The 55910-nt window shown below is 73.4% G+C and carries 55 protein-coding genes (2 of these 55 only partly in view); 26 read left to right on the forward strand and 29 right to left on the reverse strand.

The features are described 5' to 3' along the window. Positions 1 to 453, reverse strand: the 5' portion of a protein-coding gene (locus tag GA0070622_RS01225; protein WP_091565682.1) for an enoyl-CoA hydratase/isomerase family protein. Its footprint begins 291 nt before the window's first position; the window shows 453 of its 744 coding nt (coding positions 1–453); it begins with the start codon at positions 451 to 453; its stop codon lies beyond the left edge, outside the window. Continuing rightward, positions 450 to 1307, reverse strand: a complete 858-nt coding sequence (locus GA0070622_RS01230) for a 3-hydroxyacyl-CoA dehydrogenase family protein (RefSeq protein ID WP_091565686.1) — start codon at positions 1305 to 1307, stop codon at positions 450 to 452. The genes GA0070622_RS01225 and GA0070622_RS01230 overlap by 4 nt, the downstream gene beginning before the upstream one ends. A 161-nt stretch (positions 1308 to 1468) precedes the next feature. Between GA0070622_RS01230 and GA0070622_RS01235 the strand changes: the two genes are divergently transcribed. Next, complete coding sequence (locus tag GA0070622_RS01235) at positions 1469 to 1756, forward strand: hypothetical protein (RefSeq protein WP_091565690.1); 288 nt, start codon at positions 1469 to 1471, stop codon at positions 1754 to 1756. 52 nt (positions 1757 to 1808) lie between these two features. Here GA0070622_RS01235 and GA0070622_RS01240 read toward each other — a convergent pair whose 3' ends face one another. After that, on the reverse strand, positions 1809 to 2588 hold the full coding sequence (locus GA0070622_RS01240; RefSeq protein ID WP_091565695.1) for a class I SAM-dependent methyltransferase: 780 nt from the start codon (positions 2586 to 2588) through the stop codon (positions 1809 to 1811). Positions 2589 to 2643: 55 nt separating this feature from the next. On the opposite strand from GA0070622_RS01240, the gene GA0070622_RS01245 reads away from it, so the two are divergent. Next, the gene (locus GA0070622_RS01245; protein ID WP_091565699.1) at positions 2644 to 3042 is read left to right on the forward strand and encodes a PPOX class F420-dependent oxidoreductase; all 399 of its coding nucleotides are present in this window, start codon (positions 2644 to 2646) and stop codon (positions 3040 to 3042) included. A gap of 59 nt (positions 3043 to 3101) precedes the next feature. Here GA0070622_RS01245 and GA0070622_RS01250 read toward each other — a convergent pair whose 3' ends face one another. Next, a complete protein-coding gene (locus GA0070622_RS01250; RefSeq protein ID WP_007073996.1) occupies positions 3102 to 3311 on the reverse strand; it encodes a BldC family transcriptional regulator in 210 nt (69 codons plus the stop codon). 256 nt (positions 3312 to 3567) lie between these two features. Next, positions 3568 to 4407, reverse strand: a complete 840-nt coding sequence (locus tag GA0070622_RS01255) for a DUF8083 family protein (RefSeq protein WP_091565702.1) — start codon at positions 4405 to 4407, stop codon at positions 3568 to 3570. A 176-nt stretch (positions 4408 to 4583) separates the two neighbouring features. On the opposite strand from GA0070622_RS01255, the gene GA0070622_RS01260 reads away from it, so the two are divergent. Together GA0070622_RS01260 and GA0070622_RS01265 are read left to right on the forward strand one after the other, a co-directional pair. Continuing rightward, positions 4584 to 5666 (forward strand): Glu/Leu/Phe/Val family dehydrogenase, encoded by a 1083-nt coding sequence (locus GA0070622_RS01260; protein ID WP_091565706.1) that lies wholly within the window; start codon positions 4584 to 4586, stop codon positions 5664 to 5666. Between the two features lie 302 nt (positions 5667 to 5968). Then, on the forward strand, positions 5969 to 6184 hold the full coding sequence (locus GA0070622_RS01265; RefSeq protein WP_013283429.1) for a DUF3073 domain-containing protein: 216 nt from the start codon (positions 5969 to 5971) through the stop codon (positions 6182 to 6184). Positions 6185 to 6330: 146 nt separating this feature from the next. On the opposite strand, the gene amcA is transcribed toward GA0070622_RS01265, so the two are convergent. The 5 genes from amcA to GA0070622_RS01290 all read right to left on the reverse strand — a co-directional run bounded on the left by amcA (position 6331) and on the right by GA0070622_RS01290 (position 10964). After that, a complete protein-coding gene (gene amcA / locus GA0070622_RS01270) occupies positions 6331 to 6543 on the reverse strand; it encodes a multiple cyclophane-containing RiPP AmcA (protein ID WP_091565709.1) in 213 nt (70 codons plus the stop codon). Beyond that, complete coding sequence (amcB, locus tag GA0070622_RS01275) at positions 6524 to 7615, reverse strand: cyclophane-forming radical SAM peptide maturase AmcB (RefSeq protein WP_176558855.1); 1092 nt, start codon at positions 7613 to 7615, stop codon at positions 6524 to 6526. The genes amcA and amcB overlap by 20 nt, the downstream gene beginning before the upstream one ends. A 127-nt stretch (positions 7616 to 7742) precedes the next feature. Beyond that, positions 7743 to 8897, reverse strand: coding sequence for a phosphoribosylformylglycinamidine cyclo-ligase (gene purM, locus GA0070622_RS01280; protein WP_091565718.1), 1155 nt, complete (start codon positions 8895 to 8897; stop codon positions 7743 to 7745). Positions 8898 to 8954: 57 nt separating this feature from the next. Further along, positions 8955 to 10472, reverse strand: coding sequence for an amidophosphoribosyltransferase (gene purF, locus GA0070622_RS01285; RefSeq protein WP_091576715.1), 1518 nt, complete (start codon positions 10470 to 10472; stop codon positions 8955 to 8957). A gap of 168 nt (positions 10473 to 10640) precedes the next feature. Beyond that, positions 10641 to 10964 (reverse strand): sterol carrier family protein, encoded by a 324-nt coding sequence (locus GA0070622_RS01290; protein WP_091576717.1) that lies wholly within the window; start codon positions 10962 to 10964, stop codon positions 10641 to 10643. A gap of 229 nt (positions 10965 to 11193) precedes the next feature. On the opposite strand from GA0070622_RS01290, the gene GA0070622_RS01295 reads away from it, so the two are divergent. Beyond that, positions 11194 to 13467: a carboxypeptidase-like regulatory domain-containing protein gene (locus tag GA0070622_RS01295; RefSeq protein WP_245666093.1), complete on the forward strand. Its 2274-nt coding sequence runs from the start codon at positions 11194 to 11196 to the stop codon at positions 13465 to 13467. 190 nt (positions 13468 to 13657) lie between these two features. Here the strand turns inward: GA0070622_RS01295 and GA0070622_RS01300 are convergent, their stop codons facing one another. From GA0070622_RS01300 to purS, 4 genes are read right to left on the reverse strand one after another with little or no spacing between them, the layout of a single operon-like run. Then, positions 13658 to 14455 carry a 2-phosphosulfolactate phosphatase gene (locus GA0070622_RS01300; RefSeq protein ID WP_176558749.1) on the reverse strand — a complete coding sequence of 266 codons (798 nt, stop codon included), beginning with the start codon at positions 14453 to 14455 and terminating at the stop codon, positions 13658 to 13660. After that, positions 14418 to 17207: a phosphoribosylformylglycinamidine synthase subunit PurL gene (gene purL, locus GA0070622_RS01305; protein WP_245666094.1), complete on the reverse strand. Its 2790-nt coding sequence runs from the start codon at positions 17205 to 17207 to the stop codon at positions 14418 to 14420. Before purL ends, GA0070622_RS01300 begins: the two co-directional genes overlap by 38 nt. 43 nt (positions 17208 to 17250) lie before the next feature. Next, positions 17251 to 17934: a phosphoribosylformylglycinamidine synthase subunit PurQ gene (purQ, locus tag GA0070622_RS01310; RefSeq protein ID WP_091565722.1), complete on the reverse strand. Its 684-nt coding sequence runs from the start codon at positions 17932 to 17934 to the stop codon at positions 17251 to 17253. Next, on the reverse strand, positions 17931 to 18194 hold the full coding sequence (gene purS, locus GA0070622_RS01315; RefSeq protein ID WP_091565725.1) for a phosphoribosylformylglycinamidine synthase subunit PurS: 264 nt from the start codon (positions 18192 to 18194) through the stop codon (positions 17931 to 17933). Before purS ends, purQ begins: the two co-directional genes overlap by 4 nt. Positions 18195 to 18661: 467 nt before the next feature. Here purS and GA0070622_RS01320 point away from each other — a divergent pair, with 467 nt between their 5' ends. Together GA0070622_RS01320 and GA0070622_RS01325 are read left to right on the forward strand one after the other, a co-directional pair. Further along, complete coding sequence (locus GA0070622_RS01320; RefSeq protein WP_091565730.1) at positions 18662 to 19345, forward strand: S1 family peptidase; 684 nt, start codon at positions 18662 to 18664, stop codon at positions 19343 to 19345. Positions 19346 to 19348: 3 nt separating this feature from the next. Beyond that, a complete protein-coding gene (locus GA0070622_RS01325; protein ID WP_176558750.1) occupies positions 19349 to 19933 on the forward strand; it encodes a YbjQ family protein in 585 nt (194 codons plus the stop codon). A gap of 94 nt (positions 19934 to 20027) precedes the next feature. Here GA0070622_RS01325 and purB read toward each other — a convergent pair whose 3' ends face one another. The 4 genes from purB to GA0070622_RS01345 all read right to left on the reverse strand — a co-directional run bounded on the left by purB (position 20028) and on the right by GA0070622_RS01345 (position 24067). Beyond that, a complete protein-coding gene (gene purB / locus GA0070622_RS01330) occupies positions 20028 to 21452 on the reverse strand; it encodes an adenylosuccinate lyase (RefSeq protein ID WP_091576727.1) in 1425 nt (474 codons plus the stop codon). A 31-nt stretch (positions 21453 to 21483) separates the two neighbouring features. Continuing rightward, positions 21484 to 21729, reverse strand: coding sequence for a hypothetical protein (locus tag GA0070622_RS01335; RefSeq protein ID WP_091565735.1), 246 nt, complete (start codon positions 21727 to 21729; stop codon positions 21484 to 21486). An 18-nt stretch (positions 21730 to 21747) separates the two neighbouring features. Further along, entirely contained in the window at positions 21748 to 22572 is an 825-nt protein-coding gene (locus GA0070622_RS01340; protein ID WP_176710402.1) for a TNT domain-containing protein, read from the reverse strand. A 202-nt stretch (positions 22573 to 22774) separates the two neighbouring features. Continuing rightward, positions 22775 to 24067 carry an acetyl-CoA C-acetyltransferase gene (locus GA0070622_RS01345; RefSeq protein WP_091565742.1) on the reverse strand — a complete coding sequence of 431 codons (1293 nt, stop codon included), beginning with the start codon at positions 24065 to 24067 and terminating at the stop codon, positions 22775 to 22777. 54 nt (positions 24068 to 24121) lie between these two features. On the opposite strand from GA0070622_RS01345, the gene GA0070622_RS01350 reads away from it, so the two are divergent. The 7 genes from GA0070622_RS01350 (at position 24122) to GA0070622_RS01380 (ending at position 31285) form a co-directional block, all read left to right on the forward strand. Further along, positions 24122 to 25477 carry a 3-oxoacyl-ACP reductase gene (locus tag GA0070622_RS01350; RefSeq protein WP_091565747.1) on the forward strand — a complete coding sequence of 452 codons (1356 nt, stop codon included), beginning with the start codon at positions 24122 to 24124 and terminating at the stop codon, positions 25475 to 25477. Further along, entirely contained in the window at positions 25477 to 26607 is a 1131-nt protein-coding gene (locus GA0070622_RS01355; protein ID WP_245666497.1) for a MaoC/PaaZ C-terminal domain-containing protein, read from the forward strand. Before GA0070622_RS01350 ends, GA0070622_RS01355 begins: the two co-directional genes overlap by 1 nt. 85 nt (positions 26608 to 26692) lie before the next feature. Further along, on the forward strand, positions 26693 to 27445 hold the full coding sequence (locus tag GA0070622_RS01360; protein WP_091576731.1) for an NUDIX hydrolase: 753 nt from the start codon (positions 26693 to 26695) through the stop codon (positions 27443 to 27445). Next, positions 27442 to 28419 (forward strand): BUD32 family EKC/KEOPS complex subunit, encoded by a 978-nt coding sequence (locus GA0070622_RS01365; RefSeq protein WP_091565751.1) that lies wholly within the window; start codon positions 27442 to 27444, stop codon positions 28417 to 28419. Before GA0070622_RS01360 ends, GA0070622_RS01365 begins: the two co-directional genes overlap by 4 nt. 10 nt (positions 28420 to 28429) lie before the next feature. Beyond that, positions 28430 to 29389, forward strand: a complete 960-nt coding sequence (locus tag GA0070622_RS01370; RefSeq protein WP_091565755.1) for a hypothetical protein — start codon at positions 28430 to 28432, stop codon at positions 29387 to 29389. Beyond that, positions 29386 to 30645, forward strand: coding sequence for an adenylosuccinate synthetase (locus GA0070622_RS01375; RefSeq protein WP_091565760.1), 1260 nt, complete (start codon positions 29386 to 29388; stop codon positions 30643 to 30645). Before GA0070622_RS01370 ends, GA0070622_RS01375 begins: the two co-directional genes overlap by 4 nt. Positions 30646 to 30670: 25 nt before the next feature. Continuing rightward, positions 30671 to 31285, forward strand: a complete 615-nt coding sequence (locus GA0070622_RS01380) for a DedA family protein (protein ID WP_091565763.1) — start codon at positions 30671 to 30673, stop codon at positions 31283 to 31285. Positions 31286 to 31294: 9 nt separating this feature from the next. Here GA0070622_RS01380 and GA0070622_RS01385 read toward each other — a convergent pair whose 3' ends face one another. After that, the gene (locus tag GA0070622_RS01385; RefSeq protein ID WP_091565767.1) at positions 31295 to 31939 is read right to left on the reverse strand and encodes a response regulator; all 645 of its coding nucleotides are present in this window, start codon (positions 31937 to 31939) and stop codon (positions 31295 to 31297) included. Continuing rightward, positions 31936 to 33081, reverse strand: a complete 1146-nt coding sequence (locus tag GA0070622_RS33400) for a sensor histidine kinase (protein ID WP_091565771.1) — start codon at positions 33079 to 33081, stop codon at positions 31936 to 31938. The genes GA0070622_RS01385 and GA0070622_RS33400 overlap by 4 nt, the downstream gene beginning before the upstream one ends. Positions 33082 to 33241: 160 nt before the next feature. Here GA0070622_RS33400 and GA0070622_RS01395 point away from each other — a divergent pair, with 160 nt between their 5' ends. Further along, positions 33242 to 33934 carry a DedA family protein gene (locus GA0070622_RS01395; RefSeq protein WP_091565774.1) on the forward strand — a complete coding sequence of 231 codons (693 nt, stop codon included), beginning with the start codon at positions 33242 to 33244 and terminating at the stop codon, positions 33932 to 33934. On the opposite strand, the gene GA0070622_RS01400 is transcribed toward GA0070622_RS01395, so the two are convergent. Then, on the reverse strand, positions 33909 to 34547 hold the full coding sequence (locus tag GA0070622_RS01400; protein ID WP_176558752.1) for a TetR/AcrR family transcriptional regulator: 639 nt from the start codon (positions 34545 to 34547) through the stop codon (positions 33909 to 33911). The genes GA0070622_RS01395 and GA0070622_RS01400 overlap by 26 nt on opposite strands. Positions 34548 to 34625: 78 nt before the next feature. On the opposite strand from GA0070622_RS01400, the gene GA0070622_RS01405 reads away from it, so the two are divergent. The 5 genes from GA0070622_RS01405 (at position 34626) to GA0070622_RS01425 (ending at position 40965) form a co-directional block, all read left to right on the forward strand. Next, positions 34626 to 35078 carry an SCP2 sterol-binding domain-containing protein gene (locus tag GA0070622_RS01405; RefSeq protein WP_091565780.1) on the forward strand — a complete coding sequence of 151 codons (453 nt, stop codon included), beginning with the start codon at positions 34626 to 34628 and terminating at the stop codon, positions 35076 to 35078. 2 nt (positions 35079 to 35080) lie between these two features. After that, entirely contained in the window at positions 35081 to 36295 is a 1215-nt protein-coding gene (locus GA0070622_RS01410) for an acyl-CoA dehydrogenase family protein (protein ID WP_091565785.1), read from the forward strand. Between the two features lie 196 nt (positions 36296 to 36491). After that, the gene (locus GA0070622_RS01415) at positions 36492 to 38057 is read left to right on the forward strand and encodes an AMP-binding protein (protein WP_091565788.1); all 1566 of its coding nucleotides are present in this window, start codon (positions 36492 to 36494) and stop codon (positions 38055 to 38057) included. Between the two features lie 85 nt (positions 38058 to 38142). After that, positions 38143 to 39660, forward strand: coding sequence for a N,N-dimethylformamidase beta subunit family domain-containing protein (locus GA0070622_RS01420; RefSeq protein WP_091565790.1), 1518 nt, complete (start codon positions 38143 to 38145; stop codon positions 39658 to 39660). Positions 39661 to 39756: 96 nt separating this feature from the next. Beyond that, the gene (locus GA0070622_RS01425; RefSeq protein ID WP_218012337.1) at positions 39757 to 40965 is read left to right on the forward strand and encodes a serine hydrolase domain-containing protein; all 1209 of its coding nucleotides are present in this window, start codon (positions 39757 to 39759) and stop codon (positions 40963 to 40965) included. Here GA0070622_RS01425 and purD read toward each other — a convergent pair. From purD to GA0070622_RS01440, 3 genes are all read right to left on the reverse strand, one after another. Further along, entirely contained in the window at positions 40949 to 42196 is a 1248-nt protein-coding gene (gene purD / locus GA0070622_RS01430; protein WP_091576735.1) for a phosphoribosylamine--glycine ligase, read from the reverse strand. The genes GA0070622_RS01425 and purD overlap by 17 nt on opposite strands. Before the next feature lie 84 nt (positions 42197 to 42280). Continuing rightward, positions 42281 to 43216, reverse strand: coding sequence for a PDDEXK family nuclease (locus GA0070622_RS01435; RefSeq protein WP_091576737.1), 936 nt, complete (start codon positions 43214 to 43216; stop codon positions 42281 to 42283). A 169-nt stretch (positions 43217 to 43385) separates the two neighbouring features. Further along, positions 43386 to 44675, reverse strand: coding sequence for an adenylosuccinate synthase (locus GA0070622_RS01440; RefSeq protein WP_091565793.1), 1290 nt, complete (start codon positions 44673 to 44675; stop codon positions 43386 to 43388). 121 nt (positions 44676 to 44796) lie between these two features. On the opposite strand from GA0070622_RS01440, the gene GA0070622_RS01445 reads away from it, so the two are divergent. Further along, positions 44797 to 45795: a diacylglycerol kinase family protein gene (locus GA0070622_RS01445; protein ID WP_091565796.1), complete on the forward strand. Its 999-nt coding sequence runs from the start codon at positions 44797 to 44799 to the stop codon at positions 45793 to 45795. Between the two features lie 74 nt (positions 45796 to 45869). Further along, positions 45870 to 48089, forward strand: coding sequence for a MinD/ParA family ATP-binding protein (locus tag GA0070622_RS01450; protein WP_091565800.1), 2220 nt, complete (start codon positions 45870 to 45872; stop codon positions 48087 to 48089). A 51-nt stretch (positions 48090 to 48140) separates the two neighbouring features. On the opposite strand, the gene GA0070622_RS01455 is transcribed toward GA0070622_RS01450, so the two are convergent. After that, positions 48141 to 48569, reverse strand: coding sequence for a DUF3151 domain-containing protein (locus GA0070622_RS01455; RefSeq protein WP_091565804.1), 429 nt, complete (start codon positions 48567 to 48569; stop codon positions 48141 to 48143). 261 nt (positions 48570 to 48830) lie between these two features. Between GA0070622_RS01455 and GA0070622_RS01460 the strand changes: the two genes are divergently transcribed. After that, a complete protein-coding gene (locus tag GA0070622_RS01460) occupies positions 48831 to 50042 on the forward strand; it encodes an LOG family protein (RefSeq protein ID WP_091565808.1) in 1212 nt (403 codons plus the stop codon). Between the two features lie 99 nt (positions 50043 to 50141). Here GA0070622_RS01460 and fbaA read toward each other — a convergent pair whose 3' ends face one another. Both fbaA and GA0070622_RS01470 read right to left on the reverse strand, forming a co-directional pair. Further along, complete coding sequence (fbaA, locus tag GA0070622_RS01465) at positions 50142 to 51164, reverse strand: class II fructose-bisphosphate aldolase (protein ID WP_091565811.1); 1023 nt, start codon at positions 51162 to 51164, stop codon at positions 50142 to 50144. A gap of 162 nt (positions 51165 to 51326) precedes the next feature. Beyond that, entirely contained in the window at positions 51327 to 51710 is a 384-nt protein-coding gene (locus GA0070622_RS01470) for a phage holin family protein (protein ID WP_091565815.1), read from the reverse strand. 138 nt (positions 51711 to 51848) lie between these two features. Here GA0070622_RS01470 and GA0070622_RS01475 point away from each other — a divergent pair, with 138 nt between their 5' ends. Further along, positions 51849 to 52061 (forward strand): hypothetical protein, encoded by a 213-nt coding sequence (locus GA0070622_RS01475; protein ID WP_091565819.1) that lies wholly within the window; start codon positions 51849 to 51851, stop codon positions 52059 to 52061. On the opposite strand, the gene GA0070622_RS01480 is transcribed toward GA0070622_RS01475, so the two are convergent. Beyond that, positions 52052 to 53107: an LCP family protein gene (locus tag GA0070622_RS01480; protein WP_091565824.1), complete on the reverse strand. Its 1056-nt coding sequence runs from the start codon at positions 53105 to 53107 to the stop codon at positions 52052 to 52054. The genes GA0070622_RS01475 and GA0070622_RS01480 overlap by 10 nt on opposite strands. Next, positions 53104 to 53589 (reverse strand): SigE family RNA polymerase sigma factor, encoded by a 486-nt coding sequence (locus GA0070622_RS01485; protein WP_091565828.1) that lies wholly within the window; start codon positions 53587 to 53589, stop codon positions 53104 to 53106. Before GA0070622_RS01485 ends, GA0070622_RS01480 begins: the two co-directional genes overlap by 4 nt. Positions 53590 to 53758: 169 nt before the next feature. Between GA0070622_RS01485 and GA0070622_RS01490 the strand changes: the two genes are divergently transcribed. Together GA0070622_RS01490 and GA0070622_RS01495 are read left to right on the forward strand one after the other, a co-directional pair. Next, complete coding sequence (locus tag GA0070622_RS01490) at positions 53759 to 55318, forward strand: LPXTG cell wall anchor domain-containing protein (protein ID WP_091565832.1); 1560 nt, start codon at positions 53759 to 53761, stop codon at positions 55316 to 55318. 222 nt (positions 55319 to 55540) lie between these two features. Beyond that, positions 55541 to 55910, forward strand: partial view of a 3' terminal RNA ribose 2'-O-methyltransferase Hen1 gene (locus GA0070622_RS01495; protein WP_091565836.1) — the 5' portion only. The gene runs 1073 nt beyond the window's last position; only the first 370 of its 1443 coding nucleotides appear in the window; its start codon is at positions 55541 to 55543; its stop codon lies off the right edge, out of view.

A 55910-nucleotide genomic window follows, 5' to 3' on the forward strand; every position in this document is an offset into this window, starting at 1 on the left:
CCGGGCCTCGCCGATCAGGGCGGGCAACCGGTAGGTCGCGCCCGCGCCGGCCAGGATGCCCAACCGCACCTCCGGCTGACCGAACACCGCACGGCCCGTGCACACCCGCAGATCGCACGCGTACGCCAGTTCGGCGCCGCCGCCCAGCGCCGGGCCGTCGACCGCCGCCACGGATGGCATCGGCAGCGCCCGGATCCGGGCGAAGACGCCCTGGTTGATCGCGGCCAGCGCGTCCAGCCGGCCGCGTTCGCGCAGCTGGGCGATGTCCGCGCCGCCGGCGAAGATGCCCGCGGCGCCGCCGGTGAGCAGCATCAGCCGGGGCCGCGCCTCCAGCTCGGCGCAGACCGCGTGCAGTTCGCCCACCAGGTCGGTGTCGATCGCGTTGCGCTTCTCCGGCCGGTCCAGCGTGACCACGAGGCGGTCCGGCAGTTCCTCGATCCGCAGCCCATTCATCGCTTCTGGCCGTCCTTCCAGGTGTAGAAGCCCTGGCCGGACTTCTTGCCCAGCTTTCCGGTGGCCACCATCTCCAGCAGCAGCGGCGGCGGCGCGAACCGGTCCCCGTACGCGGCCTGGAGGGTGCGCGCGATGTCGAGCCGGACGTCCAGCCCGACCAGGTCGGTCAGCTCCAGCGGACCGATCGGGTGCCGGTAGCCGAGCACCATGGCCTTGTCGATGTCGGCCGGGCCGGCCACCCCGTCGGCCACCATCCGGATCGCCTCCAGGCCGAGCGTGACGCCGAGCCGGGAGGTGGCGAAGCCGGGCATGTCGCGTACCACGACGGGGTCCTTGCCCAGGCGGCCGGCGAGCGCGACGGCCGCCTCGGTGGTCTCCGGCGCGGTGGCCGGGCCGATCACCACCTCCAGCAGTGCCATCGCCCAGACCGGGTTGAAGAAGTGCAGCCCGAGGAAGTCCGCCGGGCGGTCCAGCCCATCGGCCAGCTCGGCGATCGGGATGCTGGAGGTGTTGCTGCCCAGCAGCACCGGTCGGCGGCCCTCGGCCTCGCGGAGCACGGCCCGCTTGAGGTCGAGCCGCTCGGGCACCGCCTCCACGATCACGTCCGGCTCCTCGGCCACCTCGGCCAGGCCGGCGCGCAGGGTGACCCGCGCCCGGTTGGCGGTCGCCGCCTCCTCGGTCAGCTTGCCCCGCCGCACCCCGCGCTCCCACAGCTCACCGAGCCGCCGGACGGCGTCGGCGCCCCGGGCCGGGTCGACCTCGACCAGCTCGACCGCGTACCCGGCGCCGGCCGCCACGTACGCGATGCCGAGGCCCATGGTGCCGGCTCCGACGACCACAAAACGACCACTCATCGACGTCCCCTCGCCGCGGCGGGGGCGGGCGGGGTCTCCGCCGCGCCGGGCCCGGCCGCTCGCTCCTGGATGCGACCCTATGCAGGGCCGGGCCGCCGGGCATGCGTGGGGGCGGAGCGGACGGGGTACAGACGGCCGTCAACGCCGAAGGAAGGATCGAGATGAGCCAGGCACCGGAGAGCGCGCAGAACACCGAGACGGTCGAGACGCGCGGCGACGAGCGGGTGGACCTGCTCCGCGCGGACACCAACAACGACGGCAAGACCGACGTCTGGGTGGTGGACACCGACGGCGACGGCAAGGCCGACCTGTTCCAGTTCGACACCGACGGCGACGGCAAGGTGGACATCACCATGGTCGACATCGACGAGGACGGCACCCCGGACGAGGTGGTCGACGGCGACGGTGGCCTGCCGCCGGAGCAGACGACCCCCACCGTCCAGGTCTGAGATGCAAGGAAGGGCCCCTTCTTAACGCGTAGGCGCTTGAAAGGGGCCCTTCCTAACGCCGCAGGGCGAGCGTGGCGAGGTAGTAGGGGTGGTCGGTGTCGTCCACGTCGGTCAGTCGCCACGGTGAGCCGTGGACCAGCTCCGCGAACTCCTCGGGCGAGCAGACCAGGTAGTCGAACCACTCGGTGCCGAGAAGCCGGTAGCGCAGCCGCAGCCGCAGCTGCCCGCCCAGCCGGCCCCGCCGCCGGTTCCGCTCGTGGTAGCCGGTGTGCACCGGGTCGGTGGTCCCGTACGGGTCGGTGCCGTGCGCGATCACCGTCGCCCCCGGCCGGGCCAGCGCGGCGAGCGCGGCCAGCAGCGCGGGGGCCCGCTCCCGCCCCTCGAAGAGACCGAGATTGTTGCCGAGCAGCAGGAACGTGTCGTAGCGCCGTCCGTCGGCGACGTGCTCGTCGACGGTGCCGTGCACCAGCTCGCGTACGCCCCGGTGCCGGCTGACCCGCAGCGCGCCGAGCGAGGTGTCCAGGCCGGTGACCGGCACGCCGCGCTCCTGCAGGTGCAGCGCGATCCGGCCGGCGCCGACGCCGACGTCGAGCACGTGCCCGTGGACCCGGTCGACCGCCCGGTGGTCGTGCGGCTGCCAGCGGTCCGGCGGGTCGAGGTAGTGCCCGGCGGGCGCGCCGTTGACCAGCCCGTCGTCGCGCTCGATGATCTCGATGACCGGGCGGGGCAGGCGTCCGCCGGCCATCGGTCGGGGACCGATGCCGGTCGCCACCGCGTACGCGTCGCGGATCATCTCGCCGAACACGTCGCCGATCTCGGGTTCCCCGGTCATGAGAGAGCACGCTATCCGGGCTCGGCGCCGCTGTCGCAGCCGTATCCTGGGCGGCGTGACCGACCTGGACCGCCTGGCGGCGGAGAAGTACGTCCTGCTCACCACGTTCCGCAAGGACGGTCGGGCGGTGTCGACCCCGGTGTGGGCGGTGCGCGACGGCGACGCGCTGGCGGTGTGGACCGTGTCCGACTCCGGCAAGGTCAAGCGGATCCGGCGCGACGGCCGGGTCACGGTCGCGCCGTGCGACGTGCGCGGACGCCCCCACGGTGAGGCGGTGCCGGCCCACGCGACGATCAGCGACCAGGAGAGCACCCGGCGGATCCGGGGCCTGCTCAAGCACAAGTACCGGCTGATCGGCCGGCTGAGCCTGCTGGGCAGCCGGCTGCGCCGGGGGGAGGGCGGCACGGTGGGGCTGCGGATCGTCCTGGACGGACCGGCCCCCGGACACGATTAAGGGCGGTGGCCCGTCGGCCGACCGCCCCTGATCGGGATTTCCTGAGGAACTTCGGGTCGTCAGTCTCCCTGACGCTGCTGGGGAATCTGCCCCTGCAGCAGGGCCCGAACCTCCGACTCGCGGTAACGGCGGTGGCCGCCCAGGGTCCGGATGGCGCTGAGCTTGCCAGCCTTGGCCCACCGGGTCACCGTCTTCGGGTCGACACGGAACATCGACGCCACCTCGGCCGGTGTGAGTAGCGGCTCTGGTTCGTGCGTTCGCGATGCCATCGGGGTCACTCCTCCACATGTATAGACATCGGCCGGGGTCCCGCCGGCCGACGCGTCTCCCATGGTCCGGCTAGTCCCCGATGTCCGACATGGGCCGAACGGCTGAAGGTCCCTAGACGGACGGATGAAGCATGCCCGATTTTTACGACTTTTATGCCGCAGAAAGTACCTTATTCGGACTCATGATCACGGTTCGTGATGCGTCAACTACGAGACACTCTCGTATCACGACCCTCGAAAGGGGGCAAACCGGGCGTCAGTTGCAGCGCTCCAGCAGCTGCACCGCACGCCAGCGCGCGACCAGCTTGTCGTAGGCCGCCGAGGCCTCCTCGGCCTCGCCCCGGGCCAGCCCGGCCAACCCCTCCGCGACCAGCTCGGTCGAGTCGTCGGCCAGCAACGTCTCGTCCGGCAGCAGCTGCACCAGGCCGCCGTAGTCCAGCTCGACCACCGACCGCGGGTGGAACTCCTCCAACCAGCGGGCGGCCTCCTCGACCGCCTCGGTGATCGGCGCCTCCCCGACCGACTTGCGCAGCACCGACAGCGCCCGGGAGGAACGGCGCCGCGCCTTGGAGATCTCCGTGCGGAAGCGCAGCGCACGCCGCTCCGGCTCGGTGACCAGATGCCGCTCCCCGGCCTCGAACAGCACGAACCAACGCAGCGGCACACCCCAGGTGGCGATCTGCTCGTGCACCCGGGGCACCCCGTGCTCCAGCACCCGGGCCCCGCTGCGCCAGTCCTCCACCACGGCCTTGGCCTGCCCGGCCAGCACCGGCGGCACGAACGCGTCGGCGAGCACCGACGGCACGCCGTCGCGCGCGCTCAGCGCCGCCTCGGCGACCCGGATGCGCAGGTTCCACGGGCAGACCAGCAGCGCCTCGTCGGTCTCCAGGACGTACGCCTCGTCCGGCAGGTCGGGCAACCGGGTCCAGCCCGCGCCGAGCGCCTCGATCACCGCCGTCCGCTGCCGCACCGGCCCCTCCAGCGGGGCGATCGCCCGGCCCTCGCTCACGTACCGGCGCCAGTACGACTGCCGGTCCCGGTCGAAGGCGGTCAACGGCTCGTACACGCGCAGGTATGAAGCGAAGAGCGACGGCACGGCGCGATCCTCCCACGAGACGGGACCCCCCGTCGCCGCCGTCACGCCGGCGGCGTGACGTGCGCGACAGTACGGTTCCGGCCGATATTAGGCTCAACGACACCGGCAGCATCCCGCCGGCGTGCCACCGAAGGTTCCGCGCCCCACAAGGGCGCACACCGACACAGGAGTCAGCCATGGGCGTATTCGCCAGCACCGACGACCCGGTATCCACGGGTCACGAGCAGGTCGTGTTCTGCCAGGACAAGCAGTCCGGCCTGAAGGCGATCATCGGGATCTACTCCACCGCGCTGGGCCCCGCGCTCGGTGGCACCCGCTTCTACCCGTACGCCAGCGAGGCCGAGGCCCTCGCCGACGTGCTCGACCTCTCGCGGGGCATGGCGTACAAGAACGCCCTGGCCAACCTCGACCTCGGTGGCGGCAAGGCGGTCATCTGGGGCGACCCGGAGCAGATCAAGAGCGAGGCGCTGCTGCGCGCCTACGGCCGCTTCGTGGAGTCGCTGAACGGCCGCTACTACACCGCCTGCGACGTCGGCACCTACGTCGCCGACATGGACGTCATCGCCCGGGAGACCCGCTACGTCACCGGTCGCAGCGTGGAGCACGGCGGCGCGGGCGACTCGTCGATCCTCACCGCCTGGGGCGTCTTCCAGGGCATGCGGGCCGCCGCCGAGCACGTCTGGGGCAGCCCGACGCTCGCCGGCCGGCGGGTCGGTGTGGCCGGTCTGGGCAAGGTCGGCAAGTACCTCACCGCGCACCTGTTGGAGGACGGCGCCGAGGTCGTGGCGACCGACGTCAACCCGCGCGCCCGGGAGTGGGTGCGCACCACCCACCCGCAGGTCACCCTGGTCGACGACACCGCCGCCCTGGTCGCGTCCGACATCGACGTGTACGCCCCGTGCGCGCTGGGCGGCGCGCTCGACGACGAGACCGTGCCGGTGCTGCGGGCCAAGGTGGTCACCGGCGCGGCGAACAACCAGCTCGCCCACCCGGGCATCGAGAAGGTCCTCGCCGACCGGGGCATCCTCTACACCCCCGACTACGTGGTGAACGCCGGTGGCGTGATCCAGGTCGCGGACGAGATCGAGGGCTTCAACTTCGATCGGGCCAAGCTGCGCGCCACCCGGATCTTCGACACCACGCGGGAGATCCTGCGACTCGCCGACGACGAGGGCGTCCCGCCGGCGGTCGCCGCGGACCGGCTCGCCGAGCGGCGGATGGCCGAGGTCGGCCGCCTGCGCACCATCCACCTGCGCTGAACGTCACCCGGGGGCGGGCCGGCCGGCTCCGCCCCCGGGCACACGCCGGACCGGGTACGGCGTTAAGCTGATCCTCGGGATATTTCGTCCGGTTTGCGCGCTGTCACGGCCGGCACCGGCCGACGCCCCTTACCCGGTACACTTTGTGACGGCTGGAACACTGCGACGCGCAGGGCCGGTCGACGGTGACCCGAGGTGCCGAACGGTGGCATCCCCATGTACCGTAAGAGCCACGAGAGATGCCTGACGTCATCGGGGCCCGCCTTCGGGCTGCCCCGCATTCTGTGCGAGGGGGTCGAGCCATGGGGCGCGGCCGTGCTAAGGCCAAGCAGACGAAGGTGGCCCGGGAGTTGAAGTACCACTCCCCGAACACCGACCTAACCGCCTTGCAGCGCGAGCTGGCGGGTAGTGGTAAGTCTGAGCACAACTTCGACGACGACTACAAAGAGTATGTCGACGACGATGACGAGGACCACGCGGACGACGACCCGGACACCTGGGCCCGACCGACCCGCTGACCTCCCATCACATCTGAGCACGCGGCAACCCCCGCGTGCTCACGCATGTGCTCTGCCGAGCCGGCGTTCGACCGACGATCAGGGACCTGCCGCACCGGGGCGACCCCCGGCCGCACCGGCAGGTCCTTGATCTCGGAACCGTTCCCTCAGCGCGGTCGGTTGTTCCAGTTGTAGAACGTCGGGATGTTCTCGAAGTGGTTCCACGCGCAGACCGCGCTGGCGCCGTCGCCCCCCGACACCTCCGACCGCAGCAGCCGAGCCGCCTCGGCCTCGTGGAGCAGCGCGGTCAGCCCCGCGGCCGCGTCCCGCACCCGGTCGGCGACCACGTCCCGGTCGTTGTCACTGGTGATCTCGGGCATGCTCCAACACTCCCTCCAATAGGCGGATCTTGCTGTTGCGGCAGTGCTCGGTCTCCGTGCCGTCGAACCGCCCCAGCTCGAAGTAGCGGTTGGCGGCGTGACCACCACCGCAGAACCCGAAGTAGGCGCAGGACGACCGGCACGCCTCCACCCCGGTGAGGAACTCACCGACCCAGGGCGTCCGCCCGGCGCCGGCGAGGATCTCGCTCAGCGGGGTGGTCAGCACGTTCCCGCTGCCGAAGTCGCCGTACCGGGGGTCGCTGAAGCCGGCCAGCTCGGGGGAGAGCACCACCACCGAGCCGTCGTGGCCGACGGTCGGGATCGGGTCGAGGTGACGGGGCAGCAGGTCGTCCGCCGTGCCGGCCAGGACCGCCCCCGCGTACCGCAGTGACCACTCCACCTCGCGCAGGTGGATCCGGGGATCCCGACGCCAGGCCGCGACCAGCTCGGCCCAGAAGCCGGTGACGTCGGCCGCGTCCCGGGCGTTCGTCCGGGTGTTGACGCCCTCGGTCTCCTCGATGTTGACGCCCAGCACCTCGCAGCCCAGGTCGAGGAAGTAGTCGTACAGCTCGGTCGCCAGCCCCGGCTCCGGCCGGGAGACCACCGCCAGCGCCGAGAAGGGCAGCCCGTGTCGGCGCAGCGCCGCCACCCCGGCCACGATCCGGTCGTACGCCGGACGCCCGCCCCGGGTGACCCGCTCGGCGTTGCGCGCCCGCGGGCCGTCCACGCTCACGCTCACCCGCACCCGGTGCTCGGCGAAGAACGCGCACCAGGCGTCGTCGACGAGGGTGGCGTTGGTCTGCACGTGGTGCTCGACGTCCGGCCCGAACGGGGCCAGCAGCGCGGCCAGGTGCTCCCGACCAGCCGCGAGCGGCTCCCCGCCGTGCCAGACCACGGAGAAGCGCCCCCCGGCCGACCAGGGGTTCACCGACGCCGCCACCGCCTCGGCCACCGCCACCGGCATCCGCCGGTCGGCCGCGCGCAGCGGCAGGTAGCAGTAGGCGCAGTCGAGGTTGCAGAGCGTGGTCGGCTGCATGACCACGTACGAGGGGACGGCGGCGATGCCCCGCATCCCCTCGGGCGTGCGCGCAGCCATCGACCCCTCCCCCGCGTGCCTGGAAACCGAACCTTCAGGCTAGGCGGCGGTGGCCGCTCGGGTGAACCCCCGATCAGGTGCCCGGCTGATCAGCGGAGCGTGATCATCCCCGGGTGTGCTGGCCGACCATCTGCACGTTGCCCGAGCCCTCGATGATCTCGCCGGCCTGCCAGGCCTCGACGCCACGGCCGGTCAGCGTGGCCAGCGCGCGGTCGGCGTCCTCGGCGGAGACGATCGCGAACATGCCGACGCCCATGTTGAACGTCGCCTCCATCTCCGGGTCCTCGATCCGGCCCTTGGACTGGATCAGGTCGAAGATCGGCTGCGGCTTCCAGGTGGAGCGGTTGACCACCGCGTCGACGTGCTCCGGCAGGACCCGGACCAGGTTGCCCGGGATGCCGCCGCCGGTGACGTGGGCCAGGGCCCGCACCTCGGCCTCGGCGATCAGCTTCAGGCAGTCCTGCGCGTAGATCTTGGTCGGGGTGAGCAGCTCCTCGCCCAGCGTGCGCTGGCGGCCGAAGTCGTCGATCACCACGTCCAGCCGCATCCGGCCGGCGCCCAGCAGCACGTGCCGGACCAGGGAGTAGCCGTTGGAGTGCAGACCGGAGGAGCGCATGGCGATCACCACGTCGCCCACCTCGACCCGCTCCGGGCTGAGGATGTCGCTCTCCTCCACCACGCCCACGCCGGTGGCCGAGATGTCGTACTCGTCCGGGCGCAGCACGCCGGGGTGCTCGGCCGTCTCGCCGCCCAGCAGCGCGCAGCCGGCGTACCGGCAGCCGTCGGCGATACCCGCGCCGATCTCGGCGACCTTGTCCGGCACGACCTCGCCGGTGGCGATGTAGTCGAGCAGGAACAGCGGCTCCGCGCCGCAGGCGACCAGGTCGTCGACGACCATCGCGACCAGGTCGATGCCGACCGTGTCGTGGATGTCGAGCTGCTGGGCGATCACCAGCTTGGTGCCCACGCCGTCGGTCGAGGAGGCGAGGATCGGGTTCTTGTATTTCTTGGTGTCCAGCCGGAACAGGCCGGCGAAGCCACCGAGGTCACCCATGACCTCCGGGCGCCGGGTCTCCCTGACCTTGGACTTGAGCAGCTCGACCGCGCGGTCGCCCGCCTCGATCGACACCCCGGCGTCGGCGTACGAGACCGAGCGTTTGCGCTGCGTCCGGCCGGATCCCGCCGTCCAGGGCTGGCGGTCGCCGCCGGCGCCCGTCGGGCTGGATCCTGCGCCGCTGCGCTCGGACACGTGCGTCACGGTTCTCCCCTTTGTGGTTCCCGCGGGACCGGAGCGGCCGGACCCGCGTCGGTGGTGCTACGGGTGGTGGGTCGGTGTGGCGACGAGCGGGACGGTGGGCTCGACCGCCTCGGCGGCGACCCGGCGACCCACTCCCTCGAGCACGTGCTTGCCGATCAGGTTCCCGGCCGGCAGTTCGATCGGGTACTCCCCATCGAAGCACGCCCGGCAGAGCCGCGTCTTCGGCTGCTCGGTCGCGGCGATGAGACCGGGCAGGGACACGTAGCCCAGCGTGTCGGCGCCGATCGAGCGCCGGATGCCCTCGTTGTCCAGCCCGTTGGCCAGCAGTTCGGCCCGGGTGGCGAAGTCGATGCCGTAGAAACAGGGCCAGCTCACCGGCGGCGACGAGATCCGGACGTGGACCTCCAGCGCCCCCGCCTCGCGCAGCAGCCGGACGATGGCCCGCTGCGTGGTGCCCCGGACGATCGAGTCGTCCACCACCACCAGCCGCTTGCCGCGCACGTTCTGCCGCAGCGGGTTCAGCTTGAGCCGGACACCGAGCGCGCGCAGCGTCTGCGAGGGCTGGATGAAGGTGCGCCCCACGTACGGGTTCTTCATCAGACCCTGGCCGTAGGTGATGCCGGACTCCTCGGCGTAGCCGATGGCCGCCGGGGTGCCCGACTCCGGCACGGGGATCACCAGGTCGGCCTCGACCGGGTGCTCCTTGGCGAGCTGCCGGCCGATCTGCACCCGGGCGGCGTGCACGTTGCGGCCGGCGATGGTGGCGTCCGGCCGGGCGATGTACACGTACTCGAAGAGGCAGCCCTTGGGCTCCGGCGCGGCGAACCGGCTGGAGCGCAGCCCGTTCTCGTCGATCGCGATCAGCTCGCCCGGCTCCACCTCGCGCACCACGCTCGCGCCGACGATGTCCAGCGCGGCGGTCTCGCTCGCCACCACCCAGCCGCGCTCCAGCCGGCCGAGGACCAGCGGGCGCACGCCGTGCGCGTCGCGCGCCGCGTAGAGCGTCGACTCGTCCATGAAGACGAAGCTGAACGCGCCCCGCAGCTGCGGCAGCACCTCCATCGCCGCCGCCTCGACCGAGAGGTCGGGCCGGCTGGCCAGCAGCATGGTGACCAGCGAGGTGTCGTTGGTCGAGCCGTCGGAGTCGACGCCCCGGGCGGACACCTCGCGCCGCAGCTCGGCGGTGTTGACCAGGTTGCCGTTGTGGGCCAGCGCGATCGTCGTGCCGGCGGTGGTGGCCCGGATCGTCGGCTGGGCGTTCTCCCAGGTCGAGCCGCCGGTGGTCGAGTAGCGCGCGTGCCCGATGGCGACGTGCCCGCGCAGGCTCGCCAGGGTCGGCTCGTCGAACACCTGGGCGACCAGCCCGAGGTCCTTGTAGACCACCACGCCGGAGCCGTCGCTGACCGCGATGCCCGCGGCCTCCTGGCCCCGGTGCTGGAGGGCGTAGAGCCCGAAGTAGGTGAGGTTGGCGACCTCTTCCCCGGGCGCCCAGACGCCGAAGACGCCGCACGCGTCCTGGGGGCCGGGTCGCTGGGGGTCAAGGTCGTGGCTCAGCCGGCCATCGCCTCGGGGCACCTGCCGCTCCCTCATGGTGGGGGTCTGGACTGGCCTGGCGGAGTCGGGGGGCAGCTCCGCACCGTGGGCCGGGACCGTCGTCGGGCACCAGTGTACGCGAACAGGAGTCGACACCGACAGTCACGAACCGTCCGCCGAGCGTGACGCCGTTCGGCGGCGTCGGCCCGCCTAAATCGGGAGGTACGCGGAGAGGTCGGCCCGGATTCCGGAGACCCGTACGCGACCCTCGGTGACCGCTTCCGCCCAGCCGAGGCGTCCGGTGGCCACCGCCAGCCAGGTCGCCGGGTCCATCTCCACCACGTTCGGCGGGGTGCCGCGGGTGTGTCGCGGACCGGTCACGCACTGCACCGCGCCGTAGGGTGGGACACGCACCTCCACCGATCGGCCGGGGGCGCGCTCCGCAAGGGCGGCCAAGAGCGTCCGGACCGCCTCCCGGAGCACCGGCCGTTCGGGCGTACGCCCCTCGTCCAGCGCCGTCAGGGCGGCTGACACCACGTCGGAATAAGCGTGCGGAGAGGACACGACGGGACGATACGACCCGGCAGAAGGCCGCACGACGCCGGCCCTGGGTAGAGATGATCCGGTCAGACAAGGCATAGTTGCCGACGGCGTATTTCGTACCGTGAGTGATCAACCCGGCCGGAGCGGCCAGCGGGGAGATCAGACCCGGAAGGCGGTGGACGTGTCAACACACCGACGTGCCTGGAAGCATCGGGCCGGTGTGGTCGTAGCGCTGGTCTTCGGCGCCCTGCTCGCCGTCCCCGCCACACCCGCCCTCGCGGCCAGCGTCAGCGTGTCGCCCGGATCGGTCACGGTCAACGCCGGCAGCGACACGACGGTCAGCGTTCAGGTCACGCCGGAGGGTGAGGACCAGAGCGCCCAGATCAGCGTGACCGGCTTGCCGTCCGGCGTCAGTTGCGCCTCCGGATGCGGCCAGATCAATTTCGCCCCCGGTAATCCCCGGCCGAAGATCCAGCTTCTCACCATCCGCGCCAACGACAGCGCGCAGGACGCCAACACCTCCGTCACCGTGCAGGTGCAGCCCGACAAGTCCGACCCGGCGACCGGCAACTTCCAGTTGGCGGTCAAGGGCAAGGCCGCACCGCCGCAGCAGCCGCAGACCGTGAAGACGGTCTCCGGCAAGGTGGTCAACTCCGACGGGGAGCCGATCTCCGGCGCGCTCGTCATGCTGCGCGACAGTTCCGGCAACCAGCGCCAGACGACCACGAACGGCAGCGGCAACTTCAGCTTCAGCGGCTCCTCCTCGAACCCGATCCTGCCGGGCCGGATCGACCTCGGCGCGTCCATCCAGGGCGCCGCGCCGAGCGCCAAGTCGATCAACGCGGCCGCCGGCCAGTCCGTGACCGGTCTCCGGCTCGGCATCGCGGTCAAGGCCTCGGCGAGCCCGAGCGCCACCCCGTCGGCCAGCGAGTCGGCCCTCCCGTCCGAGGAGCCGACCGAGGACGAGGTCACCGACACCCCGGCCACCGAGGCGCCCGCCGCCCAGCAGCCGACCGCGAACGAGGACTCCGGCGGCTTCAGCTCCTGGCTGCTGATCCTGCTCGGCGGGCTGTTCGTGGCCGTCGGCGTGGGCACCATCGTGCTGCTCTACATGCGGCGCAAGAACGACGACGGTGACGGCGACGGCGACGGCCCGGGTGGGCCGACCGGTCCCGGCGGTCCGGGTGGGGCCGCCATGGCCGGCGCGGTTCCCGCGGCCCGGGGCGCCTACCGGGGCGCCGACGACCAGACCCGCGTGGTCAACGGCATGGGCGCCGGGCCCGCTCCGACGGCGGTCGGCGGCGCGGCGATCAGCGACGCTCCCACCATGCTGCAGCGGCCGGTCGTGGACGACGTCCCGCCGGACCCGTACGGCGCACCGCCCGGACCCGCCTACGGCGTCGGGGCGGGGCAGGGTGGCTACGGCTACGGCGACGAGGCGCCCGGGCAGGGCGGCTACGGCGGGGCCAACGGCTACGGCAACGCGCCCTCCTCGGGCGGCGGCTACGGCAACGGCCCGTCCTCCGGTGCCGGCTACGCCGCCGGCGCCGGTGCCTACCCGCCGGCCCAGGGCGGCGGCTACGGCAACGAGCGTTTCGACGAGCCCACCGGCCGTTACACCGGTGACAGCACCCAGTACGCGCCGCCGGCCGACCCGTACCCGACCAGCACCTACCAGCCGGAGCAGGGTCGGGGTTACGACCAGGCCGGCCCGAGCCAGTACGGCCGCGGCCCGGAGCAGGGCGACGGCTACGGCGCCGGTGGCGGTTACGGCGCCGCGTCGGGCGGCTACGACAACGGTCCGGCCGGGAGCTACGACAACGGCCGTCAGCAGGGCGGATACGGCGACGTACCCACCGGCGGCTACACCGGCGCTCCGGGCGGCTACGGCGATGCCCCGGCGGGCGGTTACGGCGACGACCCGGGTTACGCCGGCCGACCGGCGGGCGGCTACGGCGCCGCCCCGGTGAGCGGTCACGGCGCCGCCCCGACCGGTGGTCACGGCACCGCCTCGGTGGGCGGCTACGGCGACGCCCCGACCGGCGGTTACGACAAGGCCCCCGCCGGCGGCTACGAGGGTGGCCGAACCCCGGGCGGCTACGGTGACGCGCCGGCCGGCGGCTACGGTGACGCGCCGGCCGGCGGCTACGGCGACAACCCCGCCGGCGGCTACGGCGACAACCCGGGCGGCGGCTACGACGGCCGGCAGCAGGGCGGCTACGAGAGCGGCCCGGCCGGCGGCGGTTACGGCTCCGGCTACGACGGCGGCCACCAGCAGGGCGGTTACGACCAGCAGGGCGGCTACGACCAGCGCGGCGGATACGGCGACGGCTACGGCCAGCAGGGCGGCTACGGCCAGGAGCCGCCGCAGCAGCGCGGTGGCGGCTACGACAACCAGGGCGGCTACCACAACGACCCGGCCCAGGCCGGTCGCGCCCGCCCGGACGGCGCGTCGGAGCGGGGCGGTCGTCGCCTCGACTGGCTGGACGACTGACCCGCACCCCGCACGACCGACAGTGGCCGCCCGCTCCGCGGGCGGCCACTGTCGTCAGTCCCGCTGCCACGCCCGACCAGTCGCCGATCTTGGAGTTGTGGCACCTACCAAACCGGGCCAGATCCGCCATCCTGGGCACCACAACCCCAAGATCGACGGGAACGCGGGGCGGGGCGAGCGGGCGTGGGGATCAGGCGGGGGCGAAGAAGTTCTGGCGGAGCACCGGTACGACGTCGGAGACGCCGACCTCGGTGGCCACCGCGACGTCCCCGGCGAAGCCGCCCTCGGCCAGTTCCCGGCCGGAGACGCAACCCCGGACCGCCGCCGGCACGTCCGGGGTGCTGGCCAGCGCGGCCAGCGCCATCGCCGCCTCCACCGAAAGCCCACCGGGCACGCCGGCCAGGGCGTCCAGCACGCAGGCGGCCCCGAGCTGGTCCTCCACACAGGGGCGCAGTGACCCGTCGGGCCAGCGTTCCCCGGCGGCCACCACGCCGATCGGGGCGTCGTTCGTGCCGTACCCCTGATCGCGCAGCCATCGCCCGACGGCGCGCGCGTTACGCAGGCATGCCGCGACCACCGGGATGCCGGTGGCGCTCGCCGCGGCGCTGATCGCCGAGCCGTTGGGCGACGGCAGCACCAGGTCGGCGACGACCGGTGCGGTCTGCAGCGCCGCCGGGGAGAGCGACCACGGATGTTCCGCTGTCGTCCTCCGGCGGCCCACCGCGGCGACCGCGCCGACCCGGCGGGCGTACTCGGCGGCCTGCTCGCCCCAGGGGAACGGGTGCACCCGCATACCGCGGCTCACCGCCACCTCCACGGTGGTGGTGAACGAGAGCACGTCCACCACCACCAGGGCGGCGCAGACCCGGCCGAGTTCCGCGGCCCCGGTCAGTCCCCAGTCGAACCGGGCACCGGCACCGGGTTGGGCGAAGACCGCCAGGGCCAGGGCCTCAGCGCTGGTCCGGCGCGGATCGCTGGCCCGGCTCATCGGAGGCCGTGTCGGTGTCGTCCGGCGCGGCCGCCGGGGCGACGCCCTCCGGGTCGTCCGTCGACGTGCGGTCGCCCTCGACGGTCGAGCCGCCGTCGGTCGGGGACCCGGCAGCCGCCGTCACCTGCCGCGACGGGTCGTCCGCCGCAGCGGACCCGGTCCCGTCCTCGGCCGGAGTCGACCCGCTCGGCGCGGTGACGGCTCCCGCCAGGGCTTCCGCGCCCGGCGACGGGGCGGCCGTCTCCGGGCCGTGCTCGGCGATCGGCTCGGCGGCGACCTGCGCCGGGTCCACCCCGACCGGCTGCTCGGCGGTCGCCGGCAGCACGGTGGTGGTGCCGGTACGGGTCGCGGCCACCTCCACCCGGGGCGCCTCCGCGTCACCGAAGAGGCGCGGCAGCGTGGCGGCGTGCGCCTCGCGCAGCTCGTCCAGGCCGATCCGGAACTGGCCGTGCACCTCCAGGACGCCGCCGGTCGGGTCGGTCACGCCGATGAACTCCCACGGCACCCCGCGCTCGCCGCAGAGGGCGGTGAACGCCTTCTCGTGACCGCGCGGCACCGACACCAGCACCCGGCCGGCGGACTCGCTGAACAGGAACACGAACGGCATCGAGCCGTCGGCGAAGTGCTCCGGGAGCGCGATCCGGGCTCCGACGCCCCGACGCAGGCTCGACTCGACCAGGCTCTGCGCCAGGCCGCCGTCGGAGAGGTCGTGCGCCGAGCTGAGGTGCCCGACCCGCGCCGCCTCGGCCAGCAGCTCGGCGAGCTGCCGCTCGCGGGCCAGGTCGACCTGCGGCGGGATGCCGCCGAGGTGCTCGTGGGTCACCCAGGCCCACTCCGAGCCGGACAGCTCGACGTGCGTCTCGCCGAGCAGGAAGAGCTGGTCGTGGTCCCCGGCCGGCCGCGGCACGAAGCCCATCGGCACCCGCTCGGCGACGTCGTCCAGCACGCCCAGTACGCCGACCACCGGGGTGGGGTGGATGGCCGCCGCGCCGGTCTGGTTGTAGAAGCTGACGTTGCCGCCGGTGACCGGGATGCCCAGCTCCAGGCAGCCGTCCGCCAGGCCGCGCACGGCCTCGGCGAACTGCCACATCACGCCCGGGTCCTCCGGCGAGCCGAAGTTGAGGCAGTTGGTCACCGCGATCGGCTTCGCGCCGGTCACCGCCACGTTCCGGTACGCCTCGGCGAGCGCCAGCTTCGTCCCCTGGTACGGGTCGAGGCGCGCGTACCGGCCGTTGCCGTCGACTGAGAGGGCGACGCCGAGGCCGCTGCGCTCGTCGATCCGGATCACGCCGGAGTCCTCCGGCTGGGCGAGCACGGTGTTGCCCAGCACGTAGCGGTCGTACTGCTCGGTCACCCAGGTCTTGTCGGCCAGGTTGGGCGACGCGATCATGCGCAGCACGGTCTCCCGCAGCGCGTCCGGGGTGCTCGGTCGGGGCAGCGTCTCGGCCCGGTCCGCCTGGAGCAGGATCAGGTCGGCCGGCTCCCGCATCGGCCGGGCGTAGACCGGACCGTCGTCGACCAGCGAGCCCGGGGGCACGTCGACCACGAGCTGGTCACGCCAGGTGATGACCAGGCGGCCCGGCTGGCCGTCCGGCGACGGCGCGGTGACCTCGCCGATGGCGGTGGCCCAGACGCCCCACTTCTCGGCGGTCTTGAGCACCGCCTCCAGCTTCTCCGGCGTGACGACCAGCAGCATCCGCTCCTGGGACTCGCTGGCCAGGATCTCGTGCGGCTCCATCGAGGGCTCCCGCAGCGGGACCCGCTCCAGCCAGACCCGCATGCCGGTGCCGGCGGAGGCGGCGGTCTCGGTGAGGGCGCAGGTCAGGCCGGCGCCGCCGAGGTCCTGGATGCCGACGACCAGCTCGGCGTCGTACAGCTCCAGGCACGCCTCGATGAGCAGCTTCTCCATGAACGGGTCGCCCACCTGCACGGACGGGCGACGCTGCTCGCTGCCCTCGTCGAAGGTGGCGCTGGCCAGCACGGACACGCCGCCGATGCCGTCGCGGCCGGTCTTGGCGCCCATCAGCACCACGACGTTGCCGGGGCCGGTGGCGTCCTTCTTCTGCAGCCGGTCGACCGGCAGCACGCCCAGGCAGAGCGCGTTGACCAGCGGGTTGCCCTGGTAGCAGGGGTCGAAGACCACCTCGCCGCCGATGTTGGGCAGGCCGAGGCAGTTGCCGTAGCCGCCGACGCCGGCGACCACGCCGGGCAGCACCCGGGCGGTGTCCGGGTGGTCGGCCGCGCCGAAGCGCAGCGGGTCCATCACGGCCACCGGGCGGGCGCCCATGGCGAGGATGTCGCGGACGATGCCGCCGACGCCGGTCGCCGCGCCCTGGTAGGGCTCGACGAAGCTCGGGTGGTTGTGCGACTCGACCTTGAAGGTCACGGCCAGCTCGTCGGAGACCCGGACCACGCCGGCGTTCTCCCCGATGCCGGCCAGCAGCCGGTCGCTCGGCGGCGCCTTCTCACCGAACTGGCGCAGGTGCACCTTGCTCGACTTGTAGGAGCAGTGCTCGCTCCACATGATCGAGTACATGGCCAGTTCGGCCTGGGTGGGGCGCCGGCCGAGGATGTGCCGGATCCGGTCGTACTCGTCGTCGCGGAGGCCCAGCTCGGCGTACGGCTGGAGTTCCTCCGGCGTGCCGGTGGCCCGGGGGACGGTGTCCACGCCGGGCGCCCAGTCGTCGGTCGGGCCGGCCTGGGGCACGACGCCCTGCGGCCCGCGCAGGGTCGGGTCCGGATGGGTGGTCATGACGTCTCCTTGCTGCGCTCGCCGGCGCTCGCGCTCCTCGCGCTCACGCGGGCGCTCCCACCAGGTGCTTGAGCACCGAGGTGAAGAAGCCGAGGCCGTCCAGCGAGGGGCCGGTGAGCGCCTCCACCGCGTGCTCGGGGTGCGGCATGATGCCGACCACGTTGCCGGCCTCGTTGGTGATCGCGGCGATGTCGCGCTGCGATCCGTTGGGGTTGCCGCCGACGTACCGGGCCACGACGCGGCCCTCGGCCTCCAGCCGGTCCAGCGTCGCCGGGTCGGCGACGTAGCAGCCCTCGCCGTTCTTGACCGGGATCAGCACCTCCTGCCCCGGCTGGAACGCGTTGGTCCAGGCGGTGCCGGTGGCCTCGATCCGGAGGACCTGGTCCCGGTTGCGGAAGTGCAGGTGCTGGTTGCGGGTGAGCGCGCCGGGCAGCAGGTGGGCCTCGCAGAGGATCTGGAAGCCGTTGCAGATGCCGAGCACCGGCAGGCCACCACGGGCGGCCTCGACGACCGTCTCCATCACCGGGGCGAACCGGGCGATGGCGCCGCAGCGCAGGTAGTCGCCGTAGGAGAAGCCGCCGGGCAGGACGACGGCGTCCACCCCGTGCAGGTCCGGGTCGCCGTGCCAGAGCCGGACCGGCTCGGCGCCGGCGATCCGGACGGCCCGGGCCGCGTCCCCGTCGTCGAGCGAGCCGGGGAACGTCACCACACCGACCCGGGCGGTCACGAGTGCGCGCCCGCGGTCTCGTCGGCGTCGACCACGCGGACCGTGAAGTCCTCGATGACCGGGTTGGCGAGCAGTTTGTCGGCGATCTCGCGGGCCCGGTCCAGGTCCGGTTCGCCGGTGAACTCGATCTCGATCCGCCTGCCGATCCGGACGGAGGCGACGTCACTGACGCCGAGCCGGGGCAGCGCGTTTGCGACGGCCTGGCCCTGCGGATCGAGGATCTCGGGCTTGAGCATGACGTCGACGACGACGCGAGGCACTGGGCACTCCTGACTGTGTACGCAGTTGGGTGCCGGCCCACAAACGGGCGAGCGCAGCCAGCCTACCTGGCAGATATCGCCCCGCCCGCACCGGCCGGGGACAGTTCGGGCGGTGATTGGCGGGACCGACCGCCCGGGCCGGAGACCGTTGCGCGTTCGTTGCGGCGTCGATACGGATTTGTTGCCCAACCCCAAGGTCAACAGCCGTCCAGAACGCCTTTCACCAGGCATTCTGCCCTCAATGACGGGGCGACGGGACCGGTTTCCGACAGCCGGTCCGACACGCCGTCGAGACGGCCACAGTCATCGGCATATCTCGATTCACGTCTTGTGACAGAGCGCGGCACGCCCGTAGCATGCATCGTCAGACGTCGATGCCATTGATCGACGCACCTCGCCGGGCCACCCGTCCGGCGGGCCCCGACCGGCCCGGCAACCCCGGGCGTCCGCGCAGAAGGAGCCCCGACATGCGCCTCCGTCCCCTGCTCGCCGTGCTGACCACCACGCTGGCCGGCGTCCTGGCCACCGCGTCCGGCGCCACCGCCGCGCCGGCCGGGCCGCAGCCGATCATCGGCGGCGGCACCGTCTCGTCCGCCCCCTGGGCCGCGGCCGTCTTCAGCAACGGCTCGTTCACCTGCTCCGGCAGTGTGATCGCGTCCCAGTGGGTGCTCACCGCCCGGCACTGCGTCAGCGGCACCATGTCGGTCCGGGTCGGCAGCGTCTACTACGCCTCCGGCGGCGTCACCCGCACCGTGAGCGCCTCCTACACCCGCTACGACCTGGCCCTGCTGCGCCTGTCCAGCGCGGTCAGCACCTCCGCCGTGACGCTGGCCAGCAGCAACCCGCCGGTCGGCTCGACCAACTCGATCTACGGCTGGGGCATGACCTGCTACAGCGGCTGCGGCGCGTCGCCCCAGCTCAAGACCGCGAGCGTACGGGTGACCAGCACCAGCGTCACCGACGCGTACGGCGGGCAGGCGATCCGGAGCACCCGGATCAACGGCAACGCCTGGCGGGGCGACTCGGGCGGCCCGCAGTTCTACAACGGCCGGCAGGTCGGCGTGGCCTCCACGGCCGACGGCTCCAGCATCCAGAACTACGGCAGTGTCGCGTACAACCGGTCCTGGATCACCTCGGTGGCCGGTGTCTGACCGATGACGCCGTTGCGGCGCGGATGGGTCGGGAGCCGCCCGACCGTCCGCGCCGCGCCGTTTTGCAGCATCCGGTCAGGTGAACACCTGTCGCGAACCACCCGGCCGGTGCCTGACAGCATCGGAACCGTGCTGGTCGTGACGACGGATCAACTGCCCGGCTACGAGATCCGCCAGATCCTCGGCGAAGTGGTCTCCTCGATGGCGAGGACCCGCAACCCGTACCGCGAGGGGGTCAAGAACCTGCGCGGTGGCGCCTACGACCCGATGGCGCCGGACAACCTCACCCGCTGGCGCACCGACTCGGTGGCCCGGCTGGGCGAGGAGGCGCAGCGGCTCGGCGCGAACGCGGTGATCGGGATGCGCTTCGACAGCCGCGACTGCGGCGAGATGTGGATGGAGATCTGCGCCTACGGCACGGCGGTGATCGTCGCGCCCAAGATGCCCGACGTCATGCCGCCGGACCAGCCGATGATCGCGGCCGAGACCGCCCACGACCCGGAGATCGCCTCCGCGCCCGGCGGCATCGCCGAACCCGCGAGCGCCCCCAACCTGAGTTCCGCCGCCGAAACCCCCACCGGCACCTGACCCACCCGTCCGCCGCGTCGATCATGAAGTTGACGGCAGGAACGATCTCCCTGAGTGCCGCCAACTTCATGATCGACGGGAAAGGGCGGGGCGGTCAGAGGATGGGGGGTGGGGAGTAGGTGGCGGCGTGGGGGTGGGTTTCGACGATCTTGGTGATTCTCGCGGTCACGCGGGTGACCTGGTCGGGGGCGGCGCCGACGAAGGCGTTGCGGTCGGCGACCAGGGAGTCGATCTCGGCCCGGGTCAGACCCAGGCGGCCGTCGGCGGCGAGGCGGTCGAACAGGTCGTTCTCGGCCGCGCCCTTCTCCCGCATGGCCAGCGCGACGGCGACCGCGTGCTCCTTGATCACCTCGTGCGCGACCTCCCGGCCCACCCCCCGGCGTACGGCCGCGACCAGGATCTTCGTGGTGGCGAGGAACGGCAGGAACCGCTCCAGCTCCCGGTTGATCACCGCCGGGTACGGGCCGAACTCGTCCAGCACGGTGAGGAACGTCTGGAACAGGCCGTCGGCGGCGAAGAACGCGTCCGGCAGCGCCACCCGGCGCACCACCGAGCAGGAGACGTCCCCCTCGTTCCACTGGTCACCGGCCAGCTCGCCGACCATCGACAGGTAACCCCGGATGATCACCGCGAAGCCGTTGACCCGCTCCGACGAGCGGGTGTTCATCTTGTGCGGCATCGCGCTGGACCCGACCTGGCCCGGCTTGAAGCCCTCGGTGACCAGCTCCTGGCCCACCATCAGCCGGATCGTGGTGGCCAGCGACGACGGCGCTGCGGCCACCTGGGCCAGCGCGGAGAGCACGTCGAAGTCCAGCGAGCGCGGGTAGACCTGGCCGACGCTGTCCAGCACCCGGGCGAACCCGAGGTGCCCGGCCACCCGCTGCTCCAGCTCGGCGACCTTGCCGGCGTCGCCGTCGAACAGGTCGAGCTGGTCGGCGGCGGTGCCCACCGGCCCCTTGATCCCCCGCAGCGGGTAGCGGCCGATCAGATCCTCCAGCCGCTCGTACGCGATCAGCAGCTCCTCCGCCGCCGACGCGAAGCGCTTGCCGAGCGTGGTGGCCTGCGCGGCGACGTTGTGCGACCGGCCGGTCATCACCAGCGCGGAATACTCGCCCGCGTGCCAGCCGAGCCGGGCCAGCGTGGCGACCACCCGGTCCCGGATCAGCTCCAGCGAGGCGCGGATCTGGAGCTGCTCGACGTTCTCGGTCAGGTCGCGGGAGGTCATCCCCTTGTGCACGTGCTCGTGCCCGGCGAGCGCGCTGAACTCCTCGATCCGGGCCTTCACGTCGTGCCGGGTGACCCGCTCGCGCGCCGCGATCGAGGCCAGGTCGACGTCGTCGACCACCCGCTCGTACGCCTCGACCACCCCGTCCGGCACCGGCACGCCGAGGTCACGCTGGGCCCTGAGCACCGCCAGCCAGAGCCGGCGCTCCATCCGGACCTTCTCCTCCGGCGACCAGAGGGCGACCAGCTCGGGTGAGGCGTACCGGTTGGCGAGCACGTTCGGGATCGTCGTCACGGCGCCCATTCTCCCGCACCCGCAGGGGTGCTCAGGGCGCCGGGTGCTCGGCCAGGATGTGGAACAGCGCGTCGGCCGCCTCCGCCTCGGAGGCGTACCGCCGCCACAGCCGGTACCGGCCGCGCTCGTAGGGGCCGATCTCCCAACCGCCGTCACCGGGCCGGAGGAACCAGAAGTCGGGCGGGACCGGTTGGTACTCGTGCGCGTCCGCCAGCTGGAAGGCGTCGGGTGACACCCCCGCGGCCAGCAGTGCGGTCCGCAACTCGTACCGGTCCACGCCCGACCTCCGATCGGCTCAGCAGATCTGCGACGACTGCGCCCACCCGGTCGGGTCGGTGCAGAGGCCGTCCAGGTACTCCTCCACGAGGAACCCGTGGTCGAGCAGCCACTGCACGTTCACCGGGTCCGACGCCTGCGGGAAGTAGGCCTGGTTCAACTCGAACTGGGTGCCCATGCCGGGCTGGGCGAACCAGGGCGCGATCGGCCCGGAGTCCACCGGGAACGGCTTGACCACGCAGTACGTGTGGTAGTTGGCCAGCGGGGCGAGCGGCGTGGTGGCCGGCGGCGTCGGCGGGGTGTTCAGACTCTGCGGCGCCAGTGAGCGCGAGCTGAACGGGGTGCCGAGCGGCGCCAGGAAGGCGCCGGTCGGGTTGCCGAAGCGGTCCACCCGGTAGCCGGGCAGCAGGACCTGCCGGGCCTTGATCGGCGCGCCGTGCGGGTCCAGGACGAAGCCGTCCTCCGGCGGGAAGAGCAGGGTGGTCGGTCCGCTGGTCCAGTTCTTCAGCCATTCGGCCTCGGTCTGCGCGCCGAGCCGTTGGTAGCCGGCGAGCAGCGGCCCGACCGGCGACGCGGTGGGCAGGTTGAGCGGCCCGAGCAGCCGGTTGTTGTCGTAGAACTCGGTGGTCTGCGGGGCGGTCGGCGGAACCCTGGGCGCGCAGAGGCTCGGGGTGACCGGCCCGGGTTGCGGACCGGCCGGCGTGACACCGGCGGCCCGTTCGTCGACCACCGTGGCGGTCTGGGCCAGCGCCGCCGAGGGCCCGAGGGCGGACAGCGCGGGCCCGGGGGCCAGCGTCAGGGCCGCGCCGGAGAGCGCGGCCAACAACCAACGGCGAGTTTTCACCGTGAACCTCCTGTGATGGCGTGGATCCGTCACCGCCATCCTGAGAGGCTTTCATCATTAAAATGAGTTTTTATCCGGTTCACTACCTGTTCGGGCGATCGTCACGCTTCCACCTGCGGCGTGGGAGAAGTTCACCGTCGACGGCTGATCCGTTCCCGACGCACGACGCCCGCCCGGCCCGAGCCGGGCGGGCGTCGCCCGTTCAGCGCTCCAGGATGGCGGTCACGCCCTGCCCGCCGGCCGCGCAGATGGAGATCAGGCCGCGCCCGCTCCCCTTGGCGTCGAGCAGCTTGGCCAGCGTGGCGACGATCCGGCCGCCGGTGGCGGCGAACGGGTGCCCGGCCGCCAGCGACGAGCCGTTGACGTTGAGCTTGTCCCGGTCGATCGAGCCGAGCGGCGCGTCCAGGCCGAGGCGCTCCTTGCAGAACTCCGGCGACTCCCAGGCCGCGAGGGTGGCCAGCACCTGCGACGCGAACGCCTCGTGGATCTCGTAGAAGTCGAAGTCCTGAAGCGTCAGCCCGGCCCGGGACAGCATCCGGGGCACCGCGTAGGCGGGGGCCATCAGCAGCCCCTCGTCGCCGTGCACGAAGTCGACGGCGGCCGTCTCGGACCAGGAGAACCAGGCCAGTACCGGCAGGTTGTGCTCCCGCGCCCACTCCTCCGAGGCGAGCAGCACGGTCGACGCGCCGTCGGTGAGCGGGGACGAGTTGCCGGCGGTCATGGTGGCCCGCTCGGCGTCCGGGCCCTTGGCGCCGAAGACCGGCTTGAGCGAGCCGAGCTTCTCCGCGCTGGTGTCCGCGCGGAGGTTCTGGTCGCGGGTCAACCCCAGGTAGGGGGTCATCAGGTCGTCGAAGAACCCCTTGTCGTACGCGGCCGCGAGCCGCTGGTGCGACCGGAGCGCCAACTCGTCCTGGGCGGCCCGGTCGATGTTCCAGCGCAGCGCCGTGCGGGCGGCGTGCTCACCCATGGACAGCCCGGTACGCGGCTCGGCGTTGCGCGGGATCTCCGGCTTGAACGGCTGGAGCGGGCGCAGCTTCGCCGCGATCCTGAGCCGTTCGCCGAGGGTCCGGGCCGAGTTGAGCTGGATCAGCGTGCGGCGCATGTCCTCGTTGACCGCGAGCGGCGCGTCGGAGGTGGTGTCGACGCCACCGGCGATGCCGGCGTCGATCTGCCCGAGGGCGATCTTGTTGGCGACCAGGATGGCGGCCTCCAGTCCGGTGCCGCAGGCCTGCTGGACGTCGTACGCCGGGGTGTGCGGGTCGAGGCGGGAGCCGAGCACCACCTCCCGGGTGAGGTTGAAGTCCCGGGAGTGCTTGAGCACCGCGCCGGCCACCACCTCGCCGAGCCGTTCGCCGGCCAGCCCGAACCGGGCGACCAGCCCGTCGAGCGCCGCGCCCAGCATGTCCGCGTTCGACGCGTGCGCGTAGCGCGAGTTGGACCGGGCGAAGGGGATGCGGTTGCCGCCGATCACCGCGACCCGCCGGACACTCTGCACGATCGGCCTCCTCGAAGCTGTTGCCCGAACCCTACTCGCCAGTAGGCTACGCCTATGACCGACAGGTACGCGAGCTTCGTCCAGACGGGGGCCGGTCGCGCGCTGGTCAAGCGCCTCGGGCTGCCCGACCCGCCCCGACTGCGCCGGCACACGCCGGGCGACCCGCTCGTTCCCGGGCCGGTCCTGCTCGGCTCCTCGACCGGCGGCCGGCTCGCCGAGCCGGCCGGCAAGATCCTGGCCGCCGCCGGGGTCGAGCTGACCGACCCGGCCGCCACCACCGCCGACAGCCGTTTCGCCGCCCTGGTGTACGACGCCAGCGGCATCACCGACTCCGCCGAGCTGCGCCAGCTCTACGACTTCTTCCACCCGCAGGCCCGATCGGTGCTGCCCAGCGGCCGGGTGATCGTGCTGGGCACGCCGCCGGACGAGTGCGGCTCACCCCGGGAGGCGACCGCCCAGCGCGCCCTGGAAGGGCTGACCCGCAGCATCGGCAAGGAGTTCGGCCGGGGTGTCACCGCCCAGCTCGTGTACGTCACCCGCGACGGCGACGCCGGCACCCCGGTGAGCCTGGAGTCCACCCTGCGCTTCCTGCTCTCCGGCCGCTCCGCGTACGTCTCGGGCCAGGTGATCCGGGTCGGCGCCGGCGCCGCCGCCGCGCCGGCCGACTGGAATCGGCCGCTGGACGGGCAGGTCGTGCTGGTCACCGGCGCGGCCCGGGGCATCGGCGCGGCGCTGGCGACGGTGCTCGCCCGGGACGGCGCGCAGGTGGTGGCGCTGGACATCCCGGCGGCCGGCGACGAACTGGCGGCGGTGGCCAACGGAATCGGCGGCAGCGCGGTGCAGCTCGACCTGACCGCGCCGGACGCGCCGGCCCGGCTGGCCGAGCACCTGGCGTCCCGGCACGGCCGGGTCGACGTGGTGGTGCACAACGCCGGTATCACCCGGGACAAGACGCTCGGCCGGATGGACGCCGACCGGTGGGACTCGGTGATCGACGTGAACCTGTCCAGCCAGGAGCGGATCAACGACGTGCTGCTGGAGCGCGACCTGATCCCGGCCGGCGGCCGGATCGTGTCGGTCTCCTCGATCGCCGGGATCGCCGGCAACCGGGGGCAGACCAACTACGCGACCAGCAAGGCCGGCGTGATCGGCCTGGTCGACTCGCTCTCCCCGGTGCTGCGCGAGCGCGGGATCAGCCTGAACGCGGTCGCGCCCGGGTTCATCGAGACCCGGTTGACCGCGCGCATCCCGCTGATGATCCGCGAGGCGGGGCGGCGGATGAACAGCCTGGCCCAGGGCGGCCTGCCGGTGGACGTGGCCGAGACGATCGGCTGGCTCTCCTGGCCGGCGACCGGCGCGGTCAGCGGCAACGTGGTCCGGGTCTGCGGCCAGAGCCTGCTGGGGGCGTGATGGCGTCCCGCGACCACGAGCCCGACGACCTCACCCTGCACGACCTGATCGAGGGCCCCACCCAGGACCTCACCTCCGCCCGGTCGGCCCTGGCCGCGCGCACTCCCCAGGCCGAGGCGACCCAGGACCTCTCCGCACTCGTCCCACCCCGCCCCGTCGATCATGAGGTTGACGGCACTTCCGGAGATCCACAACGCCGCCAACTTCATGATCGACCGGGTGGGAGCCCGGGTGGGAGCCCGGGTGGGAGCCCGGGTGGGGGGCAGGGGGAGCGGGCGCGTGTCGAGCTGGGGCGGCTGCCGGGGGCGGGGGCGCTCTATCGGCGGGCCCTGCTGGGGGCGCTGCCCGGCACGGGTCGTCGGCGGGGGCGAAAGCTGCCCGCTCTGGAGCTGAGTGTGGCCGGGGTGACGGTGGACCGGGCGCACCTGGCCGACTACGACCGGGTCTGCGGTTTCCGGCTGGCCGACCGGCTGCCGGCGACGTACCTGCACGTGCTCGGGTTTCCGCTGTCACTGCGGCTGATGACCGCCGCCGACTTCCCGATCCCGCTCACCGGCGTGGTGCACGTGGCCAACCGGATCACCGTGGCCCGCCCCGTCCGGGTGGGCGAGAGCGTCGACTTCCGCACGTACGCGGAGAACCTGCGCCCGCACGAACGCGGCCGGCAGCTCGACGTGGTGCTGGTCGGCTCGGTCGACGGCGAGGAGGTGTGGCGGGGGGTGTCGACGTACCTCGGGAAGGAGCGCGCGGCCGGCGGCGGCCCGCGGCGCGACCGGGGCGACCGGCCCGCGCCGCCGGCCTTCTCCGCGCAGTGGCGGGTGACGCCCCGGGTCGGCACGGACTACGCGCGCGTCTCCGGCGATCACAACCCGATCCACACCTCGAAGCTGGGCGCGCGACTGTTCGGTTTCCCGCGTCCGATCGCGCACGGCATGTGGAGCAAGGCCCGCTGCCTGGCGGCGTTGGAGAGTCGGCTGCCCGACGCGTACACCGTGGATGTGGCGTTCAAGCTGCCGGTGCCGCTGCCGTCCACTGTGGCGTTCGGTGCGACCGCCGGCGGCGCGGGCTGGGACTTCGGGCTGCACGGCGCACGGGACGGACGGCCGCACCTGGTCGGCACCGTCCGCTGAGGAAAGAGGGGGCTTGTCGGCCCCCTCTTTCGTGCGCTACGTTGTTCTCAGATTGAGTTGTTCTCAACCCGAGAGAGTGAGCGCCGTGAACGAGCAGGACTTCCTCGCCGGATACGACCCCCGGGACTACCCGGCGGTCGCGGTCACCGTCGACGTGGTCGCGCTGACCATCCGCGAGGGCGCGCTGCACCTGCTGCTGATCCGGCGCGGCGCGCCGCCGTACGCGGGGCACTGGGCGCTGCCCGGCGGCTTCGTCCACCCGGACGAGGACCTCACCGCCGGCGCCCGGCGCGAGCTGGCCGAGGAGACCGGGCTCGGCGGCGACCGGCTGCGCCGGGTGCACCTGGAACAGCTCGGCAGCTACGGCGCCCCCGACCGCGACCCCCGCATGCGGGTGGTGTCGATCGCCCACCTGGCGTTCGCCCCCGACCTGCCCGACCCGGTGGCCGACACCGACGCCGACGAGGCGAGCTGGCTGCCGGTCACCGCGCTGACCAGCCGACAGCTCGCCTTCGACCACGGCCGGATCATCGACGACGGGCTGGAGCGGGCCCGGTCCAAGCTGGAGTACACGCCGCTGGCCACCCGCTTCCTCGCCCCCGAGTTCACGATCACCGAGCTGCGCGCGGTCTACGAGACGGTCTGGGGCCACCCGCTGCACGCCGGCAACTTCCACCGCAAGGTGCTCTCCGTGCCCGGCTTCGTGGAGAGCACCGGCGCCAGCACCGAACGCGGCGGCGCGCGCGGCGGCCCTCGCGCCAAGCTCTACCGCGCCGGCGACGCCCGGCTGCTCCACCCGGCGCTGCTGCGCCCCGCCCGGGAGGAGACGGTGCGATGACCACCGAGGAGGCGATCCGGCTGGTCACCGCCGCCCGCAGTCACGCCGACCTGTTCGGCGCCGAGGCGCCGGCCCGTCGCTACCGGGAGCTGGTCGGCGCGCTGCACCCCGACCGGCTGGGCGCGGCCGACCCCCGGGTCCGCGCCGCCGCCACCGCCGCCCTGACCACGGTCACCACCCGCTGGCGCAACCCCGAGGCGCACGCCGGCGACATCGCCACCCTGCACCGCAAGGAAGGGCCCCTTCTTAACGCCTCCGGTAGAGGAGGGGCCCCTTCTTGTCACCTGATCAAGGTGCCCCGGCACCCCGGCGACAACGACCTGATGGCGCGCGAGGCGCGGGCGTTGCGGCGGATCGCCGAGCGCGGCGACGCACGCCACCTGGCCTACGTGCCCCGGCTGGTCGACTCCTACCCGGTGCGTGACCCGTCGACCGGAGCGGAACGGCTGGTCAACGTGCTGGCCACCCCGCCCGGGCTGCACAGCCTGGAGGACGTGCGCCGGGCGTACCCGGACGGGGTCGACCCGCGCGACGCGGCCTGGATGTGGCGGCGGCTGCTCGTGGCGCTCGGCCTGGCCCACCGGGCCGGCGTGGTGCACGGCGCGGTGCTGCCCCGGCACGTGCTGATCGAGCCGGACGCGCACGGCGTGGTGCTCGTGGACTGGTGTTTCTCGGCCGAGCCGGGCGGGCTCGTGCCGGCGCTGGTGCCCGGCCAGGAGGACTGGTATCCGCCGGAGGTCGCCGCGAAGCGGCAGTGCGGTCCGGGCACCGACATCGCGCTGGCCACCCGCTGCATGACCTGGCTGATGGGCGACCGCGCCCCGCACGAGCTGCGCGCCTTCGCCGACGGCTGCCGGCAGCCCACGCCGTCCGCCCGACCCGACGACGCCTGGCGGCTGCTGCGCGAACTGGACGAGGTGCTGCACCGGCTCTACGGGCCGCGCACCTTCCGACCCTTCACCCTCAACCCCTAGGGAGGCTGCCATGGGCAGTGGAATCTGGTCCACCGACGTGTACGACGCCGCCGACCGTTACCGGCGCCGCACCGGCAGGAGTGCGTTCTCGTACAGCGACAGCGGCGCCCGCACGGTGCACCCGGCGCTCGACCCGCGCGACGCGGCGCGGGAGAGCCGCGACTCGGCCGAGCACCCGCGGTCGACGCCGATCGCCGTGCTGTTCGACGTCACCGGCTCGATGGGCCACGTGCCCCGGGTGTTGCAGAGCAAGCTGCCGCAGCTGCTCGGCCTGCTGCTGCGCCAGGGGTACGCGAAGGACCCGCAGGTCATGTTCGGCGCGATCGGCGACGCCACGTGCGACCGGGTGCCGTTGCAGGTCGGGCAGTTCGAGTCCGACAACCGGATGGACGACGACCTCGGCCGGATCGTGCTTGAGGGCGGCGGGGGTGGCCAGATGATGGAGTCGTACGAGCTGGCGCTCTATTTCATGGCCCGGCACACGGCCACCGACAGCTGGGAGAAGCGTGGCCGGCGCGGCTACCTGTTCATCATCGGCGACGAGTTGGCGTACCCCCGGGCGAAGGCCGGCGAGGTGGCTCGGCTGATCGGCGACGACCTGCGCGAGGACGTGCCGGTCCGGCAGATCGTGGACGAGGTGACCGCCCGCTGGGACACCTACTACCTGCTTCCCGCCGGCAGCCACTACGCCGGAAACCGCAAGGTGCTCGACTTCTGGCGCGGCCTGCTCGGGCAGAACGCGGTCGAGCTGGACGACCTGGACGCGGTCTGCGAGACGATCGCGCTCACCGTCGGCCTCGGCGAGCAGGCCATCGACCTGGACGACGGGCTGCGCGACCTGGACCGGGCCGGCTCGACCGCCACCCGCACGGTCTCCCGGGCGCTGGCCCGGCTCGGCTCCGGCCGACGGGCGGTGGCCACGCTGCCGTTCACCCCGACCGACGGTGGAAGCGGGGTCACCCGGCTGTGAACCACGTGACGGTGGTCGACCTCGGCTACGGCGACGCCGGCAAGGGCACGGTCGTCGACCTGCTCTGCGCCACCCGGCCGGTGCACACGGTGGTCCGGTTCAACGGGGGCGCGCAGGCGGCGCACAACGTCGTCCTGCGCGACGGGCGGGCGCACACGTTCGCCCAGTTCGGGGCCGGCACGTTCCGCCCCGGCGTACGGACCCACCTGGCCCGGCACGTCGTGGTGGACCCGCTGGCGCTGGCCGCCGAGGCCGACCACCTCGCGGCGGTCGGTGTGCCCGACGCGCTCGACCGGCTGACCGTGGACGGGGAGGCGCTGCTGGCCACCCCGTACCACCGGGCCGCCAACCGGGCCCGGGAGATCGCCCGGGGAGCCGACCGGCACGGCTCCTGCGGGCTCGGGGTGGGCGAGGCGGTCGCGTACGGCCTCGCCCACCCCGACGAGGCGCCCCGGGTGGCGGACTGCCGCCACCCGGCGGTGCTGCGTCGGCGGCTGGCCGCGCTGCGCGACCGGCTCATCGCCGAGCTGGGGCCGCTGGACGCGCCGCCGGTGGACGACTGCCTGCCCGCGTACGCCGCGTTCGCCGACCGGGTGGCGATCGTCGACCGGAGCTGGCTCGCCGGGGCGCTGCGCGAGGGCACCTGCGTGTTCGAGGGCGCGCAGGGGGTGCTGCTGGACGAGTGGCACGGATTCCACCCGTACACCACATGGAGCACCACGACGTTCGCCAACGCGGAGACGCTGCTCGCCGAGGCGGGGATGGCCGGCACCGCGCAGCGGCTCGGGGTGCTGCGGGTGACCACCACCCGGCACGGCCCGGGCCCGCTGGTCACGGAGGACCCGGCGCTGCCGTTCACCGACCCGCGCAATCCGACCAACCCGTGGCAGGGCCGGTTCCGGTTCGGGCACTTCGACGCGGTCGCCCACCGGTACGCCCTCGACGTGGCCGGCGGCGTGGACGGGCTGGCGCTGACCCACCTCGACCTGGCCGGACCCGAGCTGCGGATCTGCCGCCGCTACGAGGGGGTCGACCGGCTCGTCCCCGGGCCGGCCGGTGACCTGGGACGGCAGGCGGCGTTGACGGCCCGGCTGATGCGGGCCCGGCCGGTGTTGGACGAGGCGCCGGACGACTGGCCGGCGGCCGTCTCGGAGGCGCTCGGCGCGCCCGTGGTGCTCACCTCGCACGGCCCCACCGCCGAGGAGAAGGAAGGGGCCCTTGTTAACGCCTTTTGTATAGGAAGGGCCCCCGCTTAACACCGCAGCGCCGAGCATGGGAGACATGGGGGACGTGCTCGACCTGCTGCACCACACGGTGACCTCGCCGTGGGTGTACCTGGTGATCATCGCGGTCACCGCCGTCGACGCGTTCTTCCCGGCGGTGCCGGGCGAGACCGTGGTGATCACCGCTGGCGTGTTCGCCGCCGGCGGCGAGCCGAACCTGACCCTGGTGATCGTGACCGCCGCGCTCGGCGCGCTGATCGGCGACCACGTCTCGTACGCCATCGGGCGCGGTGGGGGCGCGCACCGGCTGGCCCGGCTGCCGGCGGACAGCCGGCGGCGGGCGAGTTCCGAGTGGGCCCGCCGGGCGGTGGACCGGCGGGGCGGGATGATCCTGACCACCGCCCGGTACGTCCCCGGCGGCCGGACCGCGGTCACGCTCACCATGGGCGCGGTCCGCTACCCGGCGCGCTCGTTCCTGCTGTACGACGCGCTGGCCTGCGTCACGTGGGGGATCTACTGCGGGCTGCTCGGCTATTTCGGCGGGCTGGCGTTCGAGCACAACCCGGTCACCGCCCTGCTCGCCGGCGTCGGCCTGTCGCTGGCGGTCACCGGGCTGTTCGAGGCCGTTCGCTGGGCCCGCCGTCGGGCCCGCGCCCGGGCCGCCCACCGCTGACCGGTGCCGTCACCCCAGCAGGTCGGCGTCGTGCACGAGGATGGCGAGCTGCACCCGGTTGGCCACGCCGAGCTTGGCCAACGCGCGGCTGACGTGCGTCTTCACGGTCGCCTCGCTGGCGCCGACCCGGCGGGCCACCTCGGCGTTGCCGTCACCCCGGGCCACCTCGCGGACGATCGCCGCCTCCCGGTCGGTCAGCCGGGCCAGTCGCTGCCGGGCGGCCTCCCGCCGCGCCGGACCGCGCTCGGCGAACGAACTGATCAGCCGCCGGGTCACCGTCGGGGCGAGCATGGCGTTCCCGGCGGCGACGGTCCGTACCGCGGCGGCGAGTTCCCGGGGAGGCGTGTCCTTGAGCAGGAAGCCGACCGCGCCGGCGCGGAGCGCCTCGTGCACGTACTCGTCCAGGTCGAAGGTGGTCAGCATGACCACCTTCGGGCCCGCGGCCACGATCGCGGGGGCCGCGGCCAGCCCGTCGAGGCCGGGCATGCGCACGTCCAGCAGCACCACGTCGGGCCGCAGCCGCTCGGCGGCGGCCCGCGCCTCGGTCCCGTCGGCGGCCTCGCCGACCACGGCGATGTCCGGCGCCGCCTCCAGGATCAGCCGGAGCCCGGCGCGGATGAGCTGCTCGTCGTCGGCGATCACGACCCGGATCACGTCGCCTCCCCGGCCGGCATCAGCGCGTGCAGCAGGAATCCCCCGTCGGGGGTGGGTCCGGCCGTCAGCCGTCCACCGGTCAGCTCGACCCGTTCCCGCAGGCCGACCAGTCCGAGCCCGGCACCGGGCAGCGCCGGGCCGGTACGGGCGGACGGGTCGTTGCGGACGGTCACCTCGACCCCCTCCTCGGGCAGGTGCCGCAGGCGGACGGCGACCGCCGCGTCCGGGGCGTGTTTCCGCACGTTGGTCAGCCCCTCCTGGACCACCCGGTGCACGGTCCGGGCCACCGCGCCCGGCACCGGGCCGGGCGCCACCTCGTCGGTCAGGCTGACCCGGAGGCCGGCCGCGCGCGACTCGCGGACCAGTTCGCCGACCGCGTCCCGGCCGGGCAGCGGCAGCGGCGGTTCCTGGCGCAGCACGCCGAGCACCTCCCGCAGATCGGTCAGCGCGGCCCGGCCGGTGGACCGGATCAACGCGGCCGTCTCGACGGTGGTCTGGTCGGCGGTGGTCACCTCCAGCGCGCCCGCGTGCACCACCATGAGCGAGACCCGGTGCGCCACCACGTCGTGCATCTCACGGGCGATCCTGGCCCGCTCCTCGGCGCGGACCCGGTCGGCTCGCGCCTCCTGCTCCCGCTCCAGCCGCTCGGCCCGGTCCCGCAGGGCGGCCAGGGCGTCCCGCCGGGCCCGGATCCAGAGCCCGACGATCGCCGGGGCGATCACCAACCAGGCGTAGAAGACCACCGCGTTCCCGGGGGTGGCCATGACCAGGCGGCGTTCGCCACCCACCGCGCTGCCGACCGCCACGCCGGCGAGCATGACCGGGAACGTCCCGAGCAGGTACGCGGCGAGCTGCCGGCCGCGCAGGCCGGTGCCGGCCCGCCAGGACGCGACCACGACGGCCGCCCAGGCGGCCAGGACCAGCCAGCACACGGCGGCCGCGGCGGGGAGCGCCCAGCGGCGTGACGAGAGCACCGAGGCGCCCGTGGCCAGCGCGAGCAGGAGGATCACCGCCGTCGGCAGCGGCGAGCGGACGCCGAGCCCACCGGTCGCCGAGGCCCACGTGGCGGCGGCCACCGCCCCGGCCAGCAGCACCGGCAGGTACGGTTCGACGCGCCGGACGACGCCCGGCCAGGTGGTCATCCCGCGAGCCTAGGCCCGGTCGGCCCGCGACGGGACCGGGCTCGGGGAGGGTTGGGTGCCGACCCCGAGACCACCTCGGGGTACGGCACGACGAAAGTGGACCCCCGGGGCAGACCGTCGACAGATTCCGGCCGCCGCCGCCCCGACCAGCATCGACGTCATGGATGCCGCTCTCGAACTGCTCCACGACACGATCTCGTCGCCCTGGGTCTACCTGGCCCTGTTCGCCATCGCCGTGGTGGACGGGTTCTTCCCCGTCGTACCGAGCGAGACCGCCGTCATCACCGCCGGTGTGTTCGCCGCGACCGGCCAGCCCGACCTGCCGCTGGTGATCGGCGTGGCCGCGCTCGGCGCGCTGGTCGGCGACCACGTCTCCTACGCGATCGGCCGGCACGGCGGCGCCCGGCTGCTGGACCGTGTGCCCCGGGACGGTCGGCGGCGGGCCGCGGTGGACCGGGCCCGGCGGGGCATCGCGGTGCGAGGTGGGCTCATCCTCACCGTGGCCCGGTACGTGCCGGGTGGCCGGACCGCGGTCACCCTCACCATGGGGGCGACCCGGTTCCCGCGCCGGCGGTTCCTCGCCTTCGACGCGCTGGCCGCCGCCACCTGGGGCACCTACTCGGCGTCGGTGGGCTACCTGGGCGGGCTCGCCTTCGAGCGGGACCCGATCCGCGGCCTGCTGTTCGGGCTGGGGCTGGCCCTCACCGTGACCCTGGTGGTGGAGGTGGTGCGCTGGGCCCGGGGCCGCCGGGCGGCGCGGGTCCGCGCGGCGCGGGTGTTAAAAGGGGACCCCTCCTCTACCGCAGGCGTTAACAGGGGGCCCTTCCTTACACCTCCCCCGGGCGCCAGGTGACGCCGCGCAGCAACTGGTCGGCGCCGAGCCAGGCCACGTTCATCATCCGGGTGGCGGTCTTCTCGGCGTCGGCCTCGGGGTGGTCGGCCAACCAGTCGGCGAGCGACTCGGTGGCGCCGACCAGGGCGTACGCGACCACCTCCAGGTCGGTGGCGCCGACCTCGCGGCCGGAGGCGCGCAGCGCGTGGTCGAGCATCCCGGCGACCACCTCGACCAGCCGGCCGCGCATGGCGGCCAGCTCGGCGGCGAACGGCTGGGAGCCGCGGGCCTGGCGGTAGAGCACGGCCCAGCCGTCGCGGTGCGCGCCGACGAACCCGAAGAAGGCGCGCAGCCCGCGCCAGAGCCGCTCGTCGGCGGGCAGTTCCGGGGCGGCGGCCCCGGCGATGGCCTCCATCATCCGGGTGCCCTCACGGTGCAGGCAGGCGACGAAGAGCTCCTCCTTGGTGCCGAGGTAGGCGTAGACCATCGGCTTGGAGATGCCGGCGTCGTCGGCGATCTCGTCCATGCTGGCGGCGTGGAAGCCCCGGCGGGAGAAGACCTTGACCGCCGCGTCGAGCATCTGCTGCTCGCGTACGGCCCGGGGGAGGCGCTTGAAGGTCGGCGTGCTGGACACTCTTGCGAGCATACCTACTCGTGCGTAAGGTTACGCCAGAGTAACCAAGTCGGCCCCGCCCGAGAGGTGCATTCCCCCATGACTGACTTCGACCCGGCCAACTTCGCGAACGTCGGCCCGAAGGAGTTCGCGCAGCTGGTCAAGTCCACCCCGGACGACAAGATCGCCGAGATCATGTCCGGTGAGGCGCGCGGCAAGATCCTCAGCGAGGTCTTCAACCGGATGCCCACGCTGTTCCGCGCCGACCGCGCCGGCTCCACCAACGCGGTCATCCACTGGAACATCACCGGTCGTCCGGACGGCGGCACCGACACCTACGAGATCGTCATCGAGAACGGCACCTGCACCGTCTCGGAGACCCCGACCCGGGACCCGAAGCTCAGCCTCACCATGGGCCCGGTCGAGTTCCTGAAGATCGTCTCCGGCGGCGCCAACCCGGTGATGATGTTCATGACCGGCAAGCTGAAGGCCAAGGGCGACCTGGGCCTGGCCGCCAACATCGCCAACCTGTTCGACATCCCCAAGGCCTGACCATGGCCGAGTTCTCGCTCGACCTGAACGAGGAACAGCGGGACCTTCGCGACTGGGTGCACGGCTTCGCCGCCGAGGTCGTGCGCCCGGCCGCGGCCGAGTGGGACGCCCGGGAGGAGACTCCCTGGCCGGTCATCCAGGAGGCGGCGAAGGTCGGCCTGTACGGGTTCGAGTTCCTCGCCACCTGCTGGGCCGACCCCACCGGCCTCTCCCTGCCGATCGCCAGCGAGGAACTCTTCTGGGGCGACGCCGGCATCGGCCTGAGCATCTTCGGCACCGCCCTCGCGGTCGCCGGGATCTACGGCGCCGGCACCCCCGACCAGCTCGTCGAGTGGGTCCCGCAGTGCTTCGGGGACGTCGACTCCCCGGCCGTCGCCGCGTTCTGCACCACCGAGCCGGAGGCCGGCTCCGACGTCGGGTCGATGCGGACCCGCGCCGTCTACGACGAGGCCACCGACGAGTGGGTGCTCAACGGGCAGAAGGCGTACGCCACCAACGGCGGCATCGCCGGCGTGCACGTGGTCACCGCCTCGGTCGAGCCGGAGCTGGGCTCGCGCGGGCAGGCCGCGTTCGTCGTACCCCCGGGCACGCCCGGCCTCAACGCCACCCGCAAGCTGCGCAAGCTCGGGCTGCGCGCCTCGCACACCGCCGACGTCTTCCTCGACGACGTCCGGGTGCCGGGCCGCTGCCTGCTCGGCGGCAAGGACGCCCTGGACGAGCGGCTGGCCCGGGCCCGGTCCGGGCAGCGCGCCTCCGGCCAGGCCGCGATGCGGACGTTCGAACTGTCCCGCCCGACCGTCGGCGCGCAGGCGCTCGGCGTGGCCCGCGCCGCGTACGAGTACGCCCTCGACTACGCCAAGGACCGGGTCCAGTTCGGTCGGCCGATCATCGAGAACCAGGCGGTCGCGTTCGCGCTCGCCGACATGAAGATGGAGATCGACGCCGCCCGGCTGCTGGTCTGGCGGGCGTCCTGGATGGGCCGCAACAACCGGCCGTTCACCGCCGGCGAGGGCTCGATGTCCAAGCTCAAGGCCGGCGAGGTGGCGGTCTCGGTGACCGACCGGGCGGTCCAGCTCCTCGGCGGGGCCGGCTTCCTGCGCGACCACCCGGTCGAGCGCTGGTACCGGGACGCCAAGATCTACACCATCTTCGAGGGAACCTCCGAGATCCAGCGACTGGTCATCTCCCGGGCCATCTCCGGGATGCAGATCCGCTGATCGCCGGCGGACCCCGACCCGACCCGCGACGGCACGCCGTGCCGGGCGTACCCCGTCGCGGGTCGGGCCGCCGGTCCGTGACCGGCGTGGCCACGACCGCGGGTGTCCGCAGGTTGGGCTGATGATCACGCCGGCTGGGCGGACGAACCGCCCGGATGCATGATCGGGAGACCACGAACGCGAAGGAGGTTGCGCCTTGGACCTGCCGTTCATCGTCGCCACGCTCACCCGACGCGGACTGCTCACCCCGGGCCGCCCGATCCGGGTGGCCTCGCAACTGAACGCGCTGCGCCGCTGGGGCTGGAGTCTCGCCGGCGAGCTGCGCCAGGCCGCCGCCCGCGACCCCGGGCGCGTCGCCGTCGTCGACGAGCACGGCGCCGCGCTGACATACCAGGAACTGCTCGACCGGTCGGAGCGGCTGGCCCGGTCCCTGCGGGCCGGCCTCGGCGTGCGGACCGGCGACCGGGTCGGCCTGCTCTGCCGCAACCACCACGGGCTGATCGAGGCGATCGTCGCGGCGATGCTGCTCGGCGCGGACGCCGTCCTGGTCAACACCGGCCTCTCCGCCGCGCAGCTGGCCACCGTCACGGAGGAGCAGGGCCTGCGGGTCCTGGTGCACGACGCCGAGTTCGCCGAGCGTGTCCTCGGTCTCCCGGCCGAGCTGCACCGCGTCGACGAGCGGCGGCAGGAGGAGCTGATCGCGGGCGCGGTGCCCGGGGACCGGCTCCAGCCGCCGGAGCGGGACGGCCGGACCATCGTGCTGACCTCCGGCACCACCGGCACGCCCAAGGGCGCCCGCCGGCCGACCCCGCACGGCTTCGGCCCACTGGTGTCCATCATCGACCGGATCCCGCTGCACGCCCGGGACACGGTGATGATCGCCGCGCCCCTCTTCCACACCTGGGGGTACGCCGCCCTCCAGGTCTCCTTCGCGCTGCGGGCCACGGTCGTGCTGCACCGCCGCTTCGATCCGGCCGCCACGGTGGCCGCGTTGGCCGCGCAGCCCTGCGACGCGCTCTTCGCCGTACCGGTGATGCTGCAACGGCTCATGGAGGTGGCGCCGCCGCAGCGCCGGCCGCCGCTCAAGGTGGTCGCGGTCAGCGGCTCGGCCCTGCCCGGCAACCTGGCCACGGCCTTCATGGACCGCTACGGCGACGTGCTCTACAACCTCTACGGCTCGACCGAGGTCTCCTGGGCGTCCATCGCCGGCCCGGCGGAGCTGCGGGCCGCGCCCACGACGGCCGGCAGACCGCCGCACGGCACCCGGCTGGAGATCCTGGACGAGGCGGGCCAGCCGGTCCGCGACGGCCAGGTCGGGCGGATCTTCGTGGGCAACGAGATGCTCTTCGAGGGCTACACCTCGGGCGCCGGCCGGGAGAGCCGCGACGGTCTGCTGGACACCGGCGATCTCGGGCGGCTGAACCCGGACGGCCTGCTCTTCGTGGACGGGCGCGCCGACGACATGATCGTCTCGGGCGGGGAGAACGTCTTCCCCTCCGAGGTGGAGGACCTGATCGCCCGGTTGCCGCAGGTCCGCGAGGTCGCGGTGATCGGCGTGCCCGACCCGGAGTACGGCCAGCGACTGGCCGCGTTCCTGGCGCTGCGGCCCGGCGAGACGCTCGACCCGGAGGCGGTCCGCGAGTACGTCCGGCACTACCTGGCCCGCTTCTCCGTGCCCCGCGACGTGGTCTTCGTCAAGTACCTGCCGCGCAACGCGACGGGCAAGGTGCTCGGGCGGGAGCTGCGCCGGTACTTCGGCTGATCGGCTGACCACACGGGACGGACACCGGATGACGCCCGGTGTTACGTTCTCCCCGGTTTCAGCGGGGTGAGCGGGGAGCAGCGCGATGGTCCGACTCCGGCGGCGCACGGCGCTCGGCCTCCTCCTCGGTGGTGCGGCCGCCAGCGTGCTCGCCCCCGTCGACCCGGTGCTCGGCCGCCCGCACGACGCCCCGCCCGCCCGCCGTCAGGTGCCGCCCGCCCGCCGTCAGGCGCCGCCCGTCGAGCGGGAGAACCGCGCGCCGGGCGAGCCCTGGTGGCCACCGGAGGGCGGCCGGCCCGCCGACGACCGGCGACGCCAGATCCAGGGGTACGCGTCGACGACCAGCGTCGCCCCCGGCGGCGTGATCGACTTCCACGTCGCGGTCAACCCGGCCGGCCGGTTCCGGGTCAGCGTGCACCGCCTCGGCTGGTACGCCGGAGCCGGCGCCCGCACGATGCTGACCAGCCCCGAGCTGAGGGGCGTGCCCCAGCCGGTGCCGGTCGCCGACCCGGTGACCGGCGCGCTCGACTGCCGGTGGCCGGTGTCCTGGCGCCTGCCGGTGCCGAAGGGCTGGGCCTCCGGCCTCTACCAGGCGGTGTTCACCTCGGCGTCCGGCTGGCGGTCGAGCACGCCCTTCGTGGTGCGGGACGACCGGCGGGCCGCCGCGCTCTGCGTGGTGCTGCCGGTGACCACCTGGCAGGCCTACAACCAGTGGCCCCGGGACCGGCGCGTCGGCCGGAGCCTCTACAACGGCTACCGGCCGGACGGGCGGCGTGATCCGGCGCTGCGGGCACGCGCGGTCTCCTTCGACCGCCCATACTCCGGGGCGGGCCTGCCCATCCACGCCGACCGCGACGAGGACGCGATCCGCTGGCTGGAGCGCAACCGCTACGACGTCAGCTACGCGACCAGCTTCGACCTGCACTCCGGTCGGCTCGACCCGTCCCGGCACCGGGGGCTGGTCTTCTGCGGGCACGACGAATACTGGTCGGCCGAGATGCGGCGGGCCGCCGAGGCCGGGCTGGCCGCCGGCACCAGCCTCGCCTTCCTCGGCGCGAACAGCGTCTACTGGCACGTGCGGGTCCACCCGGGCGGGAGCGGCCGCCCGGAACGGGTGGTCGAGTGCGCCAAGACGCCGCCGGATCCGGGCGCCGACGAGGGCTGGCCCACGGTGACGTGGCGCGACCTCGACCGACCCGAGCAGGCGCTGCTCGGCGTGCAGTACAACGGCATCGTGCTGAGCCCGCAGCCGCTCGTGGTTCGCTCGGCCGACCACTGGGTCTGGGCCGGCGCCGGCGTGGCCGACGGGGACCGCATCCCGGGGCTGGTCGTCGGCGAGGCCGACGGGCTGAACGCGGGCGTCGCCCGGCCCGGCCAGCCCGGGGAGACCACGCTCAGCTCGTCGCCCTACCCGGCGCAGCAGGGTGGCCGGCGGCTCCAGAGCAGCCACGTGTACGAGACACCGCGCGGTGCGGTCGTCTTCGCCACCGGCACGCTCGGCTGGACGATGGCGCTCGACCGGCGCGGGCACCGCGACCCACGGATCGAGCGGGCCACCGCCAACGTGCTCGACCGGATCGTCGGCCGGAGCCACACCACCTAGGGGTCCGGTCGCGGGGGTTCCACCGAGGACCGACCGGGGTGGGGTGCGGGTGTCACCCGGATGCCCCCGCCGACCGGGGACGACAGGATCGACGACATGAAGATCATGGATGTCACCCGTCGCCGCGCGGTCGCCGCCGCGCTGGCCGGAGCGCTGCTCGCCACCGTCGTACCGGGCGCCGCGCTCGCCACGCCGTCCGGTGCCCACCGGCCCGACTGCGCCATCGGCACCCTCGACCCGACCCCGATGCGGCAGGCGATCGCCGGATTACCCACCGGCGACGCCACGAGCGCCCAGGTCCGGATCACCACTCCCGACGGATGCTGGACCGGCACCAGTGGCGTACGCGCCCTGCGCGGGGCCGCCCCCGTGCCGCCGCACGCCCGGTTCCGCGTCGGCAGCGTCACCAAGGTGTTCACCGCCGCGGTGACGCTGCAACTGGTCGCCGAGGGGCGGCTCGACCTGGACGGCACGGTGCAGCGGTACCTGCCCGGCCTGCTGCCCGCCGACTACCCGCCGGTGACCGTCCGCCAACTCCTGAACCACACCAACGGGATACCGAGTCCGACCCTGCCGGGCGGGATCGAGTGGCAGCTCGCCCACCGCTACGACCGGTGGACCCCGGAGCAGATCGTCCGCCTCGGCCTGCGCAACCCGCGCGAGTTCGAGCCCGGCACGGACCAGCACTACACCAACATGGGCTACATCGTGGCCGGCATGCTGATCGAGAAGGTCACCGGCCACTCGTACGCCGAGGAGGTGCGGCGGCGCATCGCCCGGCCGCTCGGCCTGCGGGACACGTACGCGCCGGGCGACGACCCGCGCATCCGTGGGCCGCACGCCCACGGCTACCAGGCGGTGGTCCGCGACGGCCGGACCGAGCTGGTCGACGCGACGGTGTGGAGCCAGACCTTCACCCCGGCCGCCGGCAACCTGATCTCCAGCGTGTCCGACCTGGACACCTTCATGACCGCGCTGTTCGCCGGCCGGGTGGTGCCCGAGCCGTGGCTGACCGAGATGTTCACCCGACCGGTGCTGGCCGGCAACCGCGTCGGCGAGTACAGCGCGGGCCTGACCGCCATGCCGGTCGGTGGGCAGACCCTGTGGCTCAAGACCGGCAGCCGCTACGGCTACCTCGCCGGCGTCGCCGCCACCCGGGACGGCCGGTTCCGGGTGGAGTACTCGATCACCGCGACGGACGCGAAGAGCGAGGAGCTGAGCCGGACCGCCCAGGCCGTGATCGGCGCGGCGCTCGGCATGCTGCCGCCCGCCGCGCCGCAGTCCACGGTCAGCCCGGGATCGTGATCCGGCCGTCCACCGCCGCCGACGCGATGTCGCCCCGGTGGTGGGCGCCCGCCAGCTCGACGCCGCGTACCAGCGCGTACGCGGCGTCGCGCGCGGCGGCCAGGTCCGCGCCGGTGGCCGTACCGCAGAGGACCCGGCCGCCCGCGGAGCGCAGCGTGCCGTCGGCGTCCCGACGGGTGCCGGCGTGGATGATCCCGGCGCGGTCCGCGCCGGTGATCACGTCGCCGGTACGCGGGCCCGCCGGGTAGCCCTCGGCCGCGACCACGACGGTGACCGCCGCACCGTCGCGCCAGCGCAGCGGCGGATGCCCGGCCAGCGTGCCGGTGGCGGCGGCGTGCAGCAGCCCGGCCAGCGGGGTCTCCAGCATGGCGAGCACGACCTGGGTCTCCGGGTCGCCGAAGCGCGCGTTGAACTCGATCACGCGGGGGCCGGCCGCGGTGATGGCCAGGCCCACGTAGAGCAGGCCGGCGAACGGGGCGCCCCGGCGGCGCAACTCGGCCAGCGTCGGGTGCACCACATCGCGCATCACGTCGTCGACCAGGCCCGGCGGGGCCCACGGCAACGGCGTGTACGCGCCCATGCCGCCCGTGTTCGGCCCGGTGTCGCCGTCGCCGACGCGCTTGAAGTCCTGCGCCGGGAGCAGCGGCAGGGCGGCCTCGCCGTCGGTGACCACGAAGAGCGAGACCTCGGGACCGTCGAGGTACTCCTCGATCACCACCCGGCCGCACTCGGCGGCGTGCCGCTCGGCGGCCGCCCGGTCGTCGGTGACGACCACGCCCTTGCCGGCGGCGAGACCGTCGTCCTTCACCACGTAGGGCGCGCCGAACTCGTCCAGCGCCCGGGCGACGGCCGCCGCGTCGGCGCAGGTGTACGCGCGCGCGGTCGGTACGCCGGCGGCGGTCATCACGTCCTTCGCGAACGTCTTCGAGCCCTCCAATTGGGCCGCCTCCGCGCTCGGGCCGAACGCCGCGATGCCCTTGGCGCGTACCGCGTCGGCCACCCCGGCCACCAGCGGCGCCTCCGGCCCGACGACCACCAGGTCGGCCGCCACGTCGACGGCGAGCGCCGCCACGGCCGCCGGGTCGGTGGCTGTCACCTCCCGCAGCGACGCGACCTCGGCGATCCCCGGATTACCCGGAGCCGCGACGAGCGCCTCGACGGCCGGATCCGCAGCCAACCCGAGCGCGAGCGCATGCTCCCGCCCACCACCACCCACAAGAAGAACCCGCACGACCGGCATCCTACTGACCCCCACCTCCCACCCCGTCGATCATGAAGTTGACGGCAGGATGTGAGATCGACACCGCCGTCAACGTCATGGTCGACACTGCGTCCGGGTGGTGAGTGCCTGGCGGATCACGTAGGGGATGTAGTCGGGGCGGAGGGTGTCGGGCCAGGTGAATCTGAGGACGGTCCAACCGGCGTTGGCGAGGCGGTTCTGCCGTCGCCGGTCGTCGAAGAGCGCACCGGGCGCGGTGTGCGGGTCCTTACCGTCCGCCTCGGCGATCACCCGGGCGGCACGCCAGCCCATGTCGCCGACGCCGAGCAGATAGCCGTCGGCGTCGCGAACCTCGACCTGCAGGACGTCCGGCGGAACGCCGCCGTCGACACACCGCAGTCGGGTACGCGTCTCGAGCGGCGACTGCGCCGCGCCGTTCGCCTCGGCCAGGTAACGACGAGCGTTCACCGCGCCCCTCCGACGCGCGAGCAGCGCGGGGATGGAACGGAACTCGTCCGCGTTTACCGTGCCGCTGTTCAGCGCGGAGTCCAGGAGGGCCACGGCGCGGTATCGATGCTCCCGGAGGACCAGCTCCGCAAGGGTGTGCGTCGGGTCCGTCACCGGGATACCACCGATGGACGTCAACGCCGCGGCAGGATGTTCGAACTGGTGCAGGACCACGGCAGGATCCGCGACACGAGCCGGCTTGGCAGCACGGCCGGGCAGTGCGAGATGGATCGCGCCCGTTCTCGGAAGGCCGGCGATCCCCTGCAACTCGGCAGCCGTGGCAAGGACGACATGCGCATCGGGGCCCAGCGACAACACCGCCGCTCGGATCCGGCGACGTCGTTCCAGGAGGTCCGGTGCCGAAGGGACCACCGCGTACGTGGCACGCGCGAGCCGCCGCCACCGACGGGCGGTGAGCAGGTTGTCGATCTCGTGGCGACTGTACCCGGCCCGAAGCGCCTGCTCACGGGTGACCACACCGCCCTGAGCCCTGGCGATGCGTCCGATGACCCAAGCCCGTTCCACCCCCCAACCCTCCCGCGCGCTCCTCCCCACGCGGGATCCCTGTGGACAACCCACCCCACCCTGTGGGCAACCTCGCCCACAGGCTCGTCGATCATGAAGTTGACGGCGATGTAGATCTATGAAACTGCCGCCTACTTCATGATCGACGCCGATAGCCCGGGGGGGTGGGTTAGGGGAGGAGGGGGTGGCGGAGGACGTTTTCTTCTCGGCCTGGGCCTACTCCGACCACGCTCACGCGGGTGCCGGTGAGTTCCTCGATGCGGGCGATGTAGCGCCTTGCGTTCTCGGGGAGCTCCTGCTCGGTCCTCGCCTTGGTGATGTCCTCCCACCAGCCGTCGAGCTCTTCGTAGATCGGCGTCGCGTGGTGGAAGTCGGTCTGCGTCATCGGCATGTCGTCGAAACGCTCGCCGTTGATCTCGTACCCGACGCAGATCGGCACCTTGGCCAGACCGGTCAGCACGTCCAGCTTGGTGACCACCAGATCGGTGACGCCGTTCAGGCGGCACGCGTAGCGGGCCACCACGGCGTCGAACCAGCCACAGCGGCGCTCCCGGCCGGTGGTGGTGCCGTACTCGTGGCCGATCTTGCGCAGGTGCTGCCCGTTCTCGTCGAACAGCTCGGTCGGGAACGGACCGGAGCCCACCCGCGTCGTGTACGCCTTGCTCACCGCGATGACCTTGGTGATCGCGGTCGGCGGGATGCCCGCGCCCACGCACGCCCCGCCGGCGGTGGGGTTCGACGAGGTGACGAACGGATAGGTGCCGTGGTCCATGTCGAGCATGGTGGCCTGGGCGCCCTCCAGCAGCACGGTCTCGCCGCGGTCCAGCGCGTCCCAGAGCATCACCCGCGTCTCCGCGATGTACGGCCGCAGCCGCTCGGCGTAGCGCAGGTATTCCTCGACGGTCTCCTCGACGTCGATCGCCTTGCGGTTGTAGACCTTGAACAGCAGCTGGTTCTTCTCCCGGAGCGCCAGCTCCAGCTTCTTGCGCAGGATGCCCGGGTCGAGCAGGTCCTGGAGCCGGATGCCCATCCGGGCGACCTTGTCGCCGTACGCCGGGCCGATGCCCCGGCCGGTGGTGCCGATGCGGGAGCTGCCCAGGTAGCGCTCGACCACCCGGTCCAGTGCCCGGTGGTGCGGCATGATCAGGTGCGCGTCGCCGGAGATGCGCAGCCGGGAGACGTCCACGCCGCGCTCGGCGAGCCCGTCGATCTCCTCCAGCAGCACCTTCGGGTCGACGACCACGCCGTTGCCGATGACGATCATCGCGCTCGGCGAGAGCGCGCCGGACGGCATCAGGTGCAGCGCGTACTTCTGGCCGTCCGGCGTGATCACCGTGTGGCCGGCGTTGTTGCCGCCGGAGTAGCGCACGACGTAGTCGACCCGCTCACCCAGCAGGTCGGTAACCTTGCCCTTGCCCTCGTCGCCCCACTGGGCGCCGAGGAGCACGATCGCTGGCATCTTCTCGCCTCCAGAAGGCTCGGGTGCCAGGCGGCGACCGGTCAGCGAGCCCGGGGTGTCAGGCTAACAAGTAGTGACGACGGGACCGGCAGGGGTTCGTCGAGAAGCAGGAGGCTCCTTCGTGTACGACGTGGTGCTGCTCACCCTCGGCTCGGAGCGGGACGCTCCCGGCGGAGGCTGTGGCAGCGGCGGGGCCTGCTGCGGTGGCACGGACGACGGTGTCGCCACGACCGACCCGGAACGCTGCGAGACGCCCCGCGTGCCGGTGCTGGCCTGCGCGGACGCGCTGACCGCCCGCGGCGCCCGGGTGACCACGGTGACCGCCCGCTCGGACGCCGAGATCGACGAGGTGCTGGCCCGCCTGGACGGCCCGGCCCGCGCCGACGGCCTCACCTGGCCCGACCAGGACGGCAAGACCCGGCTGGTGGTGGCCACGGCCAGTGACGCTCAGTTGCGCGCCGTGCTGCGCCGCCTGGTGCGCCGGTACGCCCCGCCGCCCAGCCGCCGCCCGGCGGACCTGGCCGGGAACCGGACGCTGCCCGACCTGCCCCCGGTGGGCGTACTCCCGCTGGACCCGGCCCGGTCCGGCGCGGCGCGGGACCTGGCCGCGCAGCTCGGGCTGCCGCGCGACCCGGCGGCCGTGGCGGCGGCGGTGCTCGACGGCACGGCGCGCCGGCTGGACCTGCTGCGCAACGACGGCGGTTCGGTGACGCTGGACGGCGCGCTGCTCGGCGCCGCCGACGACGCCGGCCGACCGCTGCACTGGCGGGCCCGCGTCGAGGTCGACGGCACGGTGCTCAGCGACGGCAGCGAGCCGATCACGGCCTGCGCGATCGGGAACGCCGGCGGCTACGCGCGCCTCGGCGAGGTGGACCTGCTGGCCGACCCCGACCCGACCGACGGCCGGGTGGCCGTGGCCGTGGCCGTGCCCGTGGTGACCCGGTCCGCGTTGGGCCGGAAGAAGGTCCGGCTGGAGGTACGCCGGGCCCGGGGACGGGCGGTGGCGGTCGTGCCCCGCGACGAGAAGGTGCCCTTCCTCGACGACGGTGTCGAGGGCGAGTTGAGCCGGAAGCGGTCCTGGTGGACCGAGCCCGGAGCCTGGGCGGTCTGGGCGGGCTGACCCCGGTCGATCCTCGCCCGGGTGGCCCGGCTGACCGGACCGCCTATCCTCGGCGGGGGGAATGGGGAGGAACCGTGGCGCACGAGAACGACGACCGGGCACATGTGCCGGGCCGACCGCAGGTGCCGGAGCGGGACGTCGAACCGCTCTGGCCGCCCGAGGAGACCGACGGCGTGGTCACCGCGCCGCCCTGGGCAGCGCCGGTCCAGCCGAACATGCCCTGGCCGCTCCCGTTCGGCGAGGCTCCCCCGCCGCCGCCGGTCGTCCCGGCGCCCGACGCGACCCGCCCCGCGGAGCCGGTTCCGCCGCCGGCCGTCCCGGTGCCCGAGGTGACCCGCCCGGCGGAGCCGGTTCCGCCGCCGGTCACCCCGGCGCCCGACGCGACCCGCCCGCTGCCGGTCGACCTGGACCTCCCGTTCACGCTCGACCAGCCGGCCCCGGGCACCCCGCCGGCGCCGCGTGTCGACGCCCCGACGGCGGCGGCCACCCACGAGCCGCCGACCGTGCCCGGTTCCGCCGCGCCCGCGCCCGGGGCCGACGCGCCGCCCGCCGCGCCCGGGACCGACGCGCTGCCCGACGCGCCCACCTCCGGAATTGACGCGCTGCCCGGCGCGCCCGTGTCCGGGATCGACAGCGACGCGGCCGGGAACGGGCGGGCCGAGTCCCCGTGGGCGCAGCCACCCCAGCGCGCCGCGTCCGAGATCGCCGGCCCGGCGAACTCCACCGACACCGCGACCGCCGCCGGCGGACCGGCAGCCCCGAACCCCGGGCCGGCGACCGCGGATCCCGGACCGACAGCCGTGGTCTCCGCGCATCCCGGCCCCGCGAACCCTGACCCCGCGAACCCCGGACCCCCGGGCCCCAGACCCGCACCCGCACCCGGACCCGGACCCGCGGGCACGGAACCGTCGACCGCCGGGCCGGTGCCCCCCGGACCCGTCAGCGCCTGGCCGGCCACCGGTTCGGCTCCGGTTCCGTCGCCGTCGACGGACGGGCCGGGCGGGTCCGCGGAGGAGGCCGCGCCCCGGCTCGGCCCGTTCCCGCCGTCGCCGGGCGTACCGATGCAGCAGCCGCCCTACGGCAACGGCGCGGCCTACCCGCCGCCGGGGTACCCGCCACAACCCGGCCAGCCGGGCTGGTACCCGCCGGGTTGGCCGCACCAGAACCCCACGCCGCACCAGAGCCCCGGGCCGCACCAGAGCCCCGGGCCGCACCAGAGCCCCGGGCCGCACCAGGCCGGAGCGCCGCAGCCGGCCGTGGCGCCGCACCAGGCCGGACAGCCGCCGCACGCGCCGCCGGCTCCCGGACCGGCAGGGGCGCCCCCGCAGCAGCCGTACCCGGAGCAGGGCTGGACGCCGCAGCAGGCGGCGCCGCCGACCGCCGAGGACTTCGCCCGCCGCCGCCAGGCCCGACCGGTCGACCCGGTGGCCACCATGGGGGTACGCGCGGTGGTGAACCGGATGGGCCTGGTCCGGCTCGCGCCCGGCCGCCACGAGCAGGAGGTGAAGCGGGACATCGAGATGGTCCGCCGCAACTTCGGCGGACTGCGCCAGGTGACCGTGGTCAACCCCAAGGGCGGCGCCGGCAAGACGGTGGCCATCCTGCTGCTCGCCATGACGTTCGGCCAGAAGCGCGGCGGGTACGTGCTGGCCTGGGACAACAACGAGACCCAGGGCACCCTCGGCATGCGGGCGCAGCAGGACTTCCACGCCCGGACGGTCCGGGACATGCTGCGTGACCTGGCCCAGTTCCAGGGTCCGCACGGTCGCGTCGGCGACCTGTCGCAGTACGTCCGCTCGCAGGGCGAGGGCATGTTCGACGTGCTCGCCTCGGACGAGTCCGCGACCGGCGGCGAGATGCTGACCGCCGCCGCGTTCGCCGAGATCCGCGAGGTGGTCAGCCGCTTCTACAAGCTGATCTTCGTGGACACCGGGAACAACGTCCGGGCGCAGAACTGGCAGGCCGCCATGGACGCCACCGACCAGCTCGTGGTCACCATGTCGGCGCGGAACGACTCGGCCGAGACCGCCGCCCGGATGCTCGACCACCTGGAGCAGAGCGGCCGGCAGCGGTTGGTCCGGCAGGCGGTCACGGTGGTCTCGATGCCGCCGTCCCGCAAGGAGATCGACCTGCCGGCCATTCAGGCGCACTTCGCCGCGCGTACCCGGGCGGTGCTGCTGGCGCCGTACGAGCGGCTCATCGACACCGGCGAGCCGCTGCGGTACGGCCAGCTCTCCTCCGCGACGCGGGACGCCTGGTTGAAGATCGCCGCGTCGGTGGCGGAAGGGCTGTAGGACGGGCGCGACGGCCGGTGCCCGGGTCGGGACCGGCCGTCGCGGTAGTGGTCAGGCGCTGGCCAGCGCGTCCCCGGCGGCCGGGTCGCAGTCGCGGAGGAACTGGGCGCAACGGGCGGCCTCGTCCGCCTCGCCGATCTCGCCGGCGGCCCGGGAGAGCACGTAGAGGCAGCGCAGGAAGCCCTGGTTCGGGGCGTGCGACCAGGGCACCGGGCCGTGCCCCTTCCAGCCGCTGCGACGCAGCTGGTCGAGGCCCCGGTGGTAGCCGGTGCGGGCGTACGCGTACGCCGGGACGACCTGGCCCGCGGCGAGCGCGCGACCGGCGAGCGCCCCCCAGGCCGCGCTGTAGGTCGGGAAGCGCGCCGCGACCTCGGCGTACGCCTCGTCGGTGCCCTGCTCGACCGCCGTCGCCAGCGTGGCGTCGGCCTCCTCGTCGGCCGGGAGCAGGGTGGCCGGGGGCTCAGGCAACAGGTTCTGCATCGCCCCATTCAACCCGCTTCGCCCTGGGGCGCGCGAGGGGGTCGGGCGGGTCGGGTGGCTGAACGGCTGAGGGTTTCGTCACGCCTGCGGCGGGAGCTCACGTACCCGCGGCCCATGCCGCCGGCGTGGTTCTTGCACTACAACTACAGATCCGGAGCCTCCCCAGGACCCGGTTACGCAGGAGCCCGGCGGCGTGCCCGCCGGGCTCCTGTCCGTACCGCCCGGGTTTGCGACGTTGCCCGGCCGGGGCAGGATGATCGGGTGCCGACCCCACCACCCGCGGACGTCATCGAGCCGCACGCGCCTCACGTCGACGAGGTCCAGACCCGCACCGAGTTCGACCGGCGGCTGGCCGGGGGAACCCTCGCCGGCCTGACCGTGCAGGGCCTCCGCCTCGACCTGGACCCGGTCCCCGACCTGCGCGCCGTCGACGTCGCCGGCACGCTCTTCGTGGGCTGCCGGTTCGCCGACCGGGAGGTCGGCGCCGACCTGGTCCGGCGCGGCGCCAACGTGGTCCCGCCGTTCTCCGGCCTGCCCTACCCGACCCAGCCGTCCCACCTCTACACGGCCGACGAACTGGCCGCCGGCTTCGCCGAGGGCGGGTTCACCCAGATGTACGACACCCGGGTGTACACGCACTTCCGGGCGCACGGCGGGGCGCTGCCCGACGTTCGGGAGGCGCTCGGCCAACGGCTGCACGACCACGGCGTGGACAACGCGCTCGCCGACGCCACCCGCGCCTGGCTGGCCGTGCACGGCCCGCAGTCGGTGGTGGGCGTGATGGGCGGACACGCGGTCCCGCGCGGCAGCGTCGCGTACCGGATGGCGGCGGTGCTGGGCTGGGAGCTGGCGCGGGCCGACCGGCTGGTGGTGACCGGCGGCGGTCCGGGCGTGATGGAGGCGGCGAACCTGGGCGCGTTCCTCGCCGCCTGGCCGGCCGACGAGCTGTCCGCCGCGATCGACCTGCTCGCCGTCGCGCCGGACTTCACCGACCACGACCGCTACACGGCGGCGGCGCTGGCGGTGCGCAAGCGGTACGCGGACGGCCCGTCGCTGCCCTCGCCCCGACCGGCGGCGCCCGACACGGAGTGGGCCCGGTCCGGCGGGCTGGCCATCCCCACCTGGCTGTACGGCCACGAGCCGGCGAACCTGTTCGCGGGCCGGATCGCCAAGTACTTCTCCAACGCCATCCGGGAGGACACCATCCTGCGCCTGGCCCGGGGCGGGATCGTGTTCGCGCCCGGCCGGGCCGGCACGGTGCAGGAGGTGTTCCAGGCGGCCACGAAGACGTTCTACGGCACCGACGGGGCGAGCGGGGCGTACGTCTTCCTCGACCGCGCGTTCTGGACCGCCGAGCTGCCGGTCGAGTCGCTGCTGCGGCCGCTCTTCGCCGCCTCCCCGTTCGGCGACCTGTCGCACACGATCCACCTCACCGACGACGTCCGCGAGGCCGTCGCGCTCCTCGTGCGCTGACCGTGCAAGGAAGGGCCCCTTATTAACGCCTGCGGTAGAGGAAGGGCCCCTTGTTAACAGCGAGCTGTTAACAAGGGGCCCTTCCTTACATCAGGGGTGTCACTTCATGGTGGTGCCGGTGGAGCGCAGGTGCTCGCAGGCCTCCACCACGCGGGCGGCCATGCCGGCCTCGGCGGCCTTGCCCCAGACGCGCGGGTCGTACATCTTCTTGTTGCCGACCTCGCCGTCGACCTTCAGCACGCCGTCGTAGTTGCGGAACATGTGGTCCGCGACCGGGCGGGAGAACGTGTACTGGGTGTCGGTGTCGATGTTCATCTTCACCACGCCGTAGTCCAGCGCCTCCCGGATCTCCGACAGCAGCGAGCCGGAACCGCCGTGGAAGACCAGGCTGAGCGGCTTCTCCTTGCCGTACTTGGCACCGACCGCGTCCTGGATCTGCTTGAGCACCTCGGGGCGGAGCTTCACGTTGCCCGGCTTGTAGACGCCGTGCACGTTGCCGAAGGTCAGCGCCGCCATGTAGCGGCCCTTCTCCCCCAGGCCCAGCGCCTCGACCATGGCCAGGCCGTCCTCGACGGTGGTGTAGAGCTTGTCGTTGATGGCGTTCTCGACGCCGTCCTCCTCGCCACCGACGACGCCGACCTCGATCTCCAGGACGATCTTGCCCTTGGCGGCCTCGGCGAGGAGCTGCTCGGCGATCTCCAGGTTCTCCGCCACCGGCACGGCCGAGCCGTCCCACATGTGCGACTGGAACAGCGGTTCCTGGCCGTTCTTGACGCGCTCCTGGGAGATCGCCATCAACGGCCGGACGAACTTGTCCAGCTTGTCCTTCGGGCAGTGGTCGGTGTGCAGCGCGATGTTCACCGGGTACTTCTTGGCCACCTCGTGCGCGTACGCGGCGAACGCGCTCGCGCCGGTCACCATGTCCTTGATCGACGGGCCGGACAGGTATTCCGCGCCGCCGGTGGAGACCTGGATGATGCCGTCGCTCTCCGCGTCGGCGAAGCCCTTGAGCGCCGCGTTCAGCGTCTGCGAGGAGGTCACGTTGATCGCGGGGTACGCGTACCGGCCGGCCTTGGCCCGGTCCAGCATCTCCGCGTAAGCCTCGGGGGAAGCGATGGGCATGTCGAACGCTCCTTACTTACCGCTCTCGGCCATGCAGGCCGCTGTCTTCCATGGAGGCGGCCGTTCCGGCCGCTGACTTCCACGGGTACGCCGGACCGCGCTGTCCACCGCGGGCAGTATCCCGTAGGAGCGCCGGCAGGGCACAACCGACCCGGCGCCGACTCACCGCTCCTCCAGGCGGTCCGGCACGACGACGCTGATCAGCCAGCTCACCACGGCGACCACGATGGCCCCCCAGAAGGCGGCCCAGAAGCCGTCCACGTGGAAGGGCAGCTTCAACAGGCCGGCGATCCAGTCGGTGAGCAGGAACAAGAGGGCGTTCACCACGAGCGCGAACAGACCGAGCGTGAGCAGGTAGAACACGCAGCCGAACACCTTGATGAGCGGCTTGAGCACGGCGTTGACCACGCCGAAGACGAGCGCCACCACGATCAGGGTGAACACGGTGGTGCCACCGTTGCGGCCGGTCACCTCCACCCCGGGCACGATCAGCGTGGTGACCCACAACGCGATCGCGGTGATCGCCAGTCGGATCAGGAAGCCCACGGGACCATCCTGGCAGGGGCCACGCGCCGGGGAGGGGACAATCGCCGACTCCACCGTTCCGCCCGGCGCCGAGCGGAGGCCCGGACCAGCCCGTACGGTGGTGGTGGCAGACGCCCGCACGAGACGCAGGGAGGGACGATGGGTCAGCCCGACGAGGACTTCGCCCCGAGTGACCACCTCGCTCCGGAGGAGCGGGATCTCGAGGCGGAGCCGGCCGACGCGGTCGAGCAGGCCGCCTCGGCCACCCCGGACGACACCGACGGCGAGCCGCACCGGGGCCTGGAGGTCGCCGACTGGGACGCGATGGAGCAGGCCCGGGTGGTCACCGCCGACGAGGACGACTACCGCTGACGCAGGGGCGTGACGTGGTCCGGGTGGGCGGCGGTCCAGCCGGCCACCCGGTCCGTGCGTAGCGCGTCCAGGAAGCCGGGGGCGAGCGTCGGGTCCGGCTGTTCGAAGCCGCGGTCCGTCCAGTCCTCGTAGCGGATCGGCAGGCCGAGCGCGACCGGCTCGGCGGCGGCGGCCCGCGCGACCACCGACAGCAGCAGCGGCAGGGACCTCCCACCGGTGTCGACGGTCAGCCCCGGGCCGATCTCACCGACCAACCGGCCGAGCCGCGCCGGGTCGGTCAGCGTCCCCCGCTCCCGCACCTGCCGCAGCAGGCCGGCCGCGTACCGGGTGGCGTTGCGGTCCCGGTCCAGCCCGCCCTCGCGCAGGCCGTACCGCTGGCGGAGCAGGTCCACCGCCCGGGTGCCGTCGAGCCGCTGGCAGCCGGCCGGGAACCGGCGGTCGGTGTGCACCGAGCGCACCGGTGCCGGCAGGCAGACCGGCACGCCGCCGACCTCGTCGGTCAGCTCGCGGGTCGCGGCGTAGGTCAGTACCGCGCCGGCGTCGACGCGTACCCCGGTCAGCCGGGTGACCGCCTGGCGGGTGGCCCGGTAGCCGGCGGCCAGGTCCCCCGACGCGGCGGCCCGGGAGAAGGTCGCATTGATCTTGCCGGTGGTGCCGCCGTCCGGCATGGGCACCAGCAGGTCGCGCGGGATGGAGACGAGGTAGATCCGGCTCCGGTCGGCCGGCACGTGCACCAGCAGGATCGAGTCGGCCCGCCGGTCCGGGCCTGCCTGGTCGACGCCGAGCAGCAGCACGTTCATCGCCCCCGTGGGGGTGGACGTCGGCGCGGCGGCCGGCGGGGCGGGCGCCGGCGGCCGGGGCGCGACCACGGTGAACCCGACCAGCGCCGTCGCGGTGACCGCCAGCGCGGTGCCGGCGAGGCGCACCCGGCGGCGACGACGGCGACGACGCACCACCGCGTGGTCGATGGCGGCGCGGACCGGGCCGGTCGGCGGGGCCAGCTCCTCGTGGCGGGCGAACGCGGCCCGCAGCTCGTCCTCGATCATGAGCAGACCTCCACGTGTTCGGCTCGGAGGGTGGCCAGGGCGCGCGAGATGCTGGATCGGACGGTGCCGACCGCGCAGCCGAGCACCTCGGCGATCTCCGCGTCGGGCAGGTCCTCGTAGTAGCGCAGCACCAGCGCCGCGCGCTGCCGGCGCGGCAGCCCGGCCAGCCAGGTCCAGACCTGGTCCCGGTCCACCGCGGACTGCGCATGGTCCGCCGGGGCCGGCACCGACTCGTCCGGCTCGCCGCGCAGCAGCACCCGACGGGCCCACGAGCCGCGCCGCCAGTCGACGAACTGGTTGGTCAGCATCCGGCGCACGTACCGTTCCGGCACGTCGCTGCGCGCCACCCGACGCCAGTTCAGCTGGACCCGGACCATGGTCTCCTGCACCAGGTCCTGGGCCTGGTGCGGCTCACCGGTCAGCATGACCGCGTACCGCAGCAGGGCGCCCAGCCGCGCGTCGGCGAACTCCTCGTACGTCACTGCACCTCCCGGTGTCCCGATTGGTGGACGGGTACGGGCGGCCGGAACGTTGCGGCAACCGTGATCAACCGTTCGGTCAATGTTCGTCGCGCGGGACAGCGGGCCGACTTAAGGAATCTTTAAGCTCCACGGGCTCCACCTGATCACCCCCCACGGGAGGACCCCCCTCATGCTCAGCAACTCCACCCGGCGCTGGCTCGCCGGGTTGGGCGTCGCAGGCGCGTTCGTCGCCGCCTCCGCCACCCCCGCCGTCGCCGGCGGATCCCAGATCAAGCTGGGCCTCTACTTCAGCGACACCACGATCGCCACCAACAGCGACGGCAAGATCGAGCGGAGCAGGCTCTTCAGCTCCGCTCCGACCGTGCTGCACGACGTCGCCATCCGCTACGACTTCTCCGATCTGGCCGGCAAGGTGACCGTCGGCGACGACGACCCCTACTGCAGCAACCCGTCGGAGTACGTGCTGCTCTGCACCGACCCGTTCGAGATCGACGTCGACGAGTGGGGCTCGAACGGCATCTTCGAGGTGGAGCTCAAGGCCACCGCCAAGGCGAAGGACGGCGATGCCGGCACGCTGAAGGTGACCATGACCGCCGCCGGCTACGAGCCGGTTTCGCACGACGCGAAGATCCGGATCGGCGAGGGCGTCGACCTGGCCGCCGGCCAGGAGATCGAGACGTCGGCCGCGCCGGGTAAGGCCTTCACTGCTCCGGTCACGGTCGGCAACGCGGGCGAGACCACCGCCAAGGGCGCCGTCGCCATCTTCTACAACGACTACGGCCTGAACGCGGCCAGGCACTTCAACAACTGCACCTACGTGGGTGACGAGCTGCGCACCTGCACGTTCGACGAGGAGCTGCCGGCGGGACGCACGTTCAGCGCGTCGATGCCGTACGTCCTCGGCGCGGACACCTACGCCCCGAGCTCCAAGTACGGCGAGATCATCTGGATGACCCCGGCCGAGTTCGAGGACTTCCAGAAGGACGTGGACTTCTACCAGGAGACCATCGGCGAGCCCGGCACCGACGGCAAGCTGGCGCTCGTCCCGGCCGCCAAGGTGACCTCTCAGGGCTTCCAGGCCGACCGGCAGCCGGAGAACAACGGCACGATCCTGACGGTCAACGCGACCGGCAAGAACGGCACCGACCTTGAGGCGCTCGGCACCTCGGTGACCGGCAAGGCCGGCGCCACGGTGAAGGCGACCTTCGGGCTGCGTAACAACGGCCCGGCGACTCTCGACTACAACCGGGCGGGCAGCTCCGTCACCTACCTGAGCTTCGACGTGCCGCAGGGCACGACGGCGGTCGCCGTGCCGGAGAACTGCATCACCAGGAACGGCGACCAGTGGGGCGAGCCGGGCGAGCCGGGCCAGCGCAACTACTTCTGCTACTTCGGCAGCGTGCTGAAGGCCGGCGACTCGGCGATGCTGGACTTCTCGCTCCGGATCGACAAGGTGATCGCCAACGCGACCGGGCCGGTGAAGGTCAATGTCACGTGCCAGTGCGACGGCGGCTTCACCCGTGACCTGAAGCCGGCCAACGACACCGCCAAGGTCGTCGTGAACGCCGCTCCGGGTGGCGACGGTGGCCAGGGCGGCGGTGACGGCGGCACGCTGCCGATCACCGGTTCCTCCACCGGCCTGATCGCCGGCATCGGCGCGCTGCTGCTCGCCGCCGGCTTCGGCGGCTACGTGGTGGCCCGCCGCCGCAAGACCCGCTTCGTCGCCTGACCAAGCGCACCAGGGTGCCCCGCCGACCACCCCGGTCGGCGGGGCACCGCCGTATCCGAGCCACACCAGAAGACCAAGAAGCAGCACGGGTGCGCGAAGAACGACCACGTCAGGTTTCCGGGGAGCCCGACCCGCGCAGGGATCAAGCCTGACCGCCCGGAGCGGGTCGGGCTCCCCGGAAACCCCCACGACACAGCCTGAAGATCAAGGGACCATCAACCCGTGCTGCTGACCCTCACCACGACCCACCGTCCCGCGACCGACCTCGGCCACCTCCTCGTGAAGCACCCGGACCGCGTGCAGAGCTTCGACCTGCCCGCCGGCGCCGCGCACGTGTTCTACCCCGAGGCGGACGAGGCGCGGTGCACAGCGGCGCTGCTGGTCGAGGTCGACCCGCTGAAGCTGGGCGCCGGTCGGGGCCGCCGGCAGGCGACCGCGCCGGAGGGCTTCACCCTCGGGCAGTACGTCAACGACCGCCCGTACGCGGCGTCCAGCCTGCTCTCCTCCGCGCTGGCGAAGGTCTTCCGCTCGGCGCTGCGCGGCGAGTCGCGGGACCGCGCGGAGCTGGCCGCCACCGCGATCCCGTTGACCG

It is taken from the genome of Micromonospora sediminicola, assembly GCF_900089585.1.
GTDB lineage: Bacteria > Actinomycetota > Actinomycetes > Mycobacteriales > Micromonosporaceae > Micromonospora > Micromonospora sediminicola.

Bases quoted from the DNA above. Each gene is read 5' to 3' on its own strand.
- GA0070622_RS01230 (WP_091565686.1), bottom strand. From the start codon at position 1,307: ATGAGTGGTCGTTTTGTGGTCGTCGGAGCCGGCACCATGGGCCTCGGC.
- GA0070622_RS01235 (WP_091565690.1), top strand. From the start codon at position 1,469: ATGAGCCAGGCACCGGAGAGCGCGCAGAACACCGAGACGGTCGAGACG.
- GA0070622_RS01240 (WP_091565695.1), bottom strand. From the start codon at position 2,588: ATGACCGGGGAACCCGAGATCGGCGACGTGTTCGGCGAGATGATCCGC.
- GA0070622_RS01250 (WP_007073996.1), bottom strand. From the start codon at position 3,311: ATGGCATCGCGAACGCACGAACCAGAGCCGCTACTCACACCGGCCGAG.
- GA0070622_RS01260 (WP_091565706.1), top strand. From the start codon at position 4,584: ATGGGCGTATTCGCCAGCACCGACGACCCGGTATCCACGGGTCACGAG.
- GA0070622_RS01265 (WP_013283429.1), top strand. From the start codon at position 5,969: ATGGGGCGCGGCCGTGCTAAGGCCAAGCAGACGAAGGTGGCCCGGGAG.
- amcA (WP_091565709.1), bottom strand. From the start codon at position 6,543: ATGCCCGAGATCACCAGTGACAACGACCGGGACGTGGTCGCCGACCGG.
- amcB (WP_176558855.1), bottom strand. From the start codon at position 7,615: ATGCGGGGCATCGCCGCCGTCCCCTCGTACGTGGTCATGCAGCCGACC.
- GA0070622_RS01300 (WP_176558749.1), bottom strand. From the start codon at position 14,455: ATGAGCCGGGCCAGCGATCCGCGCCGGACCAGCGCTGAGGCCCTGGCC.
- purL (WP_245666094.1), bottom strand. From the start codon at position 17,207: ATGACCACCCATCCGGACCCGACCCTGCGCGGGCCGCAGGGCGTCGTG.
- GA0070622_RS01320 (WP_091565730.1), top strand. From the start codon at position 18,662: ATGCGCCTCCGTCCCCTGCTCGCCGTGCTGACCACCACGCTGGCCGGC.
- GA0070622_RS01325 (WP_176558750.1), top strand. From the start codon at position 19,349: ATGACGCCGTTGCGGCGCGGATGGGTCGGGAGCCGCCCGACCGTCCGC.
- GA0070622_RS01350 (WP_091565747.1), top strand. From the start codon at position 24,122: ATGACCGACAGGTACGCGAGCTTCGTCCAGACGGGGGCCGGTCGCGCG.
- GA0070622_RS01355 (WP_245666497.1), top strand. From the start codon at position 25,477: ATGGCGTCCCGCGACCACGAGCCCGACGACCTCACCCTGCACGACCTG.
- GA0070622_RS01365 (WP_091565751.1), top strand. From the start codon at position 27,442: ATGACCACCGAGGAGGCGATCCGGCTGGTCACCGCCGCCCGCAGTCAC.
- GA0070622_RS01370 (WP_091565755.1), top strand. From the start codon at position 28,430: ATGGGCAGTGGAATCTGGTCCACCGACGTGTACGACGCCGCCGACCGT.
- GA0070622_RS01380 (WP_091565763.1), top strand. From the start codon at position 30,671: ATGGGGGACGTGCTCGACCTGCTGCACCACACGGTGACCTCGCCGTGG.
- GA0070622_RS33400 (WP_091565771.1), bottom strand. From the start codon at position 33,081: ATGACCACCTGGCCGGGCGTCGTCCGGCGCGTCGAACCGTACCTGCCG.
- GA0070622_RS01395 (WP_091565774.1), top strand. From the start codon at position 33,242: ATGGATGCCGCTCTCGAACTGCTCCACGACACGATCTCGTCGCCCTGG.
- GA0070622_RS01405 (WP_091565780.1), top strand. From the start codon at position 34,626: ATGACTGACTTCGACCCGGCCAACTTCGCGAACGTCGGCCCGAAGGAG.
- GA0070622_RS01410 (WP_091565785.1), top strand. From the start codon at position 35,081: ATGGCCGAGTTCTCGCTCGACCTGAACGAGGAACAGCGGGACCTTCGC.
- GA0070622_RS01420 (WP_091565790.1), top strand. From the start codon at position 38,143: ATGGTCCGACTCCGGCGGCGCACGGCGCTCGGCCTCCTCCTCGGTGGT.
- GA0070622_RS01425 (WP_218012337.1), top strand. From the start codon at position 39,757: ATGAAGATCATGGATGTCACCCGTCGCCGCGCGGTCGCCGCCGCGCTG.
- GA0070622_RS01440 (WP_091565793.1), bottom strand. From the start codon at position 44,675: ATGCCAGCGATCGTGCTCCTCGGCGCCCAGTGGGGCGACGAGGGCAAG.
- GA0070622_RS01455 (WP_091565804.1), bottom strand. From the start codon at position 48,569: ATGCAGAACCTGTTGCCTGAGCCCCCGGCCACCCTGCTCCCGGCCGAC.
- fbaA (WP_091565811.1), bottom strand. From the start codon at position 51,164: ATGCCCATCGCTTCCCCCGAGGCTTACGCGGAGATGCTGGACCGGGCC.
- GA0070622_RS01475 (WP_091565819.1), top strand. From the start codon at position 51,849: ATGGGTCAGCCCGACGAGGACTTCGCCCCGAGTGACCACCTCGCTCCG.
- GA0070622_RS01480 (WP_091565824.1), bottom strand. From the start codon at position 53,107: ATGATCGAGGACGAGCTGCGGGCCGCGTTCGCCCGCCACGAGGAGCTG.
- GA0070622_RS01490 (WP_091565832.1), top strand. From the start codon at position 53,759: ATGCTCAGCAACTCCACCCGGCGCTGGCTCGCCGGGTTGGGCGTCGCA.